The sequence below is a fragment of the Streptomyces sp. NPDC006516 genome (genome assembly GCF_040611875.1).
Lineage (GTDB): Bacteria > Actinomycetota > Actinomycetes > Streptomycetales > Streptomycetaceae > Streptomyces.
Map to the genome: position 1 here is coordinate 115,343 of NZ_JBEXPD010000012.1, position 53,821 is coordinate 169,163.

The window sequence follows — 53,821 nt, forward strand, 5'->3', positions numbered from 1 at the left end:
ATGTCGAGAAGATCGGCTGGTTCGTCGAGGCTCTGTCCCGCTTCGCCGCCGCCGCGACCGCGCTCGTGCTGATCTGCGTCGGGCTGGTGATCTACCTGCCCTCCCTCGGCGTGCTGGTCGCCGTCGCCACCCCGATCCTGGCGCTGGCTGTCCTGCCCCTGCTCCCCCGGGCCACCCGCCGGGCGGACCTCCAGCGGGAGAAGGCGGGCCGCGCCACCGAGCTGGCCTCCGACACCGTCGCGGGACTGCGGGTGCTGCGCGGCATCGGCGGCGAGGATCTCTTCCTCGGCCGCTACCGGCGCGCCTCCCAGGAGGTCCGCAGGGCCGCCGTCCGCAGTGCGCGGATGTGGGCCCTCATCTCCGCGATCCAGGTGCTGCTTCCGGGACTTCTGCTGATCTCGCTGGTCCTGTACGGCGCGACGCTCGCCCGCGACGGCCGGATCGACATCGGCCAGCTGGTCACCGTGTACAGCGCTGCGACGCTGATGCTGTTCCCCCTGCGCAACGTGGAGGAGATCGCCATGGCGTACTCCTTCTCCCGCCCCTCCGCGCAGCGCGCCGTACGGGTCCTGGCCCTGCGACGTAGCGCCGGCCCCTCGACGCTCGATGCCGAAAGCCCTCGCGGCGACCTCTACGACCCGGTGACCGGACTCATGGCGCCGCAGGGCCGGTTCACCGCCGTGGTCTGCGGAGATCCCGACGAAGCGGGCCGGCTCGCGGAACGGCTGGGCGGCCATGCCGAGCCAGAGGACCCGTCGGCGGCGGCCCCGTCGGTACTGCTCGGCGGTGTGGCGCTGGACGAACTGCCGCTCGCCACGGCGCGGACCGCTGTGCTGGTGCAGGACAAGGATCCCGTACTGCTCTCCGGGACGCTGCGGGAGCTGCTGGACGTGCCGTCCTCGGGCGGCGTCACAGCGGAGGAGGCTCTGGCCGCCGCCCAGTGCGGTGATGTCCTGGACGCGCTGGCCCAGGCGTCCGTCGACGCGGACGGTGATCCGATGAACACCAGGATCACCGAACGCGGCAGGTCACTTTCCGGCGGCCAGCGGCAACGGCTCGCGCTGGCCCGTTCCCTGGTCACCGATCCGGAGGCGCTGGTGCTCGACGAGCCGACGTCCGCCGTCGACTCGCACACGGAGGCCCGGGTCGCCGCCGGCATCCAGCGGCTCCGCCGCGGCCGTACGACGGTGGCGTTCGCCTCGTCCCCCTTGCTGCTGGACCTGGCCGACCGCGTCGTGCTCGTCCACGGAGGCACGGTCGTGGCGGCGGGCTCCCACCGCGAGCTGCTGCGGGACGAACCGCGCTACCGGGCGGTCGTGACCCGTGACACCGAAGACGAGACCGCGGCGACGGACGGGTTCACGGCCGTCGACGGGCTGCCGCCGGCCCGGGCGATCGAGGAAATCGAGGAGAAAGCATGATCGGCCTGGCACCCCCGGCCTACGACCCGGCGGCCCCGGAGTCGGCGACGACCCTGCCCGTCGGTACACCGACGACCGTACGGGCCTATGTGCGCGGACTGCTACGGCGCCACCGCAAGCCGTTCGCCGTGCTCGTCGCGGCCAACGCGGTCGCCGTGATCGCATCGATCACCGGCCCCTATCTGCTGGGCGGACTGGTCGAGGACCTGTCCAACGGGGTCACCGACCTCCATCTGGAGCGCACGGCCGCCGTGTTCGCGGTGGCACTGATCGTGCAGACCGTGTTCACACGGACCATGCGTGTGCGCGGAGCCATGCTCGGCGAGGAGATGCTCGCCGACCTGCGCGAGGATTTCCTCGTACGGTCGGTCGGGCTGCCGCCCGGTGTACTGGAGCGGGCCGGCACCGGGGATCTGCTGTCGAGGATCACCACGGACATCGACCGGCTGGCCAACGCGATGCGTGAGGCGGTGCCCCAGCTGGCGATCGGCGTCGTCTGGGCCGGACTGCTCCTCGGCGCGCTCACCGTCACCGCCCCTCCCCTGGCACTCGCCGCGCTGATCGCGCTTCCCGTGCTGATCATCGGCTGCCGCTGGTACTTCCGGCGGGCGCCCTCGGCGTACCGCTCGGAGTCGGCAGGCTACGCGGCGGTCGCAGCGGTCCTCGCCGAGACGGTGGACGCCGGGCGGACCGTGGAGGCACACCGGCTGGGCGACCGCAGGATCGCGCTGTCGGACCGGCGGGTCGAGCAGTGGACCGCGTGGGAGCGGTACACCCTCTTCCTCCGCTCGGTGCTCTTCCCCGTCATCAACACCACGTACGTGACGATCCTCGGCGCGGTCCTGCTGCTCGGCGGCTGGTTCGTGATGGAGGACTGGCTCACGGTCGGGCAGCTGACGACGGGGGCGCTGCTGGCGCAGATGATGGTGGACCCGATCGGCCTGATCCTCCGCTGGTACGACGAACTGCAGGTCGCGCAGGTCTCGTTGGCCAGGCTCGTCGGCGTACGGGAGATCGAGCCCGAGCCGGGCGACGACCTGATCGCTCCGGAGGGCCGCGAGGTACGGGCCGACGACGTGCGCTTCGGCTACCGGGCAGGGGTGGACGTCCTGCACGAGGTGTCGCTGGACGTGGCCCCGGGGACACGGCTGGCCCTGGTCGGCCCGTCCGGTGCCGGCAAGTCGACACTGGGAAGACTGCTGGCGGGCATCTACGCTCCCCGCTCGGGTTCGGTGACCCTGGGAGGTGCCCAGCTGTCCCGTATGCCTGCGGAGCGGGTGCGCACCCATGTCGCCCTCGTCAACCAGGAGCACCACGTCTTCGTGGGCTCGCTCCGGGACAACCTCCTGCTCGCGCGTACGGATGCCGAGGACGCGGAGCTCTGGGCGTCCCTCGCCGCGGTGGACGCGGACGGCTGGGCGAAGGCCCTGGACGAGGGGCTGGAGACCGAGGTCGGCTCGGGCGGCCTGGCCCTCACCCCGGCGCAGGCGCAGCAGATCGCCCTGGCGCGCCTGGTCCTGGCGGATCCGCACACGCTGGTGCTGGACGAGGCGACCTCCCTGCTCGACCCACGCGCGGCCCGTCACCTGGAGCGTTCGCTGGCGCGGGTGCTGGACGGCCGTACGGTCGTGGCGATCGCCCACAGGCTGCACACCGCGCACGACGCCGATGTGATCGCGGTAGTCGAGGACGGGCGGATCAGCGAACTGGGAAGCCACGACGAGCTGGTGGCCGCGGACGGCGCGTACGCGGCGCTGTGGCGCTCCTGGCACGGCTGAGCAGAGAGCGCTGGGCACCGGGCCTGACAGGGGGCCGGTGCCCAGCGCGGCAGGTGGTGAGCCAGTACGCGGTCCACCCCAGCGAGCCATTCGTCGAGACGGGAGGCGCGGCGGGCGTCCGGTCGCCGGCGGACCGATGTGCCGTCATGGCACCGGACGGTCGGTCCGAGCCGCACGGCGGGCTCCTCGGCGTACCGGACGGCGGCGGTCTCCGTCCAGGTGGGTTCGACGCTCGGCCAGGTGTCGTCGATCGCGACGCCGTCGCCGTCGATGTCGACGCTGTCTCTGCCGTCCGCCTCGACCTGCGCGGCGGGTCCGGTCAGGTGGTGGCGTCCACCGCACAAGAGGCGAAGTCCGTCCCCTCCGGTGAGGATGAGGAGTGACTGGCCCCGGATACGGGGCAGGCGAGCGATGACCGCGTAAACCCGAGAAGGGACGCACACCGTGGCACGACCCAGGATTCTCGTTGTCGGCGCCGGCTTTGCCGGGGTCGAGTGCGTGCGCCGGCTGGAACGCAGCCTCGCCCCCGGTGAGGCGGACATCGCGCTCGTCACCCCGTTCTCGTACCAGCTGTACCTGCCGCTGCTGCCCCAGGTCGCCTCGGGGGTGCTCACACCCCAGTCGGTCGCCGTCTCCCTGCGCCGAAGCCGGCGTCACCGCACCCGGATCGTGCCGGGCGGGGCGATCGGGGTGGACACGAAGGCGAAGGTCTGTGTCGTCCGCAAGATCACCGACGAGATCGTGAACGAGCCGTACGACTACATCGTGCTGGCCGCCGGCAGCGTCACGCGGACCTTCGACATCCCGGGGCTGGTCGAGAACGCCAGGGGCATGAAGACCCTGGCCGAGGCCGCCTACATCCGGGACCACGTCATCTCGCAGCTCGATCTCGCAGACGCGAGCCATGACGAGGAGGAGCGGGCGTCCCGGCTGCAGTTCGTGGTGGTGGGCGGTGGGTACGCCGGCACGGAGACGGCCGCGTGCCTGCAACTGCTCACCACCAACGCCGTCAAGCACTATCCCAGGCTGGATCCCAAGCTGATCAAGTGGCATCTGATCGACATCGCGCCCAAGCTGATGCCGGAGCTGGGTGACAAGCTCGGCACCAGCGCCCTCGAGATCCTGCGCAAGCGCGGCATCGAGGTCTCCCTGGGTGTCTCGGTGGCCGAGGCAGGCCCGGACAAGGTGACGTTCACGGACGGCAGGGTGCTGCCCTGCCGGACACTGATCTGGACCGCCGGCGTGGCGGCGAGTCCGCTCGTCGCCACGCTGGGGGCCGAGACGGTACGCGGGCGGCTCGCCGTGACGCCGGAGATGTCACTGCCCGGGATCGACAGCGTGTTCGCGCTCGGCGACGCGGCGGCGGTGCCCGATCTGGCCAAGGGGGACGGGGCGATCTGCCCGCCCACCGCGCAGCACGCCATGCGCCAGGGCCGGGCGCTGGCGGACAACATCATCGCGCGGCTGCGCGGCCGTCCGTTGCGTCCGTACGTCCACAAGGATCTCGGGCTCGTCGTGGACCTCGGCGGCCGGGACGCGGTCTCCAAGCCGCTGGGCATCGAGCTGAAGGGCCTGCCGGCCCAGGCCGCCGCGCGGGGCTACCACTGGGCGGCGCTGCGGACCAATGTCGCCAAGACCAGGGTCATGACCAACTGGCTGCTCAACGCGATCGCCGGCGACGACTTCGTCCGCACGGGATTCCAGGCACGCAAGCAGGCGACCCTGCGCGACTTCGAGTACACCGACGCGTATCTGACGCCGGAGGAGATCCGGGCGCACACCGCCGGCGCGGGCGCCCACGGCTGAGCCCGCCTCCCCGGCTCCCTCTCCCGGCCCCCTCCCCCGGCATCCGCCGCGCGGGCGGGGGCCGGAGGCATACCCGGCGGGGGCCGGATGCCGGGCAGGGCGTCACGTCCGGCGGGAGAGCACCGTCTCGACCGTGTCCGCCTCGTCGGCCCGCTTGTCCTCGCGATAGCGCAGGACGCGGGCGAACCTCAGAGTGACACCCTCCGGGTAGCGCGTGGAGCTCTGGAGGCCGTCGTAGGCGATCTCCACGACCAGTTCCGGGCGTACCGTCACCACGTGTCCGTCGTCGGCGGTGGCCAGCTCCCGGAGGCGTTCGGTCTGCCAGGCGAGCATGGTGTCCGTGAGTCCCTTGAAGGTCTTGCCCAGCATCGCGAACGTGCCGTCGTCCCTGCGCGCCCCCAGATGCAGGTTGGAGAGCCGCCCGGTGCGCCTGCCGTGGCCCCATTCGGCGGCCAGCACGACGAGGTCCAGGGTGTGTACGGGTTTCACCTTCAGCCAGGCGGCGCCGCGCCGGCCGGCGCTGTAGGCCGACGCGGTTCCCTTGACCACGACACCCTCGTGACCGCGCGCGAGGGTTTCCTCGGAGAACGCCACCGCGGCCGCCCGCGCGGTCTCGTCCCCGGCGTCGTCCACGACGTGGCGGCGCACGCGCATCGGTTCGGGAACGAGATCGGCCAGCTCCCGGTGGCGTTCGGCGAAGGAGAGGTCGAGGAGGTCACGTCCGTCCACGAAGAGCGCGTCGAAGAAGACGGGGACCACGGGGACGGCGTCCGCCGCGGTGGCGACATCGCGCCGGGACCCCACCCGGCCGGCGGTCTCCTGGAACGGCCGGGGTCTTCCGTCGGGCCCGAGGGCGATCACCTCGCCGTCGAGGATGAACCGTCCGACGGGGAAGCCGGTCACCGCCGAGGCCAGTTCGGGGAGCCGGTCGGTGATGTCGTCGAGGGTGCGGGTGTAGACGCTCACCCGCGGCCCGTCCCGGTGCACCTGGACACGGATGCCGTCCAGTTTCTCCTCGACGACGCAGGGTCCCCCGAGCCGTTCGATCGCTTCGGTGACCGAGCGTGCGGTGTGGGCGAGCATGGGCTGGACCGGCCGGCCGACGGTGAGCCGGAAGGCAGCCAGGGCCCCCGGGCCCTCCGCGAGGAGCGCATGGGCGACGGGCCCGAGCGACCCGGCGAGCATGACGGCCCGCCGCACCTTGGGACGCGGCGCCCCGGCGGCGTCCGCGAGTGCGTCGACGGCGAGGGCGTCCAGGGCACCCTGGCGTACTTCTCCGGTGAGCAGTCCGCGCAGGAAGTACTGTTCGTCCGCCGTGGCCGCGCCGAGCAGCCGGGACAGGCGCTCCTTCCGGGCGGCCTGCGAGCCGGGACCGGACAGAGTGCCGATCGCGGTCAGCTCCGCGTTCGTCTCCACCACGGTCAGCGTGGGTTCCTCGGCCGGCGTCACCGGGACGCGCAGGGCGCTCCATCCGATGCCGAGCCGACCCTGCGGGAGGCGGCCGGCCAGGTAGGGGATCACGACCGGGACGTCGTCCGGCTCCGCCTCCCGGAAGAGTCCCGCGAGCAGGGCGGTCTTCCGGGTACGGGCCGTCGTCGCGGCGACTTCCAGGGACACGTGGGCGAGCCGGGCGAGCAGCATGCCGCCATGGTGCTACGGCGGCGGGCTCGCCGCCCCCGGAAACGCCCGGCCGTCACACGGACCCTGGCGTCCTAAGCCCCCGGGCGTCGGACGACCTCGGGCGTCATATGACGTTGAGCGCCGCCGCCCCGCCCAGGCCCCCGAGAATCATGAAGGCGGGCATCAGCACCTTGAGCTCCACCCAGCTGCCGGCCCGGAAGCGCATGGCCTTCGGCGGCCCCAGCGGGTACCAGCGCTTGCGCCCCAGCGGGATGGGCCACAGGATCGGGCAGCCCGAGACCGTAAGGGCGTCGCCGATGTCGTGGACGAGGGCGCCGAGCACGATCGGGAGCCCGAGCCAGAGGTATTCCTGGCCGGGCGCGGCGAACAGCCAGTCCGAGCCGTTGCCCGGCTGGTCCAGGACACCGGCCAGGATCCAGGCGCTGGTCGCGCCGAGCAGCCATACGAGGACGTCGCTGGAGACCCTCGCCGCCCGCCACAGCAGACCCTCGACGGCGAGGACGAGGTGGACGAAGAGGATCGCCAGGACCGCCCACCGGCCACCGGTGACCGCCGCCACGGAGGCGGCTCCCCCGGTCAGCACCGCCCAGAGCCAGGTGTGCGTGAGGGTACGGTGACCACCGGTCCTGCGCGGGTCACCAGGTCCCTTTGTCGCTTTGTAGACCGCGTAGGAAAGTTTGTCGACGATTTCACACACGCCCTTGGAGACCGGTCCGAACGCGCGCGAGATGGTGGCGGACTTGTGGTCCAGGTCGGGGGCCAGCGCGGCTCCCGCGGTGATCAGGGCCCCGACGACCAGGACGGGCCAGGGCATGGTGTGGCCCGCGGCAGCCGCCGCGGCGCCCACCCCCAGCCAGGCCGCCGCCCCTGACAGAGAGTGTGCCGGTCCCATCATGGCTGTTCCCGCCCCCATCGTGATTCGGCCGCGCGTGCGACCTGGCCGCCATTGCCTGTGCGCGACAGCCGAGTTGAGTGGGCAGCGTATCGTCCGTGATCTTCCCCAGATCCTCCGGTTCCCTCATCCGGGCGGGAGGCAGGCAAGATGGGGGCGTGACCCTTATCGATCAGCTGCCCCCGACCGCCGACCCGGACGCCCTCTTCGAGTCCTTCTCGTCATGGACCGAATCGCAGGGCATCACCCTCTATCCGGCTCAGGAGGAGGCGCTGATCGAGGTGGTCTCCGGGGCCAACGTGATCCTTTCCACCCCCACCGGCTCCGGCAAGAGCCTGGTCGCCGCAGGTGCGCACTTCACGGCGCTGGCCCAGGACAAGGTCACCTTCTACACCGCGCCGATCAAGGCACTGGTGTCGGAGAAGTTCTTCGACCTCTGCAAGCTGTTCGGCACGGAGAACGTCGGCATGCTGACCGGGGACGCCTCGGTCAACGCCGACGCCCCGGTCATCTGCTGCACCGCCGAGGTGCTCGCCTCGATCGCGCTGCGTGACGGCAAGTACGCCGACATCGGCCAGGTCGTGATGGACGAGTTCCACTTCTACGCGGAGCCCGACCGCGGCTGGGCCTGGCAGATCCCGTTGCTGGAGCTCCCGCAGGCTCAGTTCGTGCTGATGTCGGCGACGCTGGGCGACGTCTCGATGTTCGAGAAGGACCTGACCCGCCGCACCGGCCGCCCGACCTCCGTGGTGCGTTCCGCGACCCGGCCGGTGCCGCTGAGCTACGAGTACCGGCTGACGCCGATCACCGAGACCCTCACCGAGCTCCTGGACACCCGGCAGTCGCCCGTCTACATCGTGCACTTCACCCAGGCGGCGGCCGTGGAGCGGGCGCAGTCGCTGATGAGCATCAACATGTGCACGAAGGAGGAGAAGGAGAAGATCGCCGACCTGATCGGCAGCTTCCGCTTCACCACCAAGTTCGGCCAGAACCTCTCCCGCTACGTGCGCCACGGGATCGGGGTGCACCACGCGGGCATGCTCCCCAAGTACCGCCGTCTCGTGGAGAAGCTCGCCCAGGCGGGTCTGCTGAAGGTGATCTGCGGGACGGACACGCTGGGCGTCGGCGTCAACGTCCCCATCCGCACGGTGCTGTTCACCGCGCTCACCAAGTACGACGGCACCCGGGTCCGCACGCTGCGCGCCCGCGAGTTCCACCAGATCGCGGGACGCGCCGGGCGTGCCGGGTTCGACACGGCGGGCTTCGTCGTCGCCCAGGCGCCCGAGCACGTCATCGAGAACGAGAAGGCCGTCAAGAAGGCGGGCGACGACCCCAAGAAGAAGCGCAAGGTGGTCCGCAAGAAGGCGCCGGAGGGCTTCGTCGCCTGGTCCGAGACCACCTTCGACAAGCTGATCCAGTCCGAACCCGAGCCTCTGACCTCCCGCTTCCGCGTCACGCACACGATGCTGCTCTCGGTGATCGCCCGCCCGGGGAACGCCTTCGCGGCGATGCGGCATCTGCTGGAGGACAACCACGAGCCTCGTAAGGCACAGCTGCGGCACATCCGGCGGGCCATCGCGATCTACCGCTCGCTCCTGGACGGCGGTGTCGTGGAACAGCTCGACACGCCCGACGCGGAGGGCCGGATCGTGCGGCTGACGGTCGATCTCCAGCAGGACTTCGCCCTCAACCAGCCGCTGTCTACCTTCGCGCTGGCCGCCTTCGACCTGCTGGACGCCGAGTCGCCCTCGTACGCCCTGGACATGGTCTCGGTCGTCGAGTCGACGCTGGACGACCCGCGGCAGATCCTGGCGGCCCAGCAGAACAAGGCACGGGGCGAGGCCGTCGGGCAGATGAAGGCGGACGGCGTCGAGTACGAGGAGCGGATGGAGCGGCTTCAGGAGGTCACGTATCCGAAGCCGCTGAGCGAGCTCCTGTGGCACGCCTACGACGTCTACCGCACCAGCCACCCATGGGTCGGTGACCATCCGGTCTCCCCGAAGTCGGTGATCCGGGACATGTACGAACGGGCCATGACCTTCACGGAGTTCACCTCGAACTACGAGCTGGCCCGCACCGAGGGCATCGTCCTGCGGTATCTGGCGAGCGCGTACAAGGCCCTTGAGCACACCATCCCCGACGACCTGAAGTCCGAGGACCTGGAGGATTTGATCTCCTGGCTGGGCGAGATGGTGCGTCAGGTGGACTCCAGCCTGCTGGACGAGTGGGAACAGCTGGCGAATCCGGAGGTGGAGACCGCCGAGCAGGCGCAGGAGCGGGCCGACGAGGTCAAGCCGGTCACGGCCAACGCCCGCGCCTTCCGGGTCCTGGTGCGCAACGCGATGTTCCGCAGGGTGGAGCTCGCCGCCCTGGACCGGGTGCGTGAGCTGGGTGAGCTGGACGCCGACGCGGGCTGGGACGAGGACGCGTGGGGCGAGGCGATGGACGACTACTGGGACGCGCACGACGACCTGGGCACGGGCCCGGACGCGCGCGGACCGAAGCTGCTGAAGATCGACGAGGACCCGGAGCACGGTCTGTGGCGGGTGTGGCAGGCCTTCGCCGACCCGGCCGGGGACCACGACTGGGGAATTCGTGCGGAGGTCGATCTCGCGGCCTCCGACGAGGAGGGCCGGGCAGTCGTCCGGGTCACGGCCGTGGGCCGGCTGTGACGGCGCGCCGGCCAGGAGAGTGGAGAAGAACCGCATGACGAACCCCGCCGACAGCCTGGTCGACCTGCTCGACCTGGAGCGGATCGAGGTCAACATCTTCCGTGGCCGCAGCCCCGAGGAGTCCCTGCAACGGGTCTTCGGCGGGCAGGTCGCGGGCCAGGCGCTGGTCGCTGCCGGCCGCACGACGGACGGGGATCGCCCCGTCCATTCGCTGCACGCCTACTTCCTGCGGCCCGGGCGGCCGGGCGTGCCGATCGTGTACGACGTGGAGCGGGTCCGGGACGGCCGGTCCTTCACGACGCGCCGGGTCACGGCCGTGCAGCAGGGCCGCACGATCTTCAATCTGACGGCGTCCTTCCACCGGCCGGAGGAGGCGGGCTTCGAGCACCAGCTGCCGCCGGCCCGTGTCGTGCCCGACCCCGACGAGCTGCCGACGGTCGCCGACGAGGTGCGGGAGCACCTCGGCGGACTCCCGGAGGCGCTGGAGCGGATGGCGCGGCGTCAGCCCTTCGACATCCGCTACGTCGACCGGCTGCGCTGGACGAAGGAGGAGATCAAGGACGCGGACCCGCGCAGTGCGGTGTGGATGCGCGCGGTCGGCCCGCTGGGCGACGACCCGCTGGTGCACACCTGCGCGCTGACGTACGCGAGCGACATGACGCTCCTGGACGCGGTACGGATCCCCGTGGAGCCTCTGTGGGGGCCGCGTGGCTTCGACATGGCCTCGCTGGACCACGCCATGTGGTTCCACCGCCCGTTCCGGGCGGACGAGTGGTTCCTGTACGACCAGGAGTCACCGATCGCCACGGGTGGCCGAGGGCTGGCCAGGGGCAGGATCTACGACCGCCAGGGGCAGTTGCTGGTCTCAGTGGTGCAGGAAGGGCTGTTCCGCAGGCTCGACGGCGCGTAGCCGCCGGAAGGTGGTTCAGGTGCCCGGGATCGGGTCCTGTTCCACCTCGTGGCGGCGGGTGCGGATGTCCGGCCCCGGCGGATGCAGTTTGGCGTCGCAGGCGGGGCCGAGACCGGCACGGCGTGAGTCGGCGCCGGTGAGAGGCCGCCCGCACAGGGCGCAACGGACCGGCTGGCGGCTCTCCGGCGGCTCCGGCCGGGCCGGTGGTTCGGGAAAGTCGGGAAAGGGCTCGGGGGACTCCACGGGAGGATCCTCTCAAGCCTGTGCGGAGGAAGGCGAAGGCATGTGCGGTACGGCGGAGGGGATCGGCGGTTGAGCAGCGTACTGAGGATGGGGCCCGCTCTCCGGGACCCCGGACCGGCGCCGGGGGCCGGAGCGCCCGCTCCGGTGGGCGATGTGGTGCGGCTCTCGGACGGCGCGGGGAGCGACCGCGTGGTGGCGTACGTGGAACGGGAACTGCCGCCGGGCGGGATTTCCGCCTACCGGGCGGCGCGGGGCGACGGGACGCGCTCGTTCGCACTGTGGGCGGACGAGCAGCGCCGGGAGCGGCTGGCCACCCTGGTGACGGTGTCGGCCGGGAGCGGAGTCGCGCACTACCAGGTGATCGGGGCGCGCGGCGAGCTCATAGGCACGGTCGTCCGTGAGAAGGCGCTGCGCGGCAAGGGCCTGCGTACCCGCTGGACGGTGACGCCGGCGGGGGGTCCGGAGGCGGTGGGCTTCAAGGGCCGGATCTGCTGGTGGTACGTGTGGTGGCTGCTGTCACCGCTGCAACTGCTGGTCATCGTGATGAGCCTGCTGAGCGGTGACGGCGACGCGGCACGCGGGCCGCGCCGCATCGTGTGGCGTGCGGGCGGTCAGGCTCCGCTGGAGTTCAGGTCGAAGGACGACGCGGTGCTCCTGCACGCGCCGGGCTACGACTGGCGGCTGGGGGCCGCGCTCGTGGCGGTGCTGGGCACGTTCGACAGCTGGCTGCTCGGCAGGGAGTGGGACGACAGGAAGGAGTGACGACCGGCCCGGCGGGCGCCTTCCGCCCCCGGACCGCGCGCTGCTGTGGGAAGGTATCGGTCCATGACCGTCCGATCACTGTCATACCCCCGCAGAATCCGCTTTCCGTCACTCCGGTGCGGGTCGCCCTCCTGGCCGGGCAGGGGCGCCGGATGGACATGATCCACGTCCGCGTCGTCAGCCCGGCAGACCTCACGGACCAGGTCGAGGGGATCCTCGCCGGCAGCCCCTACGTCCTGAACCTGATCGTGCAGCGGGGCGCGGCACGCAACCCCGACGGGGACGCCGTGGCCTGCGACGTGGTCGGCGGAGCCGCGAACGAGGTGTTGCGCGGTCTGCGTGGCCTCGGGGTCGACGTACGGGGAACGATGGTCGTCGAGCCGGTCGACATGGCCTTCACCGGGCAGGCCTCGGAGCGTGCGGTCCGCCGGCTCGGAGCGTTGGCGAACGCCCCGGTCTGGGACCAGGTGGAGGCGCGCATCAGGTCCGAGGGCAGGTATGCGCCGAGCTTCTACCTCTACCTCGTCATCGCGGGTCTCATCGGGTCGGTCGGCATCGTCACCAACTCCCAGATCCTGATCGTCGGGGCGATGGTCGTCGGCCCCGAGTACGGTGCGATCGTCGCGGTGGCGCTGGGCATCGACCGGGGTGAGCGGACCATGATCCGCAGGGGACTGACCGCGCTGGGGGCGGGCCTCCTGCTGACGATCGCCGTCACCTTCCTCTTCAGCCTGCTCATCCGGGGGTTCGGTCTCGAGTCGAAGGCATTCCAGAAGGGGCTACGGCCGGTGTCCGACCTGATCAACACCCCCAACTTCTTCTCCGTCGCGGTCGCCGCCCTGGCCGGTGTCGTGGGCATCGTGTCGCTCACCGAGGCCCGCACGAGCGCCCTGCTCGGGGTGTTCATCTCGGTCACCACCATCCCGGCGGCGGCCGCCATCAGCGTCTCCACGGCCTTCGCCAGCTGGTCCGAGGCGCGGGGTTCCCTCATCCAGCTGCTGGTCAACATCGCGGTGCTCATCGTCGTGGGAGCGGCGGCGCTCCGATGTCAGCGGGCGCTCTGGCGGAGGGTGGCCCTGCGCCGGGCGCGCCAGACCTGACCGCCCTGCCCGCCGGCGACGGGCCGGAAGGCGGCGGAGCCGTAATGATGGGAAGGCAGGCCCACATGCCGGCAGCCCCGGCAGTCAGGAGGGTCCACGATGGCCCAGGAGACCCCTTCCCCGCTCCGTGCCGTACCCGGTTCGACGCCCGAGGAGCGGACCGCGCTCGGCAGAGCGGCCCGCCGGCAATCCCCCCGCTCCAGCCATGGCGTGTACGAACCACCGGGTGACCGGCCCGATCCGCTGGCGGTCCTGGAAGTCCAGTCGGCGGCCAGGGTTCCCGAGCTGGTGCCGATCCGCTACGGGCGGATGACGGAGTCGCCGTTCCGTTTCTACCGGGGCGCCGCGGCGATCATGGCGTCCGACCTGGCCGGGACGCCGGACAGCGGAATCCGTGCGCAGTTGTGCGGTGACGCCCATCTGCTGAACTTCAGGCTGCTCGCCTCCCCCGAGCGCCATCTGCTCTTCGACATCAACGACTTCGACGAGACGCTGCCCGGCCCCTGGGAGTGGGACGTGAAGCGGCTCGCGGCCAGTCTCGTCATCGCGGGGCGTGCGAACGGCTTCTCGGACAAGGAGCGGCGCGGCATCGTGCGTGACACGGTGCGCTCGTACCGGGAGTCGATGATCCGGTTCGCGGGCATGCGCAATCTCGATGTCTGGTACACGCGGACGGATGTGGACCAGCTACGGGCCGTGGCCGCGGACAGGCTGTCCCCCCGAGGGCGCAGACGTCTGGCCAGGGCGACCGAGAAGGCCCGCAGCCGGGACAGTCTGCAGGCCTTCGGCAAACTCACCGAGGCCACCGAGGGACGTATCCGGATCGCCGCGGACCCGCCCCTGCTCGTCCCGCTGCGGGATCTGCTGCCCACCCCGGAACGTGGCCTGATGGAGGCGCAGCTGGAAAAGCTGCTTCGGCGCTACAGCCGCACCCTCCCCTCGGACCGAAGTTCCCTGCTCGCCGACTACCGGCCCGTCGACATGGCCCGGAAGGTCGTCGGCGTCGGGAGCGTCGGGACCCGCTGCTGGATCATCCTGCTGCTCGGCAGGGACGGCGGTGACCCGCTGTTCCTCCAGGCCAAGGAGGCCGACACCTCGGTGCTCGCGCCGCACGTGGGAGCGAGCGCGTACCGGAACCAGGGCGAGCGGGTGGTGGCCGGCCAGCGCCTGATGCAGGCGGCGGGCGACATCTTCCTCGGCTGGCAGCGGGTGGACGGGATCGACGGGCGGCGCCGGGACTTCTACGTACGGCAGCTGCGCGACTGGAAGGGCATCGCCGAGCCGGAGCAGATGGTGCCGCGCGGCATGGCCACCTTCGGTGAGATGTGCGGGGCGACCCTGGCCCGCGCCCACGCGCGGTCCGGTGACCGGATCGCGATCGCCGCGTACCTCGGGAGCGGCGACGTGTTCGACCGGGCGCTGGCCGCCTTCGCCGAGCTGTACGCCGACCAGAACGAGCGGGACCACCGGGCGCTGACGGAGGCGGTGGCGGCCGGCCGCCTTGCCGCGGCCGAGGCGGGCGCGAGGTGAGACGGCGGCCGAAACGTCAGAGCTCCACAGCGGGTACATGACGGACATACCGCCACATCGTGGTATCACCGTGTGGATCCCGGCGGGCCAGCGTATTCCCGCCGGGACCCGACGCTGAGGAGATCATGACGATGTCGGCCGAACCCGGCGCAGCACCCGGGCCCGAACACCCGGATCCACTCGCCGTGGTACGCACGCGGGGATACGCGGTCCTTCTGATCATGGTGGCGATCCTCGGGGTCCCCATCTCGGCGCTCGCGTTCGGCTTCCTGGCCCTCGTGCACGAACTCCAGACGCTGACCTACGAGGACCTGCCCCGGGGGCTCGGTTTCGACACGACCCCCTCGTGGTGGCCGGTCCCGTTGCTCGCCGTCGCGGGCCTGCTGACCGCGCTGACCGTCCGCCACCTCCCGGGCACGGGCGGGCACAACCCGGCGGAGGGCATGTCGCACGCGGGGCCGCCGGCGTCGGTGGAGCTGCCGGGTATCGCGCTCGCCGCGCTGACCTCGCTCGGACTCGGCGCCGTGCTCGGGCCGGAGGCGCCGCTCATCGCCCTGGGCGGCGGTCTGGCCCTCTTCGCGGTGCGCCTGGTCAAGCCCGGCATCGCACCGAGCGCGGGCGCGATGGTTGCGGCGGCCGGGAGCTTCGCCGCCGTCAGCACCCTGCTGGGGTCGCCGCTCCTCGGCGCGTTCCTGCTGATGGAGACGTCCGGACTGGCCGGGATGACGCTCGGACTGGCGCTCGTCCCGGGCCTGCTCGCCTCCGGCATCGGCTCGCTCATCTTCATCGGCCTGGGCTCGTGGACGGGGCTGGGAACGTACTCGCTGACCCTGCCGGGCGTGCCGCACGCGGACGACCCGACCGTGGGCGCGTTCGGCTGGGCGATCGCCCTGGGAGCCGCGGCGGCCTTCGCCGGCGCGGGGATCAAGCGGCTCTCCCTGTCGCTCCAGAAACACACCGGACGGCGGACGGTGCCGTCCGCCGTCGTGATGGGTCTGGTCGTCGGTGTGCTGGCCCTCCTGTACGCGGAGAGCACGGGCCATGACGCGTCCCAGGTGCTCTATTCGGGCCAGGACGCCCTCGGCCCGCTGCTCGCCACGGACGCGGGACTCTCGGTCGCCACCCTCGTGATCCTCATCGTGTGCAAGGGACTCGCCTACTGCGTGTCGCTGAGCACTTTCAGAGGCGGGCCCATCTTCCCGTCCATGTTCATCGGAGCGGCGGGCGGGCTGGCCCTGTCGCATCTGCCCGGGCTCGACCCCACCTCGGGTTTCGCGATGGGGGTCGGGGCCATGTGCGTGGCGATGCTGAAGCTTCCGATGACGTCGGTGCTGCTCGCCACCCTGCTGCTGGGTTCCGAAGGGATCACCGTGATGCCGCTCGTCATCGTGGCAGTGGTGGTCTCCTATGTCCTGACGCTCAGGTTCGACCCCGGTGCGGCCCCGCACACAGCGCCCAGATGACGAAGACGTTGATGGCGATGAGCACCAGCGACCAGAACGGATAGTAGGGGAGCCAGAGGAAGTTGGCGATCACCAGGAGGCCGGCCAGCAGGACCCCGACGGCGCGTGCCCAGAGAGCACCGCTGAAGAGCGCACACCCGGCGAGGACGACCACGATCCCGAGGATGAGGTGCACCCAGCCCCAGCCGGTCAGGCTGAACTGGAAGACGTAGTTGCGCGTCGAGACGAACAGGTCGTCCTTGGCGATGGCCGCGATGCCCTCGAAGATGGCCATGGCCCCGCCGAAGATCATCATCACCGCCGCGAAGACGGTCCAGCCCGACTGGGCCCCACTTCTGCCCGTCGCGGTGTTCCCCTCTCGGGTTCCGCTCATACTTCCAGCCATGTCGGCCTCCTCGAATTCCAGCCGATCGGCGGCTCGGGCGAGCCGCTATGCGGCTTATATTCCTTTTACAGCCTGACACGGCATCACCTGATCGGCACATCGGCCCCCCTCGCCCCATTTCTCTGATCTGAGATAGAATCCTTTATATGAGAGAACTGGAGGCGCCGGCCTCCGTGGACGCCAGGCTGGCGGCCCGGCTGGGCATGCTCCGCACCGAGCACGGCTGGTCGCTCGACGAGCTGTCGCGCCGCGCCGGTGTGAGCCGCTCGACGCTCTCCCGGCTGGAGCGCGGCGAGCTGAGTCCCACCACCACCGTGCTGGGCCGGCTCTGCACCGTGTACGGGCGGACGATGTCGCGCCTGCTCATGGAGGTGGAGGCGGAGCCGCCGCACCTGGTTCCCGCCGCACAGCAGCCGGTGTGGCGGGACGCGCGCTCCGGATTCGTCCGGCGCTCCGTCTCGCCGCCGCACGCCGGACTGCGTGCGGAGATCATCGAGGGCACACTCGACGCGGGCACCGACATCGCGTACGAGAACGCGCCCGTGCCCGGTGTCGAGCAGCACATCTGGGTACTCGAAGGCACGGTCGAGATCACCGTCGACGGCACGGTGCACACCGTGCGCCAGGGCGACTGCCTGCGCTTCAGGCTGCGCGGCCCGTCCCACTTCCACTGTCCGGGCCCTCACCCGGTCCGCTACGCACTGATGATCGTCCTGCCGTGAATGTGAAAGGACCCCGCTCCATGACCGAGATCGTCCCCGTGTCCGGCCCCGAACTGGTCACCTACGCCGATGAACTCGCAGCCCTGCTGGTCGAGGCCGTGGAAGGCGGGGCGTCCGTGGGGTTCCTCGCACCGCTGGACCGGGCGGACGCCGCCGTCTGGTGGCGGGAGCGGGCCGCCGCGGTCGAGGCCGGGAGCCACCAGGTCTGGATCGCCCGCGACGACGAGCGGGTGGCGGGCACGGTCGGCCTGGTCAAGGCACCCCTGCCCAACGCACGCCACCGCGCGGAAGTGGCCAAGCTGATCGTCAGGCCCTCCGCCCGCGGCCGGGGGGTCGGCCGCGCACTGCTCACGGCCGTCGAGGAGTGGGCCGCCGAGGAAGGGCTGACGCTGCTGGTCCTGGACACCGAGACGGACAGCCTCGCCGAGCGGCTCTACACCGCGGCGGGCTGGACGGCGTGCGGCTCCATCCCCCGGTACGCGGCGGACCCCTCCGGCGCACTCAGAGGAACGACCCTCTTCTACAAGGAGCTCGGCCACCCCGCCGCCGGCGAGGAGGGCGCGTCACAATGACTGTGACGCCACACGACCGAGGAGATCACGCATGACGCTGCACGACATCCCGCTCCGCACCCTGACCGGCGAGCCGACGACGCTGGGGGCCTACGAGGGCTCGGCCGTCCTCCTGGTCAACGTCGCCTCCAAGTGCGGGCTCACGCCCCAGTACGCGGGCCTTGAGCGGCTGCAGAAGGAGTACGGAGACCGCGGGTTCACCGTGCTCGGCGTGCCCTGCAACCAGTTCGCGGGCCAGGAGCCGGGCAGCGCGGAGGAGATCCAGACGTTCTGCTCGACGACGTACGGCGTCAGCTTCCCCCTGCTGGAGAAGATCGACGTCAACGGCGAGGACCGCCACCCTCTCTACGCCGAGCTGACGAAGGTCAGCGACTCCGAGGGCGCGGCAGGTGACGTCCAGTGGAACTTCGAGAAGTTCCTGATCTCCCCGGCCGGCGAGCCGGTCGCCCGGATCCGCCCCCGGACCGAGCCGGAGGCCCCGGAGGTCGTGGCGGCCATCGAGGCGCAGCTTCCGCGGTAGCCGCGAGCGGTACGGACGGCACGCGGGGCCGGACCGGCGCACGGTCCGGCCCCGCGTCATCGCCGCCCCTTCGTCCGGAGCGCGCCGGGCCCCGGCATGCTCCGGACGAGCGGCCTCAGCGGATCGGCATGCCCGACAGGGTGCGGGCGATCACCAGGCGCTGGATCTCGCTCGTGCCCTCGAAGATGGTGTAGATCGCGGCGTCGCGGTGCATGCGCTCGACCGGGTACTCGCGCGTGAAGCCGTTGCCGCCGAGGATCTGGACGGCCTGGGCGGTGACCGACTTCGCCGTCTCGCTGGCGTAGAGCTTGGACATCGAGCCCTCCGCCGCGGTGAAGGGCTTCCCCGCGCTGGCCATCCAGGAGGCGCGCCACACCAGGAGCCGCGCGGCGTCGATCTGCGTACGCATGTCCGCCAGCTGGAAGGCGACGCCCTGGTTGTCGATGATGGGGCGCCCGAACTGGCTGCGGGTCTTGGCGTAGTCGAGGGCGACCTCGTACGCCGCGCGCGCGGTGCCGACCGCCATGGCACCGACGGCGGGGCGGGACGCCTCGAAGGTGGCCATCGCCGCGTTCTTGACGCGCTCGCCGCCGGACCTGGCGCGCTCGCGGGCCCGGGCGAGGCGCTCGTCGAGCTTCTCCTTGCCGCCCAGCAGGCAGTGACCGGGGACGCGGACGTCCTCCAGGACGACCTCGGCCGTGTGCGAGGCGCGGATCCCGTGCTTCTTGAACTTCTGCCCCTGGGAGAGGCCGGGCGTGGCGGGCGGGACGATGAAGGAGGCGTGCCCCTTCGAGCCCAGCTCCGGGTCGACCACGGCGACGACGACGTGGACGTTGGCGATGCCGCCGTTGGTCGCCCAGGTCTTGGTGCCGTTGAGCACCCATTCGTCCTTGGCCTCGTCGTACACGGCGCGCGTACGCATCGAGGCGACGTCCGAGCCGGCGTCGGGCTCGGAGGAGCAGAAGGCGGCGACCTTCACGTCGGACGCGTCGCCGTACATCTGCGGGATCCAGGTGCCGATCTGCTCCTCGGTGCCGTTGGCCAGCACACCGACGGCCGCGAGCCCCGTACCGACGATCGACAGGGCGATGCCCGCGTCACCCCAGAAGAGCTCTTCCATCGCCACGGGGATCCCCAGGCCCGTAGGGTCGAAGAACTGCTGGGCGTAGAAGTCGAGGGAGTAGATGCCTACCTTGGCCGCCTCCTGGATGACGGGCCAGGGCGTTTCCTCACGCTCGTCCCACTCCGAAGCGGCCGGCCGGATCACCTCGGCGGCGAATCCGTGCAGCCAGTCACGGACCTGCTTCTGGTCGTCGTTGAGCTCGAGCGTGAACTCGGCCATGTTCCCTCCATGCACTTCCGGATAACCCGTTACTAGCGGTAACAACAGTCTGTTACCAGCAAGTAGCTTCTGTCAACCGGTCAGCTGGGGATCCGCGCACGGCAGAGCAGGGTGTTACGTTGCCCGGGCGTGACGAGATCGCAGGACAGCTGGGTGGGGCGGGAGAAAAGACATGGAGACCGCACGAGGGGCCGAACGGCAGCGGACGGCGGCCGAGAGACGCCGTCGGGAGCTGCTGGAAGCCGCGGACCGAGTGGTGCTCAGGGACGGCCCCAAGGCCTCGATGAACGCGATCGCCGCGGAGGCCGGGATCACCAAGCCCATCCTCTACCGGCACTTCGGCGACAAGGGCGGTCTCTACCGCGCGCTCGCCAAGCGCCACACCGATGCGCTGCTCAGCGCCCTGCGGGCCGCGCTCGACGCGCCGTCCGAGCGGCGTGCACGGGTCGAGTCGACGCTCGACACCTACCTCGCCGCGATCGAGGCACGTCCGCAGGTCTACCGCTTCCTGATGCACCCGTCCGACGACGCGGCCCCCTCGCCCGAGCAGGGTTTCGACGTCGGCCGCCACTCGGCCCCACTGCTGCGCCGGCTGGGCGAGGAGCTCGGCAAGGTGATCGTGGAGCGGGTGGACCTCGGCCCGGACGGCGAGCAGATGGCACGCATCTGGGGCCACGGCATCGTCGGCATGATGCACGCAGCCGGGGACTGGTGGCTCGGTGACCGGCCGTGTTCGCGCGAGACGCTCGTACGCAGTCTCGCCGACCTGCTGTGGGGCAGGCTCGCCGAGGCGGGCGACCTGCCGGGCGGCCCGGGGTTCTGAACGCCCGCCGGGCCGCGATCGCCGCCGTGCTCACGCGGCGCGAGCGGCACGGGCCACGCGTTCCCGGGGGCGTGCCCGGCCTCAGGCGGTGACCGTGCGGCCCCAGGGCGCCCGCCGGGCGGCACGGAGCGCCCTGGCACGCCGCAGGCCCGTCAGGCGGTCCGTGTAGATCCGGCCTTCGAGATGGTCGCACTCGTGCTGCAGGCAGCGGGCGAACCAGCCGTTGCCCGTGATCCGCACCGGCTCCCCGGTCACGGACCGGCCCTCGACGACCGCGTGGTCGAAGCGCGGGGTGCCTGCTTCCAGGCCCGGAAGTGAAAGGCATCCCTCCGGTCCGCGTACGGTGATCCCGTCGGCCTCGACGAGGACGGGGTTGACGAGGTGGCCCACGTGCCGGACGTCGTCGTCGTCCGGGCAGTCGTACACGAACACCTTGAGCGGTACGCCGATCTGGTTGGCGGCGAGTCCCACTCCGTTCGCGGCGTACATCGTGGCGAACATGTCCTCGACCAGGCGGGCGAGGGAAGGTCCGAAGTCGGTGACGTCGTCACAGGGACCGTGCAGCACCGGGTCACCGAACAGGCTCATGGCACGGACGCGTCCGGAACTGCCGGGGATCGGGCGGTTTCGCATGGGGAGAAGCGTACGTTCCACGTGACCTCCACCTTCCCCGTGGTGCCGAGGTGCGGTCGCCGCGCCGGACATCGATAGGCTGGGCGCGGACTTACGCAAGGAGGATCTAGGACGATGGCAGGCAACACGGAGCCGTTGTCGCCGCGGGCCAAGCTCGCCGTGACGGCGGGCAAGGCCGCGGCGGCGGTGTCGCGCGCTGCGGGGCGCGGCAGCGGATCGGTGATCGGCGGCCGGGTGGCGCTCAAGCTCGACCCCGACCTGCTCGGGCGGCTGGCGCAGCACCTGGACGTGATTCTCGTGTCCGCGACGAACGGCAAGACGACCACCACCCGGCTCATCGCCGAGGCGCTCCGGGCCGCTGGGCCCGTCGTGTCCAACGCCCTCGGGGCCAACATGCCCGCGGGGATCACCTCCGCGCTGGCGGGCGGCTCGGACGCGCGGTACGGCGTGATCGAGGTGGACGAGAAGTACCTCGCCGGTGTGGCACGCGACACGACCCCCAAGGTGATCGCGCTGCTCAACCTCTCCCGCGACCAGCTGGACCGCGCGGCGGAGACCCGGATGCTGGCGGAGAAGTGGCGTGAGGGGCTGTCCGGCTCCAAGGCCGTGATCGTGGCCAACGCCGACGACCCCCTGATCGTCTGGGCGGCTTCCTCCTCCCCCAACGTGGTGTGGGTCGCCGCCGGACAGGCGTGGAAGGACGACGCCTGGTCCTGCCCGTCCTGCGGCGGTGTGATGCAGCGGCCGGGCGACGACTGGTTCTGCGGCGAGTGCGGCTTCCGCCGCCCCGCGCCGAGCTGGGCGCTGAACGGCGACTACGTCCTGGACCCGCACGGTTCCGCGTGGCCGATCCACCTCCAGCTGCCGGGCCGTGCCAACAAGGCCAACGCCACCAGCTCGGCCGCCGTGGCCGCCGTCTTCGGTGTGCCGCCGCAGGTCGCGCTGGAGCGCATGTACCAGGTGCAGGCCGTGGCCGGCCGCTACGACGTCGTCACCTTCCTCGGCCGCGAGCTGCGGCTCCTGCTGGCGAAGAACCCGGCGGGCTGGCTCGAGACGTTCTCCCTGATCGACCCGCCGCCGACCCCCGTGATCCTCTCGGTGAACGCACGCGGCGCCGACGGCACGGACACCTCCTGGCTGTGGGACGTCGACTACACGCAGCTCTACGGGCACCCGATCTTCGTGCTCGGCGACCGCAAGCTGGACCTCGCGGTCCGGCTCGAGGTGGCCGGACTGGACTTCCGTGTCTGCGAGAACCTCGACGAGGCGGTCCAGATGGCTCCGCCCGGCCGCATCGAGGTCATCGCCAACTACACCGCCTTCCAGGATCTGCGCCGTCGTGTCGGCAACTGACCCCCGCGCGGGCAACCCCCGGAGAGGACGAAGCATGAGCAACAACAGCCTGCGGCTGGTGTGGGTCTATCCCGACCTCCTCAGCACCTACGGCGACCAGGGCAACGCCTTGGTGGTGGAGCGCCGGGCACGCCAGCGCGGCCTGGACGTGTCGCGTGTCGACGTGCGCAGCGACCAGCCCATCCCGACGTCGGGCGACATCTATCTGATCGGCGGCGGGGAGGACCGGCCCCAGCGGCTCGCCGCGGAGCGGCTGCGCCGTGACGGCGGGCTGAGCAGGGCCGCGGCCAACGGCGCGATCATCTTCTCGGTCTGCGCCGGCTACCAGATCCTCGGCCACGAGTTCATCAACGACCTCGGGGAGCGGGAGCCCGGCCTCGGGCTGCTCGACGTCGTCTCCACCCGGGGCGAAGGCGCCCGGTGCGTCGGTGACGTGCTCGGCGACATCGACCCGAACCTGGGTCTGCCGCCGCTGACCGGCTTCGAGAACCACCAGGGTGTCACCCACCTCGGCCCGACGGCCCGCCCGTTCGCCCGGGTCCGGCTCGGCCGGGGCAACGGCACGGGGGACGGCACGGAAGGCGCGTACAACGACACCGTCTTCGGTACGTACATGCACGGGCCCGTGCTGGCGCGGAACCCGCTCATCGCGGACCACCTGCTCAAGCTGGCCCTGGACGTGAACGCGCTGCCGCCGAGCGACGACCGGTGGTACGAGGCGCTGCGCGCCGAGCGGATCGCCGCGGCGACCCAGCCCGCCTGACGTACTTCCCACGGACCGGCCCGTTCCACGGGCCGGTCCGCAGGTGTGAGCGGCCGGTGTACGTCCGGTGGACGTCCAGCAGTCGGACAGTGGGTTCGGTCCCGTCACCCAGCGCCGGTAGGGTGGCGGGGATCCAACCGGACGACGTGGTCCGGCGTCGGCCCACGTTGCAAAGGTTTCCCGGGCAATGCGAATTGGTGTGCTCACCTCCGGCGGCGACTGCCCCGGCCTCAACGCCGTCATCCGTTCCGTCGTGCACCGTGCGGTGGTCGACCACGGCGACGAGGTCATCGGCTTCCACGACGGCTGGAGGGGCCTCCTCGAGTGCGACTACCGCAAGCTCGACCTCGACGCGGTCGGCGGCATCCTCGCTCGTGGCGGCACCATTCTCGGCTCCTCCCGCGTCCAGCCCGCGCATCTGCGTGACGGCGTCGAGCGGGCCAGGGGCCATGTCGCCGACCTCGGCCTGGACGCGATCATCCCGATCGGCGGCGAGGGCACGCTGAAGGCCGCCAACCTGCTCTCCGAGGCCGGCCTGCCCATCGTCGGGGTACCGAAGACGATCGACAACGACATCGCCTCCACGGACGTGACGTTCGGCTTCGACACGGCTGTCGGAGTCGCGACCGAGGCGCTCGACCGGCTGAAGACCACGGCCGAGTCGCACCAGCGCGTGCTGATCGTCGAGGTCATGGGCCGTCACACCGGCTGGATCGCACTGCACTCGGGCATGGCGGCCGGCGCGCACGCCATCGTCGTACCGGAGCGCCCCTTCGACATCGACGAACTGACCGATGTGGTCGGCCGGCGCTTCTCCGACGGCAAGAAGTTCGCGATCGTCGTCGTGGCCGAGGGCGCGAAGCCGCGGGAGGGCTCCATGGAGTTCAACCAGGGCACGAAGGACATCTACGGCCACGAGCGCTTCGCGGGGGTGGCGACGCAGCTCTCCGGTGAGCTGGAGCAGCGCCTGGGCAAGGAGGCCCGCCCGGTGATCCTCGGCCATGTGCAGCGCGGCGGCACCCCGACCGCGTACGACCGCGTCCTCGCCACCCGCTTCGGCTGGCACGCCGTCGAGGCGGCGCACCGCGGTGAGTTCGGCATGATGACGGCACTGCGCGGTACCGACATCACGATGGTGCCGCTGGCGGCGGCGGTGGAGACCCTGAAGACGGTTCCCGACGAGCGCTACGCCGAGGCACAGGTCGTCCTCTGACCCGCCACACCGTCCGCTGAACCGCCCCCGGCCGCACTCGCGGCCGGGGGCGGTTCTACTCTGGTCCGGACAACCGGCACGAATCGGGGACGTCCCCGGCGGGAGTGAACAGATGGATCACAGCGGGCACGGCATGAACATGGATCTGCCGCCGTTCACGCTGGGACGCGGACTCGAATTCTCCGCGGACCCGTTCTTCCTGGTCGGCTGCGTCGCCGCGCTCGTCCTTTACGGATACGCGGTCGCGCGACTGCGCGGCCGGGGCGACAGCTGGCCGGTCAACCGGATCGTCTTCTTCGTCCTGGGCGTGCTGACCATCGCCCTGGTGATGTGCACCGGTCTCAACGACTACGGCATGGTCATGTTCAGTGTGCACATGGTGCAGCACATGGTGATCAGCATGGTCTCTCCGATCCTGCTGCTGCTGGGTGCCCCCGTCACGCTCGCGCTGCGAGCGCTGCCGGTGGCGGGCCGGGACCGTACGGGCCCTCGCGAGCTGCTGCTCAAGCTGCTCCACAGCCGCTACCTGCGGATCATCACGCACCCGGCTTTCACGATCCCGCTCTTCATCGCGAGCCTCTACGCGCTCTACTTCACCCCGCTGTTCGACTTCCTGATGGACTCGAAGCCCGGCCACATCGCGATGATGGTGCACTTCCTGGCGGTCGGCCTGGTGTTCTTCTGGCCGATCATGGGCGTCGACCCCGGCCCCCACCGGCCCGGCTACGTGATGCGGATGCTGGAGCTCTTCGCGGGAATGCCGTTCCACGCCTTCTTCGGGATCGCGCTGATGATGGCGAGCCAGCCGATGGTGAAGGCGTACGAGAACCCCCCGGCCTCCCTGGGCGTCGACGCGCTGAGCGACCAGTCCGTGGCGGGGGGCATCGCCTGGGCGTTCAGCGAGATCCCGTCCGTGCTGGTGCTGATCGCTCTCGTCTTCCAGTGGTACCGCTCCGAGCAGCGGTCGGCGAAGCGCACCGACCGCGCGGCGGACCGCGACGGCGACCAGGAGCTGAAGGCGTACAACGCCTATCTCGCCTCATTGCAGACACGCGGGCAGTAGCGGTGGGTGCGCCTCAGGGGTGACCATGGCTCCAACGGCCGTGCGGCCGGGTGAGGAGCGTGTGCTCATGCCTGGATCCACGAAGACCATGGGGGTGCTCACCGTCGGCGCCCTGATCGCGGTGACGGCGTACACGGTGGCGCTGGGAAGCAACGGCTGGCTGTGGTTCGGCTGGGTGGTGCTGGGCTTGGCCACCCTGGGGATGGTCGCCACTCGCGACACCTGAACCGGCGGCGGACGGGGCCTCGGCGAGGACTCGCCCCGCGCTCGGCTCGGCACCGGAGGAGGCGGGGCGCGTACCGCCACGCCGTCGCGGTCGGGCGGCGGGGCGGTAGCTGTGGGCGTTCAGGTGTGCGTGGTCGCGCGGTCGTCTGCGCTCTGTCGACGTGGCCATTTCTGCCTGGCCGACGCGGGTCGTCCCTGTGTTGCGGCGCGGTCAATGCTGCGTGGCCGGGCGACTGATCGCGATCATGGCCGTGTCGTCGCCCAGCCGGCCGCCGACGTGGTCCGATGCGGTAGCGAGGGCGCGCCAGGTCGCCGAGGCCCAGCGGTGAAGCGTCAGGCGGGGAGGGCGAGCGCGCGCAGACCGTCGTCCAGCAGCCGGATCAGCTCACCGACCCGTCCTCCGCCGCTCGGCGCAGCCGGGAAGCGCTGGAGCACGTCGACGACTGCCGGAGTCGCGCGGCGCACCAGCTGCCGGACGTGGTCCGCACCGATGCTCCGGTCGTCGCCGGCGGCGAGTTCCACCGCTCGGGCGGCGTAGGCGCCGGCGCCGAGGATGTGCTTGACCTGGGTGGCCTTGGCGAGCGGATGCAGGTAAGCGGAGCCTGCCGCGGACATGGCTGCCCATGCCGCCTCGTGGGCTGCCGCGGTCTCCGCGCTCTTGGCCGCCTTGAGGGCCGCCGACGCGGTGTCGCGCAGAGCCTTCCCCCGCTCCCCGCCGCGAGCGAAGTCCCACGCGGCACCGACAGCGTCTCGAGGCCGCGCGTCGTCCGGCTGGTCCGCCTCGAAGATCGCGAGCACAGCCTCCGCGCAGGCGCCGGCGAACGCGGCGACCTCACGGAGATCCTGCTTGCTCACAACAATCCCGCCCACGTCTCCCGCGTACCCCGCGTCCCCAGTCATGCATCCATCTTGCACGGGGGCACGGGGACACGGGGACACAGGGGGCACAGGGGGCACAGGGGCACAGTGCCGGCACGCGGCCGGGGAGTGTGTGCCGCCGGTGTTCCAACCGCTCGCGGGGGCAGCAGAGAACGCAGGCAACGGGCCGGCTCGGCGATCCGGAGAACGCCCGGCCCAACGCGCACCGCTCCGGACCCTCGGTGGGCGGCCGAAACGGGGCTACGATCGATCGTTCAGGAGTAGTACCGAGTTCGAACGGTCTGCCGACTGATGGCGCGTCAGGTAAGTCGGTCAAGAGCGACACCGTCATGTGTGATCCGGCAGAACGCGGCAACCAGCCCGGTCAGAAGGCTAGGAGAGAAGCTGTGTTCTATTACGTTCTGAAGTACGTCGTCCTGGGCCCCCTGCTCCGGCTGGTGTTCCGTCCTCGCATCGAAGGGCTGGAGCACGTTCCCGACGAGGGTGCGGCCATCGTCGCGGGCAATCATCTGTCCTTCTCCGACCACTTCCTGATGCCCGCGATCATCAAGCGCCGCATCACGTTCCTCGCGAAGGCCGAGTACTTCACCGGCCCCGGAATCAAGGGCAAGCTGACGGCCGCCTTCTTCCACAGCATCGGGCAGATCCCCGTGGACCGTTCGGGCAAGGAGGCGGGGCAGTCGGCGATCCGCGAGGGGCTGGGGGTGCTGAACAGGGGGGAGCTGCTCGGCATCTACCCGGAAGGCACCCGTTCGCACGACGGACGGCTGTACAAGGGCAAGGTCGGGGTCGCCGTGATGGCGATCAAGGCAGGCGTCCCCGTCGTCCCCTGCGCGATGGTCGGTACGTTCGAGATCCAGCCGCCTGGGCAGAAGGTGCCCCGGATCAAGCGGGTCACGATCCGCTTCGGGGAACCGATGGACTTCTCCCGCTACGCGGGCATGGAGAACGAGAAGGCGGCGATCCGCGCGGTGACGGACGAGATCATGTACGCCATCCTCGGTCTCTCGGGGCAGGAGTACGTCGACGAGTACGCCGTCAAGGCGAAGGCGGCCCAGGCCGAGCAGCCCAGGAAGTTCCCGCGGCGGTCACGCTGAGCGTGGACTCTGCCGACGGCAGATTTGCCTGTTCCGGGGGCTGGGGCGGCCGTAGCGTTCGGTGCATGACCGGAGGACGAGCGTTCGTGCTGGGCGCGACAGGACAGATCGGCAGGGCCGCGGTGCGGGCCCTGACCGAGGACGGCTGGGAGGTCACGGCGGCCTCACGCGGAGGCGGCCGTGACGCCACATGGAGCGGTGGAGTGCGCGCCCTCGCGCTCGACCGGGAGGAGAAGGGGGCACTCGCGGCAGCGCTGGGCGACGGCTGCGACGTCCTGGTGGACATGGCCGCCTTCGGCCAAGATCACGCCGCCCAGTTGTCGGGGCTCGCGGACCGGATCGGTTCCGCGGTCGTCATCTCCAGCGGCGCGGTGTACGAGGACGACCGAGGCCGGAGTTTCGACACCCAGGACGAGCCGGACGGCTTCCCGCTGTATCCGGTGCCGATCCCGGAAACGCAGCGCACCGTGGCCCCGGGGGAAGCGACGTACGGGACGCGGAAGGTCGCACTCGAACAGGAACTGCTCGCGGCCGGCGAGAGGCTGCCGGTGACGCTGCTCCGGGCGGGCGCGATACACGGCGAGCACTGCCGCACACCACGCGAGCTGTACTTCGTCAAGCGCCAGCTCGACGGCCGGGCACGACGGGTTCTCGCCTACGACGGGCAGAGCCGCTTCCACCCGGTCCACGTGACCAACCTTGCCGAACTGATACGTCTCGCGGCCCGCCGTCCGGGCTCCCGGGTGCTCAACGCGGGTGATCCGCAGGCGCCGACGGTCGCGGAGATCGCCGCCGCCGTCGACGACGTGCTCGGCGTGAGGACCGAGACGGTGCTGGTGGCGGGTCCGCCGCCCGAGGGAGGTGTCGGGGAGACACCGTGGTCGGGTGCCCGCCCCGTGGTCTACGACATGTCGCTCGCCGATCAGGAGCTCGGCTACCGCCCGGTGACGGACTACGCGGAGTCGCTCCCCGGGACCGTCGAGTGGCTCGCGGCACAACTGCGCGGCCAGGACTGGAGGCAGGCCTTCCCGAAGATGCTGCGCAACTACGGCGAAGGCCTCTTCGACTACGTGGCCGAGGACGCCTGGCTTGAGCGGTACGACCGCGGACGCGAGAGCGGGCGGCCCTGAGAATCCCGGCCGCCCGCTCTCTCTCACAGGGTTTTTACGGCTTCGGCGTGGCGTGCGGCGTGCACGTCACATCGCGCCGGTCGGTCTTCCCGGTGAGCAGGTAGGTGTCCACCCGCTCGTTGACGCAGGGGTTGACCAGGCCGGTGACACCGTGCGAGCCGGCGCCCTCCTCGGTGATGAGACGGGAGCCCTTGAAGCGCTTGTGGAGCTCGACAGCGCCTTCGTACGGCGTGGCGGCATCACGCGTGGACTGCACGATCAGCACGGGAGGGAGCCCCTTGCCGGTGCGCACGTCCAGCGGCGTCTGCTGCTTGGACGGCCAGGTCGCACAGGGCAGGTTCATCCAGGCGTTGGCCCAGGTCATGAACGGGTACTCCTGGTGCAGCCTGGTGTTGTCGCGGTCCCACTTGCGCCAGCTGGTGGGCCACTTGGCGTCCGCGCACTCGACCGCGGTGTAGACGGCGTTGCCGTTCTCCGAGCTGATGTTGCCAGCGGTGTCCGACAGGTCGGGTGCCGCGGCGTCGATCAGCGCCTGGGTGTCGCCGCCCAGGTAGTCGCTCCAGATCTGGGCGGTGGGCGCCCATGCGGAGTCGTAGTAGGGCGCGCCCTGGAAGAATCCGATGAGCTCGGCGGGTCCGACGACGCCACCGATCGGGTTCTTCTTGGCCGCGGCGCGCAGGGTCAGCCACGCCTGCTCGACCTTCTCCGGCGTGTCACCGATGTGGTAGGCGGCGTCGTTCGCGGCGACCCACGCCTTCCAGTCGTCCCAGCGTGTCTGGAAGGCGATGTCCTGGTTGAGGTTGGCCTCGTACCAGATGTTGTCCTTCGCGGGGTTGACCACGCTGTCGACGACCATGCGGCGCACGTGCGACGGGAAGAGCGTGCCGTAGACCGCGCCCAGGTAGGTGCCGTAGGAGACGCCCAGGAAGTTGAGCTTCTTCTCACCGAGCGCGGCCCGGATGACGTCCAGGTCGCGTGCGGTGTTGGGCGTGGTCATGTGCGGCAGCATCCAGCCGCTGCGCTCGGCGCAGCCGTCGGCGTACTCGGCGGCGAGCTTGCGCTGAGCACGCTTGTCGGCCTCGCTGTCGGGGACCGGGTCCGCCTTCGGGGCCTTCACGAACTCCTGCGGGTCGATGCAGGAGATCGGCGCCGAGTGGCCGACACCGCGCGGGTCGAAGCCGACGAAGTCGTATGCCTTCGCGGTCTTCGTCCACAGCGGGTTCTTGTTGACGATGCGCTTCGGGAACGCCATACCCGAGCCGCCGGGGCCTCCGGGGTTGTAGACGAGCGCGCCCTGGCGCTCGTCCTTCGTACCCGTGCTGATGTGCCGGTCGACGGCGAGCTTGATCTGCTTGCCGTCGGGCTTGCTGTAGTCGAGCGGCACCGTCACCCAGCCGCACTGGATGGGCGCGGCGATCGCCCAGTCGGCCGGACAGTCCGTCCAGTCGATACCCTTCTTCGCCGCCCGGGCCGCGGCGGTCTGGACACCGCGCGCTTCCCGGTCACCGTGGTGGCGGCTGTCGGCGCCTGCGGCCGGTGCGGCTATCGCCCCTGCTATGAGCGTGCCCGCTATCAGAGTGCCGGCCGAACCGAGCACCGCTGTGCGTCTCAAGTGGAACCTCCCCCTGTGTGATGCGCCGCCGGTGGCGGCGCGTCGTTCGTTCGTCCCGTGGATCCTTTCGCCTGTGAGCCTGCTGAGAACAGGGCGTACACATGTTTCTTTACCGAACCAATAACCGGTGTCACTGTCCCGCTGAGCGAACTCACGCCCGCCCGTGGGCCCTTGTCCCCTTCATAAGGCCCTCCAGGGCCTCGTCCAGCACCGCGCGGAGCAGCCGTGCGTCGGCAGCGAGCGCCGTCACCAGGACGGCGGGGCCGGCCAGCGGCGCCAGCACGGCGGTGGGACCGAGGACGCGGGCTGCGGGAGCTCCCTGGCCGAACGCGGGATCGACGACGAGCAGTTGTCCCACCGCCCGATGGCCGCCCAGGACGGCCGCCCCGTCCCAGCCGCCGGGGGCCCCCGGGCCGTATGCCAGCTGCTGGTCGAGCAGCGGACGGCCGGCCCTGCGGACGATCAGACGGGTGGTGAGCCTGCCGGTGGATTCGCCGTGGCGCCCCAGGACCTGTTCCTCCCGGAGCACCAGACGCGCGGTGGGCGCGAGTTCGGCGCGAGTGGTCATGTCGAGGTCACTGCCGTGCGCGGAGACGAGCGGTTCGGGGAGCCAGCGCAGCTCGGCCTCCTCTCCCACGCTCAGCCGCACGTCGTACGTGGCCGGTCCCGCGTCCGGGTCGGCTCCCGGCAGCGCCACGGTCGCGGCGGCGGAGTCCACGGTCAGCCGCGCGCCGTCCTCGGCCCGAACCTCGACGGCGAGCCGGTCGCCACCGAGGGGGGCACTCATCGCGCCGACCACGGTGACGCGCGCGTACGCGGTGTCGGGGGATCTGGTGCGGCGTACGGCGAGGGGGCCGGCGCTCTCGAGCACGGGCAGCACCGTGCCACCCGGCCCGCCGGCTATGGCGGTGATCCGGGCGGTGGCCTCGACGCTCATGCGGCCCAGGCGGCGAGCTGTGCCCGCACCCAGTCAGCGACGGGTGCGACACCGTCGGGACCGGTCAGGGAGGTGAACACCACGGGGAGTTCGCCCCGTTGCGCCGCGGCGTCCTCGGCCATACGCCCCAAATCGGAACCGACGTAGGGCGCGAGGTCGGTCTTGTTGATGACGAGCAGGTCGGCGGTGGTGACGCCGGGCCCGCCCTTGCGCGGGATGTCGTCTCCGCCCGCCACGTCGATCACGAAGATCTGGGCGTCGACGAGGCCCCTGGAGAAGGTGGCGGTGAGATTGTCGCCGCCGGATTCGACGAGGATCAGGTCCAGGGGCCCCACGGAGTCCTCGAGGTCCTCGACCGCTTCGAGGTTGGCGGAGATGTCGTCCCGGATCGCGGTGTGCGGGCAGGCGCCGGTCTCGACGGCCTGGATGCGCTCGGGGGGCAGTACGGCGTTGCGCAGCAGGAAGGCGGCGTCCTCACGGGTGTAGATGTCGTTGGTGACGACGGCGATGGAGATCCTGTCGCGCAGGGCCCGGCAGAGTGCGGCGACGGTCGCGGTCTTGCCGGAGCCGACCGGCCCGCCGAGGCCGATGCGCAGAGCGCGCCGGGTGCCGTCGGGACGTGCGGCGTCGGCGCTGACGGCTGCGGGCCCGTTGTGGGCATGGTCGAGGTGCATGGAATGCGGCTCCTGGTGTCGTCTGGTGCGGTCGGAGGGCTGGGTTGGGTTCAGGACGCGAACAGGCGGACCGGCCAGGCAGCGTGGGCCTCGGCCGAGATGTCGAGCAGCGGGGCCGAGGCGGCGGGCAGGGCCTCGAGGCCCTTCCGTGCGGCTTCCGCTGCCTGCTCTGCGACCTGGTCGAGTGCGGGGGCGAGCCGGGCGAGGACGGCGGTGGCCTCGAAGGGGTCGAGGGAGAGCAGCCGGACCACCGCGGTGGCCGGGCCACTGACCGTCTCGTAGGCGACGCAGTGCGCGGCGTCCTCGGGGCCGAGACCCGCCGCCCGGGCCGTGAGGCCGAGAACGACGGGCTGGTGGGCACCGCGGGGCCGGGCTTCGGCCAGCGCCGCCAGTTCGGGGCTGGGCCAGGTGGCCCGGGCGGCCCTCATCAGCTGGCGTCCGAGCTTGCGCGCGACGTTCCTGAGTGCGGGTGAGGGTGTCCGGGCATCGGCGGCCTCGTCGAGCGCGAGCGGGTCGAGGCCGTGGGCCGCCGCGGCGGCGAGTGCGGCGGAGGTGAGCCCGGTGGTGTGGAGACGGCCCAGGCAGAAGGCCGCCAGATCCTGGGCGTTGCGGATGTGTCCTGCCTTGACGGCCGGTTCGGCGCCACCGGAGTGGGCGTGACCCCCGGCGGGGAACCGGCCGTCGGCGAGGACCAGCAGGGCTGCGCGTGTCGTCATGAAGTGCTGTCCTGCCCTCAGAAGAGGAAGTACCGCTGCGCCATGGGGAGTTCGGCTGCGGGGGCGGGTTCGACCGGATCACCGTCGATGGTCACGGCGAAGCTGTCGGGGTCGACCTGGACCCGGGGCAGGGCGTCGTTCTCGCGCATGTCCGCCTTGGTGACGCCTCGGGTGCTGCTGATCGGTACGAACGCTTTGCCGAGGCCCAGGCGTTCCGGGAGCCCGTCCTCCACGGCCGAGGCGGACACGAAGTTCAGGGAGTTGGCTGCGGGCGCCCTGCCCACGGCCCCGAACATCGGGCGGGGCATGACCGGCTGCGGAGTGGGGATCGAGGCGTTCGCGTCACCCATCTGCGCGTACGCGATCTGGCCTCCCTTGATCACCGTCTGCGGCTTGACCCCGAAGAAGGCCGGGTCCCACAGGACGAGGTCGGCGAGCTTGCCGGTCTCGACGGATCCGATCTCCCGGTCGAGCCCTTGGGCCACAGCCGGGTTGATCGTGTATTTGGCGACATAGCGACGTGCACGGTGGTTGTCGGCGCGGCCGTCGCCCGGCAGGGCGCCGCGGCGCCGCTTCATCACGTGAGCTGTCTGCCAGGTCCGCAGGATCACTTCACCGATGCGCCCCATGGCCTGCGAGTCGGAGGAGATGATCGAGATGGCTCCGAGGTCGTGGAGGATGTCCTCGGCCGCGATGGTCGAGGGCCGGATCCGGGACTCCGCGAACGCCAGGTCCTCCGGCACCGCGGGGTTCAGATGGTGACAGACCATCAGCATGTCGAGGTGTTCCTCGATGGTGTTGACGGTGTGCGGCCGGGTCGGGTTGGTGGAGCTGGGCAGGACGTACGGTTCCGAGACGACGCTGATGATGTCGGGCGCGTGCCCTCCCCCCGCGCCTTCCGTGTGATAGGCGTGGATGGAGCGCCCCGCGATGGCGGCCAGGGTGTCGGCGACGAAGCCGGCCTCGTTGAGCGTGTCCGTGTGGATGGCGAGCTGGGCGCCGGTCTCCTCGCAGACGCTCAGACAGGCGTCGATGACCGCGGGAGTGGCACCCCAGTCCTCGTGGATCTTGAATCCCAGCGCACCGGCGCGCAGCTGGGAACGCATGGCTTCGCGGGACATCGTGTTGCCCTTGCCGAGCAGCCCGATGTTGACGGGGTACCCGTCGAGCGCCTCGAACATCCGGGCGAGGTGCCAGGGCCCGGGGGTGATCGTCGTCGCCTTGGTTCCCTCCGCCGGCCCGGTGCCGCCGCCGACGAGCGTGGTGATGCCGGAAGCCAGGGCCTGATCGACGAGGGTCGGCGAGATGAAGTGGACGTGTGCGTCGATGGCTCCGGCGGTGATGAACTTGCCGTTGCCCGCGATGATTTCCGTCTCGGGTCCGATGACCAGGTCCGGGTGGACACCGTCCATGGTGTCGGGGTTTCCGGCTTTCCCGATGCCGGTGATCCGGCCGTCACGGATGCCGATGTCGGCCTTGACGATGCCCCAGTGGTCGATGATGACGGCGCCGGTGACGACGGTGTCGGGCGCGCCTTCCGCTCGCGTGGTGCGCGCCTGGCCCATCGACTCACGGATCACCTTGCCCCCGCCGAACACGGCTTCGTCACCGGCGTGTCCGGGCCCGCCTGACCTGTCCTCCTCGATCTCCACGACGAGATCGGTGTCCGCGAGCCGGATGCGGTCGCCGGTGGTGGGCCCGAACAGATCGGCGTACACGGCACGGCTGAGTTCAGGCATCGAGGGGACCTCCGGTGTCGCCGCGCAGTCCGGGGACGATGCGCAGCCCTGCGAGCGGGACGAGTTCGACGTCGACGGGGATGCCGGGCTCGAAGCGCACGGCGGTTCCCGCGGCGATGTTCAGCCGCAGCCCGTGGGCGGCGCCGCGGTCGAAGTCCAGGCCCGGGTTGGCCTCGGCGAAGTGGTAGTGGGAGCCGACCTGGACGGGCCGGTCGGCGGCGTTGAGGACGGTGAGGCGGGTGACCGGGCGCCCATCGTTGAGGGGCACCGGACTGTCCGCGTACAGGATCTCTCCAGGGATCATCAGCCGATCCCCCGTCAGACGATCGGGTCGTGGACGGTGACGAGCTTGGTGCCGTCCGGGAAGGTGGCCTCGACCTGGACGTCGTGGATCATCTCCGGGATGCCTTCCATGACGTCCTGCCGGGTGAGCACCTTCCTGCCGGAGGCCATCAGTTCGGCCACGGTGCGGCCGTCGCGCGCCCCTTCCAGCAGGTGCGAAGTGATCAGCGCGATCGCCTCGGGGTGATTCAGCCGCAACCCGCGCGCCCGACGCTTCTCTGCGACATCGGCCGCCACATGGATGAGCAGGCGTTCCTGTTCGTGCGGAGTCAGTTGCACGCTTCCACCCTCTTCGTCTTCCGCCCGGTACCTGCCCCGGGCGCAGCGGGACCCTATCCCGACTTCAACACTCTGTTGAACGATGAAGAGGATTCCGCGGCCAGGTATTGCACGTTAGGGCGGAAGTTTTTCCGGCGCGTTAACTGATCTTTTGCGGATCCATGGTCATCAGCCCGCGCAGCCCGTTCTCCAGGACCTCGGGCTCGGCCCGCCGAACGGCGCCTCCTGCGCCAGGAAGCCCTGCGCGGTCGCGATCATGATGCGGGCGACCTCGTCGGCGGGCACACCGGGCGGCATGAGACCCGCCGCGCGGGTAGGCCTGTACCAGTGCCCTCCAGGCCTCACGCATGCCCGCGAAGCCCTCCCCAAGGGTCTGTGCCAACCGGTCGTCCCGCACACCTCGGCCCGCACCTGACCATGAGCGCGGCACACTCGCGGTGCCCGCGAGGAGTGGCGGGCGCGGCACGGCCGGCCACGGAGCAGCTGGAGAAGCAGTCAGAGAACCGGGAGGGCACCTTCGGGTTCACCGGTACGCCGACGCGGACGCCGCCCGCGCCGCGATCGAGGACCGGGCCGTATACGGCGGGGTCGCGGTCCCGGCCGAGGGTCCCGCCCGCTCACCGCCTCGGCCGCGAGTCCCGTCGTCGCACCGTTGCTCACGGAGGCGGTCACACAGGCGGCACCAGGCAGAAGCGCGGCACCGGTCACGGACGCCGCCGCCCCCGACACCGATCGCGGGCGGAGTGCGCGGCCGTCACTCCGCCCGCCCTGCGCCCGGTCAGTCGTCCTGGTCGTGACCGCGGTGTTCCGCGGCGATCCCGAAGCGCCGTCGTTCGCCCTGAGCAGATGCCGCCGAGTGGATCGACGAGACGGAACGGATCACCTGCTCCTCGGCCTCCTGCTCCTCGTTCTCGAGTCGTTGCAGATCAGCGGCGGAAACCAGCGCCACGAGCGGCTTGCCATGGCGCGTCACGACAACCCTCTCGCCGCCGTACACAACACGGTTGATCAGCTCGGCGAGCTCTGCGCGGGCTTGCGTCACCGGAATCTCGTAGGCCATAGTCCCCATCATAACCATCTGTACGTCCTGTACATTTTTTACGTACTGCTCGTACGGACCGGTTCCGCCTGTGGGAAATCAGAGGAGAGGGCCCGCCATGTTCCGTCCCGCCGCCCGCCATGTCCTGCCCGAGTTCACCGAGCGCACCGCCTACGGGCCCCGGACGATGGATCCCTACGCGAAGCTCCTGTCCGAGCGCATCGTCTTTCTCGGCACTCCCGTCGACGACACCGCGGCGACCGATCTGATCGCGCAGTTCATGTACCTGGAGCACGCGGATCCGGACCGTCCGCTGTCCCTCTACGTCAACTCGCCCGGTGGCTCCTTCAACGCCATGACGGCGATCTACGACACCATGCGCTACCTGGCGTGCGAGGTGGAGACCTTCTGTCTCGGACAGGCGGGGTCGAGTGCCGCCGTACTCCTCGCAGCCGGTGCGCCCGGACGCCGACATGCCCTGCCCGGCTCCCGGGTAGTCATCCAGCAACCCGCCCTGGACGAGCCGTTGAGGGGACAGCCCTCCGATCTCGAGATCGCGGCCTCCGAGTTGCTGCGCGAGCGCGAACTGCTCACGGCCATGCTGGCGCGTCACACGGGGCGGTCCGTACGGGAGATCAGCGCCGACATCGACCGGGACACCGTTCTCGACGCGCCCGCCGCCCTGGCGTTCGGGCTGGTGGACCACGTCGTGGAGAACCGCATGCCACCCCTGCCGCCGCATCTCGCGAGGTGAACGCCCGATGCTTTCGCCCCAGTTCCCGCCGCTCCCCGCACTGACCCGCGCCGAGGCCGAGTTCATCGACTGCTACCTGGAGGCCCTCGACCAGCTCGGCCGCATCAACCCGGCGCGCGGCAGCGACACCTACGGAGCGCTTCGCGCCGCTCAGGCGCTCGCCTCCCGCGCCACCGCCCTCCGTGACGCACTCACGCTGATGCACGAGCGGGGCGAGTCACAGATCCACGCGGCCACGCTGGCCCGGGCGCTGCGACTGCTGGACGGGGAGCGGCGTGCCGGACGCGTCGCGCTGCCTCCGGCCGCGTCGAGTTGACCGCGGACGACGCCCGACTCCGGCGTCCGGCCGGGCTTTCGGCGCCCTCACACGACACGCCCGGCCACGTGATGAGTTTTCCTCGCTCGTTCGGCTCAGGGGCTCCCCCGCCCGAGGGACGGCTCAACTTGCGCAACAGATGCGGACGCTGAGCGGAATTCGTCGTTCCGTCGCTGGTACGCGGCTGGTCGGGCGGCAGCGCCGGGCCTTCGGGCGCACCCCGTCCACCCGAACGGATCAGTGGTGACGACTCTCACATATCGGAACTTCGACGAGGAAAAGGGACGGTTCGTGCGTAAAGATCCCTGGGACGACAAGCCCCCGCCACCGCGGCGGGGCGGTCCGGGCGGACGCCGAGTCCTGCCGCCGTCCGGATGCCTGGTCGACAGGAGTGGATCGGCAGGAGTGGAGGACCCGAGCACAACGGGCCGACCGGACATCCGGACAGCCCTCGGGGTGAAGCCGCTTCGCGCGGCCGGGCAACTTCGCCAGCCCGAACCCGACAGGTCACCCTTCACAGGCGGCTGACGAAGGGTTGCGCATGCCTGCGCAGGTTCATGTCCCGTCTCTCATCGCCCGGGTCGGTACGGCCTCGGTTCTCACATTCGCCGTCGGCACCACCATGCTGACCCCCGGTCTCGTGAACGAGGCCGAGGCCGCGGGCCATTCGACGAGGGCGCTGGACATCGCGGCCTCCAAGAAGGGTGCACCGTACAGATGGGGGGCCACCGGCCCCCACAGGTTCGACTGTTCCGGCCTCACGCTCTACGCGTTCAAGAAAGTGGGCAAGAAACTCCCCCGCACGGCCCAGCAGCAGTACAACAAGACCCGCCATATCTCCAGGTCGCAGCGGAAACGCGGCGACCTGGTCTTTTTTCACGCGGGCCGCAGCGTTTACCACGTCGGTATCTACGCCGGCAACGGAAAGATGTGGCACTCACCGAAGACCGGGGCCGTGGTCCGGCTGGAGCGGATCTGGTCGAACAGCGTCTGGTACGGGAGGGTCCGCTGACAGCTCTCCCCCTCCGGTTCAGCGCAGCAGGGGCCCTGTCACCAGGACGAGTCCCAGCGCGGTGAGCGCCGTGCCGCTGCCGCCCTCGATCGCACGGGCGGTACGCGGCCGGCGCAGCCACCGGCCCAGCCGGTCCACCAGCAGCGCCACGGCCGGGAACCAGATGAGCGCGAGCAGCACGACCACCGAGGCCAGCAGCAAGGTCCTGGGCAGCGGCGGCGAGCCGTCGGGAACGAACTGGGGCAGCAGGCTGAGGAAGAGGACGGGCGCCTTCGGGTTGAGGGCGTTCGTCAGAAAGCCCTGGCGCAGGGAGCGGGCCCACGTCGTCGGTGCCCCGCCTCCCTGTCCCTCCCCGGCCTCTCCTTCCCGGACCGCGTTTCGCCGCAGCGCGTACAGGCCGCTGAGTCCGAGCCAGAGCACATAGGCGCCGCCGAGCAGCTGAACGGTACGAAACAGGACCGGCATGGTCACGAGCACGGCGGCGAGCCCTGCGACGGCCAGCGCGGTGTGTACCAGCAACCCTCCGGCGACCCCCACCGCGGAGGCGAGACCGGACCGCCGGGAGGCGAGTGCGTTGCGTACGACGACGGTGAAGTCCGCGCCGGGCAGCGCGACCATACCCGCGGCCACGGCGACGAAAGCGAGCAGTTGTGCGTCCATGGGTCCACCTTGAACGCCCGGAGCCTTTAGCGTGTACTTGCAATCTTCTGGGTCCGCCAAAAGGAACGCTTAATGTACGACCCCACACGGCTGGCCGCGCTGGTGGCGGTGGCCGAGGCCGGCTCGATCACACGGGCAGCGGCTCGGCTGGGCTACACCGCGCCCGCACTCTCGCAGCAGCTGGCCAAGCTGGAGCGGGAGGCCGGGGCCGCCCTGCTCGTGAGACACCATCGTGGAGCACGGCTGACGGCGGCCGGCGAGCTCCTGGCGGGGCGTGCCAGGCGCGTCCTGGACGAGATGGACCAGGCGCGGCACGAGCTCGCCCGGCTCGCCGGGCTTTCGGGCGGCCGGCTGCGCGTAGGGACCTTCGTCACCGCCGGGATCCACCTGCTGCCCCCGGTGCTCACCGCGTTCCGCCGTGCCCACCCCGACGTCGAGCTGGCCGTCACGGACTACGAGCCGCCGGCCGGGGTCGCCGCGGTGGCGGCGGGGGACGTGGACCTGGCGTTGACCCACGCGTACGAGCCGGCGGCCCCTGATCCACTGCCTGCGGGCGTGTTCTCGGAGCCGTTGCTCGTCGAGGAGCTGGTGCTCGTCACCGCCGTCGGCCAGATGCTCTCCGAGGGAAGCGGTCCGCTGCCCGTGTCCGAACTGGCCGGCCGGCCACTGATCAGCAGCGCGCCGGAGCACCCGCCCAGGCGCGGGGTGGAGCGTGCGCTCGCCGAGGCGGGGGCGACGCCCGCCGTGGTGTGCGAGTCGCCCGGCTACGCCCTGGTGTGCGCGCTGGTCAGTGCGGGCCTCGGCGTGGCAGTCGTGCCGGAGATGGTCGCGGCGATGTCCCCGGCACCACTCGCCGTACGGCGCCTGGAGCCGGCGACGTTCCGGCGGACGATCTCGGTGGCGCACCGGGGGACCCGGAACACGGCGGCCTCGGAGACACTGACGGCGCTGCTGCGCAGCGGATTCGGCCGTACCACCACGTCGTAGCTGTCGGGCGGGCGGCCCGGCGGGGCAATCGTCGCCTCGTCCCGGTGCGGCGGCCCACCCGTGGAATCTCAGGCCTGCGTGGGAACGGCCCAGGGAAGCTCGATCGCCACGGTCTTGCCCCCGTCCGGAGTCGGGCTGACGCTGAGCCGGCCACCGCGTTCCTTGGCGAGCGCCCGGACGATCACCATGCCGCGGCCGTTGTCCTGCCGTACAGCCGCGGGCAGGCGCTGGGGCCAGCGGGGGTGGCTGTCCGTGACCCCCAGATACAACTCGACGTCACGATCCAGGCGCAGGTCCACGGTGAAGGTGGGTGACTGGCCGAAGGTGTGCTGGACCGCGTTCGTCGCGAGCTCCGAGACGATCAGCTGGATGGCGTCGGCGGTCTCGCTCCCGTCCGCGAGACCCCACTCGGCGAGTACGCGCGCCACGTGTCTGCGGGCCCGGGACACCGAGACCGGGTCGCTCGGCAGGGTGACAGTTGCTTCTTGCTGGTCTGCCATGGCGACGCCGTCCCTTTCCCGCCTGACCGACCCGCGATCGGCCTGGATTGTGCTTCGCGCCAGAGTGCCACCGATACGGCCCTCGGTGACGGCGATCCACCAAGATGTGCATATATCTGCCGCCCAATCCGGTGAACTCTCCCCCGTAGCCGTACACAAGCGTCACACTGGCCACTTTCCGAGCCGCCGCCGCAGAGGCTCTCCGCGGGAGGAGAGGAGCCGACATGCGCCACGGCCCGCTGGTACGCCGACGCAGACTCGGGGAGGAACTGCGCGGCCTGCGCCATGCCGCCGGGCTCACCAGCCGGGAGGCCGCGGACAGGCTGGGCTGGCACCAGTCGAAAGTGAGCCGGATCGAGACGGGCACGAAAACAACTGGCGTTCGCTGGACCTCATCGCCGCAGCAGGCCGCAGCGGTCAGGCGGAACCTTCAGACTGCCCGAGGGGGCGCGATGTCCGACCGTCCCGCACAGCCCGGCCCCAGCTGGCGGCGCAGCAGCCGCAGCACAGGGATGAACAACTGCGTGGAAGCCGCACCGCTCGGCGAGGACCGACTGGCCGTGCGGGACTCCAAGGACGTGGCCCTGCCACCGCTGCGCTTCTCGGCGGAAGCCTGGACGACCTTCGTGGCCGGACTGCACGGGCCCCTGATCAGCTGACGGGCACGGGTGCCGTCGCGACGACCGCCCCTACGGCGAAAGCGATCTGTTCCTCCGTGAGGTCCGCGCGCGCCGTCAGCCTGAGCCGCGAGATCCCGTCAGGCACCGACGGCGGCCGGAAACATCCCACCGCCAGGCCCGCGCCGCGGCAGTCGGCCGCCCAGCGCACCGCGGACTCCGCCGAGGGCGCACGGACGGAGACGACGGCGGCGTCGGGGCGTACGGCGGTGAGCCCGGCGGCGGTGAGCCGCCCGTACAGCTCGGCCGCGACCCTCCCGGCTGCGGCCGCGCGTCCGGGCTCCCGGCGCAACAGCCGCAGGGCGCCCAGCGCTCCACCCACCGCGGCCGGAGCGAGCCCGGTGTCGAAGATGAACGTACGGGCGGTGTTGACGAGATGACCGATGACGCGGGCCGGGCCGAGGATCGCACCGCCCTGGCTGCCCAGCGACTTCGACAGAGTCAGCGTGGCGACGATCCCCTCGCCGCCCGCGAGCCCGGCGGCGGCGAGTGCGCCTCGCCCGCCCTCACCCAGGACGCCCAGCCCGTGCGCGTCGTCCACCAGGAGGGCCGCCCCGGCTTCGCGGCAGACGTCCGCGAGGGCGGGCAGGGGGGCCGCGTCGCCGTCCACCGAGAAGACCGAGTCGGTCACGGCCACCGCCCGTCCACCGTGTGCGCGGAGCGCCTTGCGTACGGCTTCGGGGTCCGCGTGCGGTACGACGGCGACGGCCGCCCTGGAGAGGCGGCAGCCGTCGACGATCGACGCGTGGTTGCCCGCGTCGGAGACGATCAGTGAATCCTGTCCGGTCAGCGCGGTGAGAGCCGCCAGATTGGCCGCGTAGCCCGAGGAGAACACGAGGGCCGCTTCGAATCCGCAGAAGTCGGCGAGTTCGCGCTCCAGCTCGGCGTGGAGTGCGGTGGACCCGGTGACCAGTCGCGAACCGGTGGAGCCCGCGCCCCACTCCCGCGCGGCCTCGGCGGCGGCCGAGGTGACCTCGGGGTGCCGGGTGAGCCCCAGATAGTCGTTGCCGGCGAGGTCCAGCACATCCGTCCCGGAGGGCCTGGGGCGCAGGCTCCGGACGAGTCCGGCATCGGCCCGGCGGCGCGCCGCGTCGTCGATCCAGTCGAATGGGGCGTAGGACATGAGCGGGTCCCTTTTGTAGGCAGCTCACAGACCCTAACCGGGTGCGCAACAGGCCAGGGTGTGGCAATACACACAGCATCGGCCGGCTCTCCTGTCCGGTTCCTCCTTGGCCGATGGCGGTGCCGTACGTCAGGATCAAGCCCATGGACCTGCTGAACACGCTGGTGGACAAGGGGCTGCGGCGCGAACTGCCGACCCGTGACGAGGCTCTCGCCGTGCTGGCGACCTCCGACGACGAACTGCTCGACGTGGTGGCCGCGGCCGGAAAGGTGCGCCGCCAGTGGTTCGGGCGCCGCGTCAAGCTGAACTACCTGGTGAACCTGAAGTCCGGGCTCTGCCCCGAGGACTGCTCCTACTGCTCGCAGCGGCTCGGCTCCAAGGCCGAGATCCTCAAGTACACCTGGCTGAAACCTGACCAGGCGACAAAGGCCGCCGCCGCGGGAGTGGCCGGTGGCGCGAAGCGGGTCTGCCTGGTGGCGAGCGGCCGTGGGCCGACGGACCGGGACGTGGACCGGGTGTCTCGGACGATCGAAGCCATCAAGGAGCAGCACGAGGGCGTCGAGGTGTGCGCCTGTCTCGGTCTGCTGTCGGAGGGCCAGGCCGACCGGCTCCGGTCGGCGGGCGCCGACGCGTACAACCACAACCTCAACACCTCGGAGGGGACGTACGGGGACATCACGACCACCCACACGTACGCCGACCGGGTGGACACCGTGCAGCAGGCCCAGGCTGCCGGCCTGTCGGCCTGTTCCGGCCTGATCGCCGGGATGGGCGAGTCCGACGCCGATCTGGTGGACGTCGTCTTCTCGCTGCGTGCCCTCGACCCCGATTCGGTGCCGGTGAACTTCCTGATCCCCATGGAGGGGACACCGCTCGCGAAGAAGTGGCACCTCACGCCCCAGCGGTGCCTGCGCATCCTGGCGATGGTGAGGTTCGTCTGTCCCGACGTCGAGGTACGGCTCGCGGGCGGGCGCGAGGTCCACCTGCGCTCGATGCAGCCTCTCGCCCTGAACCTGGTCAACTCCATCTTCCTGGGTGACTATCTGACCAGCGAGGGACAGTCCGGCCAGACCGACCTCGACATGATCGCGGACGCGGGGTTCGAGGTGGAGGGCGCGGGGACGACCACGCTGCCCGAGCACCGCGTGCAGTCGGCCGGCGGCTGCGGATCGCACGAGGGGGGCTGTGCTCCGTGCGGCGACTCCGCTGAGAGCGGCCCCGCCGCAGCGAAGACGGTGGGGGTTCCTGCGGCTCAGGCGGCGGAAGCCGTCGCGGCGCGCACGGACCTGGTGGCGGTACGCCGTCGTGGTGCAGGGACGGATCTCGCACCCAATGCCTGATCCGCTCCGCCCCGCCGACCTCCTCGCCCTGGACCGGGCCCATGTCTGGCACCCCTACGGCCCGATGCCCGGGCGACAGGAGCCGCTGGTCGTGGAGTCCGCGTCCGGTGTCCGCCTCCGGCTCGCCGAAGCCGCGGAAGGGCAGACGGAGTTGGTGGACGGCATGTCCTCCTGGTGGTCGGCGGTCCACGGTTACAACCATCCGGTCCTCAACGAGGCGGCCCGCGCGCAGCTGGACCGGATGAGCCACGTGATGTTCGGCGGGCTCACCCATGAGCCCGCCGTCCGGCTGGCGACCCGGCTGGTGGAGATCACCCCGGAGCCACTGCGGCACGTCTTCCTCGCCGACTCCGGCTCCGTCGCGGTCGAGGTCGCGGTGAAGATGTGCCTGCAGTACTGGCGTTCGGCCGGCCGGCCGGGCAAGCACCGGCTGCTGACCTGGCGCGGCGGCTACCACGGGGACACCTGGCAGCCGATGTCGGTGTGCGACCCCGAAGGCGGGATGCACGAGCTGTGGTCCGGCGCCCTCCCCCGGCAGGTCTTCGCGGACGCCCCACCGGACGGTTTCGACGCCGAGCCGGACGAGGCGTACGTGACGCACCTGCGCGAGCTGGTGGCTGCCCACGCCGACGAACTGGCGGCGGTGATCGTGGAGCCGGTGGTCCAGGGCGCGGGCGGAATGCGCTTCCACTCGCCCGCATATCTGCGGGTGCTCCGCGAGGTCTGCGACGCCCACGACGTCCTGCTCGTGTTCGACGAGATCGCGACGGGCTTCGGCCGCACCGGCAAGCTGTTCGCCGCCGGGCACGCCGGGGTGTCACCGGACGTGATGTGTGTCGGCAAGGCTCTGACCGGTGGCTATCTGACGCTTGCGGCGACGTTGTGTACGTCACGGGTGGCAGAGGGCATCTCGAGCGGAGAGGTGCCGGTGCTGGCGCACGGGCCCACGTTCATGGGGAACCCGCTGGCCTCGGCGGTGGCCTGCGCTTCCGTCGACCTCCTCCTGGGCCAGGACTGGGAGCGGGATGTGGAGCGTATCGGCGCCGGCCTGCGGCACGGTCTGGCCGAGGCCGCGGAACTGCCGGGCGTGCGGGACGTCCGGGTCCTGGGCGCGATCGGGGTCGTCCAGCTGGATCACGAGGTGGACATGGCGGCGGCAACCCGGGCGGCGGTGCGGGAAGGCGTGTGGCTTCGCCCGTTCCGCGATCTCGTGTACACGATGCCGCCCTATGTGACCGGTGACGACGATGTGGCACGTATCTGCCGGGCCGTGTGCGCGGCGGCGAAGGAAGGCTGAGATGACGATCCTGGTGGTGACCGGTACGGGCACCGAGATCGGCAAGACGATCGTGACGGCGGCGGTGGCAGCGGCCGGCCGGGACCGCCGTGTCGCGGTCCTCAAGCCCGCCCAGACCGGCCTCGGTCCCGGTGAGGCGGGTGATGCCGCAGAGGTGGCCCGGCTGGCCGGCGCCCATGTGACAGCGGTCGAACTGGCCCGGTTCCCCGAGCCGTTGGCACCCGAGACCGCGGCGCGCCGCGCCGGCCTCGCACCCGTACGCCCGTACGAGATCGCGGATGCCGCCCAGAAACTGGCCACCGAGCACGATCTGGTGCTGGTCGAGGGCGCGGGCGGCCTGCTGGTGCGCTTCGACGAACAAGGGGCCACGCTCGCGGACGCAGCACGGCTGATGTCGGCGCCCGTGCTGGTCGTGGCCCCCGCGGGCCTGGGCACGCTCAACGCCACCGCTCTGACGACGGAGGCCCTGCGGGCGCGCGGACTCGTCTGCCCCGGCGTGGTGGTGGGCAGCATGCCGGCCGAGCCCGACCTGGCGTCACGGTGCAACGTCGAGGACCTGCCGGTAGCGGCGGGTGTGCCGCTCCTGGGTGCGGTTCCGGCCGGAGCAGGCGCGCTGCCCCCCGCCGACTTCCGCGCGAGAGCGGCGAGTTGGCTCGCGCCCGAACTCGGCGGAAACCGGGTCGGTGGATGAGCGGCTGAGCGGGCCCGTACGGGGGAGAATGCAGGAGGAGCGGTATCCCCCTGCGTGAAGGAGGCCCCTCATGAGCCGGCGCAACACGAGAACCTCGCGGGACGCGGTGCACCACCCCGTGTTCGCCCGCTTCTACGCCAGGATGAGCGTGACCGCCGATCTCAAGGGCGGCATCGCGGCTCATCGCGAGGAGCTCCTCTCCGGTCTCTCGGGACGGGTCATCGAGATCGGCGCGGGCAACGGCCTCAACTTCGCGCACTACTCGGGAGCCGTCTCGGAAGTGGTGGCGATCGAGCCCGAGCGGAACCTGCGCCGGCTGGCGGCGGGCGCCGCGCTGCGTGCGGAGGTGCCGGTCGATGTGGTGCCTGGCACCGCGGAGGCGCTGCCGGTCAAGAGCGAGGCCTTCGACGCGGCGGTGGCATCGCTGGTGCTGTGCACCGTGCGGGACCTCCCTCGGGCCCTGGCGGAGATCAAGCGGGTGCTCAGGCCGGGGGGCGAGCTGCGCTTCTTCGAGCACACCCTGGCGGAGGGCCGGGCCCTGGCGACGGCACAGCGCGCGGTGGACCGCACTTTCTGGCCCCTGCTCTTCGGGGGCTGCCACACCTCGCGCGACACGATCACGGCTCTGGAGGAGGCGGGCTTCGAGCTGGGGGTGTACCGCAGGTTCCGCATTCCCGAGCACGGCGTGCAGCTGCCGACCACCCCGTGCGTGCTGGGCGTGGCCAGGCGGTCCGCGGTGGTGGACCGGTCGGACCCGCCCCACTAGAGCGGGCTCGGGCTCCCTCGGCGGATGCCCCGAAGCCGCCCTCAAGGCTGCCCGTCAGAGCGGTCCGGGCGCCCTCACAGGCTCCGGACGGCGTCACAGGCTCCAGCGGCGCAGTTCGTCCGCGATGGCCCTGACGTCCGCCTTTCCCTCCTTCACGAGCCGCGCGAGGTCGCGGACCTGCTCGGGCGAGGTGATGATCTTCATTCCGGAGGCTACGAGATAGCCGTAGGCGACGGCGGAAGCGAACATCGCGTTCGAGTGCTCGAGCGCGGGCACGTGGAGAAGCAGCTGCAACAGGGCAGCCGCCCGGGAGTGCGGGTCGCTGTAGACGGGACTGCCGAAGATCTCTGCCTCGTGCCGGCTGACAGCGGCGACCAGCGCGCCCCAGTCGACGACCTGTGGATCACCGGGCGTCTTGTGCTCGGCGACCATGAGCAGCCAGGAAAGGTCGATCTGCAGGTTCAACGGGTGCCTTTGCGCTCCGTGCCGAACTCCTCGGCGAACACCGACTCGTACTGCTTCATGAAGTCGGCCGCGGCCTCGACGAAGGTGTGTCCCACTTCGCCCGCATCCTGTTTGACGAGCTCCTCTATGTAACGGTTCACGCTCATCCCCCGCTGGAGGGCACGCTGTCGCGCGGCCTCGGCGGTGGCCTCGTCCACTCGAACGTTCAGCTGAGTCTTGGGCACGCCCTCACGCTAGCGCGTGCGCGCTAGCACCCGCAAGAGGAGCGGAGGCGCGTACCGTTCCCCTCACGCGGTCTGATTGGCTCTGGCCATGACCGACCTCGAAATCCGCCACGCCACCCTTTCGGACATCGACGCCGTACTGCGATTCTGGCGCGAGGCCGCGGAGGGGACCAGCATCACGGACGACCGCGACGGAGTCGCCGGGCTGATCGACCGGGACCCCGAAGCCCTGCTCCTCGCCGTACGCGACGGCCGGCTCGCCGGGACCGTCATAGCGGGGTACGACGGTTGGCGCTGTTCCGCGTACCGGCTCGCCGTTCATCCGGACTTCCGTCGGCAGGGCATCGCCCGGGAGCTGATGGATGCCGCGGAGCGGCGTTTCCTCGCCCTCGGCGGGCGGCGGGTGGACGCCATGGTCCTCGAGGTCAACACTCAGGCCCATCACACCTGGGCAGCCGGTGGCTACCATCGCGAGGACCACTGGCGGCGCTGGGTCAAGCCCCTCTGAGCGGGTAAAGGGCTGCCAGAGGCCGTTGACCAGCCGCTCGGCCTCTACCGCGAGCGAATTTTGCCGATCCTTTACTATGTAATCTCGACCGTCCGACCCCTTCGAAAGGTGTGAGCGTCCGCCCATGGGCGAGCCCCCCAGTAGTAGATACCGCCGACATCGCGCGATCCTCCTGCCCCTGCCCGATCATGGGACGGAGGTGAACCGATGACCGAAGTGCTTCTGCTTCTCGTGGCGGTACTGCTCTCCCTCGCCTGCGGGGCGTTCGTGGCGGCCGAATTCTCCTTGACCACGCTCGAGCGCAGCGACCTGGAACGGGCGGTCGAACGAGGCGAGCGGGGTGCGGCGGGGGCCCTCAAGGCCGTACGCAGCCTGACCTACCAGCTCTCGGGCGCACAGCTCGGCATCACCGTCACCAACCTGGTCGTCGGCATGCTCTCCGAGCCGTCCATCGCCAAGCTGATCCGGGGACCCGTCGAGGCGATCGGGCTGTCGCCCGGTGTGTCCTCCTCACTGGCCCTGGTGATCGGGACCGCCCTGTCCACCGTTGTCCTGATGGTGGTCGGCGAGCTCGTCCCGAAGAACTGGGCGATCTCCTCCCCTTTGGCGGTCGCGAAGGTGGTCGCCACACCGCAGCGGATGTTCACGGCCGTCTTCCGGCCGTTCATCAGCCACCTCAACAACACCGCCAACCGGATCGTGCGCCGTTTCGGCCTCGAACCGGCCGAGGAGCTCGCCTCCGCGCGCAGCCCCCAGGAGCTGGTGGCCCTCGCACGTCATTCCGCGAAGGAGGGCGCGCTCGAGGCTGACACGGCCGAGCTCTTCGTCCGCACCCTCAACCTGTCCGAACTGACCGCGGAGAACGTGATGACACCCCGCGTCCAGGTCACGGCCCTGGAGGTACAGGCCACCGCCGAGGACGTCGCGAACGCCACCCGGGCGACCGGGCTCTCCCGCTTCCCCGTCTACCGGGGAAGCCTCGACACGGTCGTCGGCGTCGCGCACATCAAGGACGTACTGGCCGTTCCGGCGGACCAGCGACCCCGTAAGCGCGTGTCGGAGATGCTGCGTGAACCGCTGCTCGTACCAGAGACGCTGACCGTGGACCGGTTGCTGGACCGGCTCTCCGGCAAGCTCGCCATGGCGGTGGTCATCGACGAGTACGGCGGCACGGCGGGCGTCGTGACGCTGGAGGACATCGTGGAGGAAGTCGTCGGCGAGGTGCGGGACGAACACGACCCGCACGAGACCCCCGACCTGGCACCCGCCGGTGAGGACGCCGACGGCCGGACCCTCTGGTCCGCCGACGGGGCGGCCCGCACGGACCAGCTCCGCACCATCGGACTGCGCGTCCCGGACGGGCCGTACGAGACCCTGGCCGGCCTGATCGCGACGGAGGTCGGGCGCATCCCGGTGGTCGGCGACACCATCGAGCTCACGGACTGGCGGATCGACGTGGTCGACGCCTCGGGTCACCGCGCGGCGCGCGCGTTGCTGCACGCCCCGGTCGCGGTGGACGAAGAGTCGGCGGAGGCTGAGCGATGATCGCGATCCAGCTCTTCATCGGCCTCCTGACCCTGGTGGTCAACGCGTTCTTCGTCGGCGCGGAGTTCGCTCTGATCTCCGTACGGCGCAGTCAGATCGAACCTGAGGCAGAAGCGGGGAACCGCAGGGCACGCAGCGTCATCTGGGGCCTCGAGCACGTCTCGGCGCTCCTTGCCGCCGCACAGCTGGGCATCACGCTCTGCACGCTGGTGCTGGGCATCGTGGCCGAGCCCGCGATCGCCCATCTGCTGGAACCCCTGTTCGACTCGGTGGGCGTGCCGCACGGTCTGGTGCATCCGATCTCGTTCGTCATCGCCCTCACGGCGGCGACGTATCTGCACATGCTGCTGGGCGAGATGGTGCCGAAGAACATCGCGCTCGCCGAACCCGTCCGGACGGCGTTGCTGCTGGGTCCGCCCCTGGTGACCCTGGCCAGGGCACTGCGCCCGGTGATCTTCACGATCAACGCCTTCGCGAACACCCTGCTCAAGCTCCTGCGGGTGGAGACGAAGGACGAGGTCGCGGCGACGTTCTCCGACGACGAACTGGCGCGGCTCGTCAAGGACGCCGAGGACTCGGGGCTCGTCGACGACCGCTCGGCGGACCGGCTGCGCCACGCTCTGGAACTGGGCCGCCGACCGGTCAGGGACGTGCTTCTGCCGGTCGACCGGGTGCTGTACACCAGGGTCGGGACGACTCCGGAGGAGTTGGAGCGGCTCTCGCACGAGTCCGGCTTCTCCCGCTTCCCGGTGATGGACAGCGAGCAGCGGATCATCGGCTACCTGCATGTGAAGGACGCCCTGGACGCTGCGCCTCGCGATCTCCCGTTCCCGGTGACGGCTCTGCGGCCGATCGCGCGGGTGCGCGCGGCAACGCCGCTGGACGACGTGCTGACCGCTCTGCGGCGGAGCCGTACGCATCTTGCGGCCGTGCTGGACGAGGACGGCCGCCTGGCCGGCATGATCACGATGGAGGACGTCCTGCGTGAGCTGGTGGGCAGGCCCCAGAACCGCTGAGTGACGGCGGACGCCGGAGAGGGACGCGACCGCGGTCGCGTCCCTCTTCCCTGTTTGCGAGGGCGGGGATCTCGCAAACAGCCCCCTGGAAAGCGCTCTGGCGCGCTGTGGAGACGTCACGCCCAGCTGACCTTCAGGTGACGCCGCCCTCAGGCGGCCTCCGCCCCAGCCGTCTCGTGACGTCTGGGGCCTCGGGGCCCGTCGCGGTACGATCGGCAGCGCCATGGAATTGAATGCCTCCTACACCAGTCTCGTCGCGGTCGGCGACTCGTTCACCGAGGGCATGTCGGACCTGCTGCCCGACGGTTCCTACCGCGGGTGGGCCGATGTCCTCGCCTCCCGGCTCGCGGCCCGCACACCGGGATTCCGGTACGCCAACCTCGCCGTGCGAGGAAAGCTCATCAGCCAGATCGTGGACGAACAGGTCGCGGTCGCAGCGGCTCTGCAGCCGGATGTGATCACGCTCGTCGGCGGGCTGAACGACACTCTTCGGCCGAAGTGCGACATGGGCATGGTGCGGGACCGGCTGGAGGAGGCCGTGGAGCGGCTGGCTCCGTCCTGCAAGACCTTGGTACTGATGCGCAGCCCTGGCAGGAACGGCCCCGTGATGGAGCGCTTCCGCCCTCGCATGGAGGAGCTGTTCTCGCTGGTGGGCGATCTGGCCGAGCGCCACGGCGCACTGGTGGCCGACCTGTACGGCGTTCCTTCGCTGGGCGATCCGCGGATGTGGGACGTCGACCGGCTGCACCTGACGGCCGAGGGGCATCGCAGGGTCGCTGAGGCTGTCTGGCAGACGCTGGGGCTGCCGGCGGAGGACGACTGGCGGGTCCCCATGCCTGTGACCCCGCCCGCGCGGTGGGCTCAGCGACGGGTCGAGGACATCCGCTTCGCCCGGCAGCATCTGGTGCCCTGGATCGGGCGGCGGCTCACCGGGCGCTCGTCCGGTGACGGGCGCGCCGGAGCGCAGTTCGACGCGGCACTCGGAAAGGCCTTCTGGATCACTCCCGGGGACGCGGCGGCTCCCGGGCCGGTGACGGGCTGGCGTCGGCTGGACAGCTGACCGGTCGCGGGGCGCCCGCCGGCAGCTCGCGGGAGACAGCCCGCCGGCCGCAGGCGGCTTTTCTCACTGCTGCCGCCTGCTGCTCCTCACTGCCGATGCTTACCGGTGGGTGTCCGGCCGGGCCTTCGCGCCGCCGGTGGGCCTGAGCCGGCCGTTCAGCGGCTGGGGCTTCATGGCCGCCGGCTCCGTGCGGACCGGGGCGGACCAGGCTTGCGGACCGGAGCGGACCCAAGCCTCCGACCAGGGCGGACCAGGGCTTGTAGGAACGCACAGACCGGCCCGCGGCGCGGACCTGCAGAAACCGCCAGTAGAATCCGGACACGTGACTGCTGTGTCTGCGAAGCCTCGCATCCCCAATGTCCTGGCCGGCCGCTATGCCTCTACGGAGCTGGCCGTCCTCTGGTCCCCCGAGCAGAAGGTGAAGCTGGAACGTCAGCTGTGGCTGGCGGTGCTGCGCGCTCAGAAGGACCTCGGCATCGAGGTGCCCGACGCCGCGCTGGCCGACTACGAGCGTGTGATCGACCAGGTGGACCTTGCCTCCATCGCGGAGCGTGAGAAGGTCACCCGGCACGACGTGAAGGCCCGGATCGAGGAGTTCAACGCTCTCGCCGGCCACGAGCAGGTCCACAAGGGCATGACCTCCCGGGACCTCACCGAGAACGTCGAGCAGCTGCAGATCCGGCTCTCGCTGGAGCTGATGCGTGACCGCACCGTGGCCGTTCTGGCGCGGCTCGGCAAGCTGTCGGCGGAGTACCGCGAGCTGGTCATCGCAGGCCGCTCACACAACGTTGCCGCTCAGGCGACGACGCTCGGCAAGCGCTTCGCGACCGCGGCGGACGAGCTGCTGGTGGCGTACGGGCGGCTGGAGGATCTCCTCGGCCGCTACCCGCTGCGTGGCATCAAGGGGCCCGTCGGCACGGCGCAGGACATGCTCGACCTGCTCGGCGGCGACGCGGGCAAGCTCGCCGAGCTGGAACAGCGCATCGCCGGTCACCTCGGCTTCGCTCACGCCTTCACCTCTGTCGGTCAGGTCTACCCCCGCTCCCTCGACTACGACGTGGTGACGGCGCTGGTGCAACTGGCCGCCGCACCGTCGTCGGTCGCCAAGACGATCCGGCTGATGGCCGGACACGAGCTGGTGACCGAGGGCTTCAAGCCGGGACAGGTCGGTTCCTCGGCCATGCCGCACAAGATGAACACGCGCTCCTGCGAGCGCGTCAACGGCCTGATGGTGATCCTGCGCGGTTACGCCTCGATGACCGGCGAGCTGGCAGGCGACCAGTGGAACGAGGGCGACGTGTCCTGTTCCGTGGTCCGCCGTGTCGCGCTGCCGGACGCCTTCTTCGCGTTCGACGGTCTGCTGGAGACCTTCCTCACCGTCCTCGACGAGTTCGGCGCGTTCCCCGCGGTCGTGGCGCGCGAGCTCGACCGCTACCTGCCCTTCCTCGCCACGACGAAGGTGCTGATGGGCGCGGTGCGGGCCGGGGTCGGCCGCGAAGTCGCCCACGAGGCCATCAAGGAGAACGCGGTCGCCTCGGCACTCGCCATGCGGGAGCAGGGCGCGGAGCGCAACGAGCTGCTGGACAAACTGGCCGCCGACGAGCGCATCCCCCTGGACCGCGCGGAACTCGACGCTCTGATGGCCGACAAGCTGTCCTTCACCGGCGCGGCGGGCGATCAGGTCACCTCCCTGGTGGCCCGGATCGAAGAGATCGCCAAGCAGCACCCCGAAGCCGCCGGTTACACCCCCGGCTCCATCCTCTGACGGCGTCCTCCCCTGTGCGGATGACGCCCGAGAAACTCCAGGCCGCTCGCGACCGCGTCGTACCCGACGTGGCCGCGGGCGGTCTGCGTGTGCTGTTCTGCGGGATCAATCCCAGCCTCACGACTGCGGCTACCGGGCACCACTTCGCGCACCCGGGCAATCGCTTCTGGCCGGTGCTGCATCGGTCAGGTTTCACGCCCAGGCAGCTGAAGCCGTCGGAACAGGACGAACTGCTGGGATACGGCCTGGGCATCACCAATGTGGTGGCGAGGGCGACGGCACGGGCGGATGAGCTGCATCCGGACGAATTCCGTGAGGGCGGCAGGCTTCTGTCGGCCAAGGTGGAGGCACTCGGTCCGCGGTGGCTCGCGGTCGTCGGTGTCACTGCGTATCGCACCGCCTTCGGTGAACGCCGTGCCCTGATAGGGCCGCAGGACCGCGTCATCGGCGGTGCAAGGGTCTGGGCTCTGCCCAACCCGAGTGGCCTGAACGCCCACTGGACGGTGAACTCCATGGCGGACGAGTACGCCCGGCTGCTGGCGGCGGTCGGCCATGACTCCTCCGCCTGGACGAGCCCCACGACCTCCTGAGGCCAGCGCGAGCATGTTGCGCCGGGAGACCCGTGCATCCGCCGCACCGGGGGTTGAGGCGTCGTCCGGACTCGCTCAAGGCGGGTCGACCACCGTCACCAGAACTCCCAACTCGCAGCCCGGCCCCTCGTCCTCCGTGTGGAGCACCACTGCTATCCATCGGTCCTCCGCGCGCCACAGCTGGAGGTACTCGCAGCTCGCGACCGCTTCGGACCAGGGTTCGGCTATCGCCTCCCCGGCCATCATCCG

57 protein-coding genes, 3 pseudogenes and 1 riboswitch (2 of these 61 cut by a window edge) are annotated in these 53,821 nt (G+C 70.8%); of the genes and pseudogenes, 38 read left to right on the plus strand and 22 right to left on the minus strand.

What is annotated here, in order from left to right; genetic code table 11:
• From ABZY45_RS27345 to ABZY45_RS27360, 4 genes are all read left to right on the plus strand, one after another.
• Positions 1-1,421: the 3' portion of an ABC transporter ATP-binding protein gene (locus tag ABZY45_RS27345; RefSeq protein WP_356743954.1), read on the plus strand. It extends 409 nt beyond the left edge of the window; the window shows 1,421 of its 1,830 coding nt (coding positions 410-1,830); its start codon lies off the left edge, out of view; its stop codon occupies positions 1,419-1,421.
• A complete protein-coding gene (locus ABZY45_RS27350) occupies positions 1,418-3,199 on the plus strand; it encodes an ABC transporter ATP-binding protein (RefSeq protein ID WP_356743956.1) in 1,782 nt (593 codons plus the stop codon). The genes ABZY45_RS27345 and ABZY45_RS27350 overlap by 4 nt, the downstream gene beginning before the upstream one ends.
• Before the next feature lie 146 nt (positions 3,200-3,345).
• A complete protein-coding gene (locus ABZY45_RS27355; protein WP_356743958.1) occupies positions 3,346-3,582 on the plus strand; it encodes a hypothetical protein in 237 nt (78 codons plus the stop codon).
• Positions 3,583-3,643: 61 nt separating this feature from the next.
• The gene (locus ABZY45_RS27360) at positions 3,644-5,005 is read left to right on the plus strand and encodes an NAD(P)/FAD-dependent oxidoreductase (RefSeq protein WP_356743960.1); all 1,362 of its coding nucleotides are present in this window, start codon (positions 3,644-3,646) and stop codon (positions 5,003-5,005) included.
• Between the two features lie 102 nt (positions 5,006-5,107).
• Here the strand turns inward: ABZY45_RS27360 and ABZY45_RS27365 are convergent, their stop codons facing one another.
• The gene (locus ABZY45_RS27365; RefSeq protein WP_356743962.1) at positions 5,108-6,646 is read right to left on the minus strand and encodes an ATP-dependent DNA ligase; all 1,539 of its coding nucleotides are present in this window, start codon (positions 6,644-6,646) and stop codon (positions 5,108-5,110) included.
• A gap of 103 nt (positions 6,647-6,749) precedes the next feature.
• Entirely contained in the window at positions 6,750-7,541 is a 792-nt protein-coding gene (locus tag ABZY45_RS27370; RefSeq protein WP_356743964.1) for a metal-dependent hydrolase, read from the minus strand.
• A 155-nt stretch (positions 7,542-7,696) separates the two neighbouring features.
• Here ABZY45_RS27370 and ABZY45_RS27375 point away from each other — a divergent pair, with 155 nt between their 5' ends.
• On the plus strand, positions 7,697-10,210 hold the full coding sequence (locus ABZY45_RS27375) for a DUF3516 domain-containing protein (RefSeq protein WP_356743966.1): 2,514 nt from the start codon (positions 7,697-7,699) through the stop codon (positions 10,208-10,210).
• Positions 10,211-10,244: 34 nt separating this feature from the next.
• On the plus strand, positions 10,245-11,120 hold the full coding sequence (locus tag ABZY45_RS27380; protein WP_356743967.1) for an acyl-CoA thioesterase II: 876 nt from the start codon (positions 10,245-10,247) through the stop codon (positions 11,118-11,120).
• 15 nt (positions 11,121-11,135) lie between these two features.
• Here the strand turns inward: ABZY45_RS27380 and ABZY45_RS27385 are convergent, their stop codons facing one another.
• Positions 11,136-11,363, minus strand: a complete 228-nt coding sequence (locus ABZY45_RS27385) for a DUF6011 domain-containing protein (RefSeq protein ID WP_356743969.1) — start codon at positions 11,361-11,363, stop codon at positions 11,136-11,138.
• 87 nt (positions 11,364-11,450) lie between these two features.
• On the opposite strand from ABZY45_RS27385, the gene ABZY45_RS27390 reads away from it, so the two are divergent.
• From ABZY45_RS27390 to ABZY45_RS27405, 4 genes are all read left to right on the plus strand, one after another.
• Positions 11,451-12,125 carry a hypothetical protein gene (locus tag ABZY45_RS27390; protein WP_356743971.1) on the plus strand — a complete coding sequence of 225 codons (675 nt, stop codon included), beginning with the start codon at positions 11,451-11,453 and terminating at the stop codon, positions 12,123-12,125.
• A 152-nt stretch (positions 12,126-12,277) separates the two neighbouring features.
• Positions 12,278-13,225, plus strand: coding sequence for a DUF389 domain-containing protein (locus ABZY45_RS27395; RefSeq protein WP_356744183.1), 948 nt, complete (start codon positions 12,278-12,280; stop codon positions 13,223-13,225).
• A gap of 99 nt (positions 13,226-13,324) precedes the next feature.
• Positions 13,325-14,755: a DUF2252 domain-containing protein gene (locus tag ABZY45_RS27400; RefSeq protein WP_356743973.1), complete on the plus strand. Its 1,431-nt coding sequence runs from the start codon at positions 13,325-13,327 to the stop codon at positions 14,753-14,755.
• Positions 14,756-14,886: 131 nt separating this feature from the next.
• On the plus strand, positions 14,887-16,218 hold the full coding sequence (locus ABZY45_RS27405; protein WP_356743974.1) for a chloride channel protein: 1,332 nt from the start codon (positions 14,887-14,889) through the stop codon (positions 16,216-16,218).
• On the opposite strand, the gene ABZY45_RS27410 is transcribed toward ABZY45_RS27405, so the two are convergent.
• Entirely contained in the window at positions 16,175-16,603 is a 429-nt protein-coding gene (locus ABZY45_RS27410; RefSeq protein ID WP_356743976.1) for a hypothetical protein, read from the minus strand. The genes ABZY45_RS27405 and ABZY45_RS27410 overlap by 44 nt on opposite strands.
• 146 nt (positions 16,604-16,749) lie before the next feature.
• Between ABZY45_RS27410 and ABZY45_RS27415 the strand changes: the two genes are divergently transcribed.
• Genes ABZY45_RS27415 through ABZY45_RS27425 form a run of 3 tightly spaced genes read left to right on the plus strand, consistent with a single transcriptional unit; the run spans position 16,750 to position 18,417 of the window.
• Positions 16,750-17,325, plus strand: a complete 576-nt coding sequence (locus ABZY45_RS27415; RefSeq protein ID WP_356743978.1) for an XRE family transcriptional regulator — start codon at positions 16,750-16,752, stop codon at positions 17,323-17,325.
• Positions 17,326-17,345: 20 nt separating this feature from the next.
• A complete protein-coding gene (locus tag ABZY45_RS27420) occupies positions 17,346-17,897 on the plus strand; it encodes a GNAT family N-acetyltransferase (RefSeq protein WP_356743979.1) in 552 nt (183 codons plus the stop codon).
• Positions 17,898-17,928: 31 nt separating this feature from the next.
• Positions 17,929-18,417 (plus strand): glutathione peroxidase, encoded by a 489-nt coding sequence (locus ABZY45_RS27425; protein ID WP_356743980.1) that lies wholly within the window; start codon positions 17,929-17,931, stop codon positions 18,415-18,417.
• Between the two features lie 115 nt (positions 18,418-18,532).
• Here ABZY45_RS27425 and ABZY45_RS27430 read toward each other — a convergent pair whose 3' ends face one another.
• Positions 18,533-19,759 carry an acyl-CoA dehydrogenase family protein gene (locus ABZY45_RS27430; RefSeq protein WP_356743982.1) on the minus strand — a complete coding sequence of 409 codons (1,227 nt, stop codon included), beginning with the start codon at positions 19,757-19,759 and terminating at the stop codon, positions 18,533-18,535.
• A 172-nt stretch (positions 19,760-19,931) separates the two neighbouring features.
• On the opposite strand from ABZY45_RS27430, the gene ABZY45_RS27435 reads away from it, so the two are divergent.
• Positions 19,932-20,582, plus strand: coding sequence for a TetR family transcriptional regulator (locus ABZY45_RS27435; RefSeq protein ID WP_356743983.1), 651 nt, complete (start codon positions 19,932-19,934; stop codon positions 20,580-20,582).
• An 81-nt stretch (positions 20,583-20,663) separates the two neighbouring features.
• On the opposite strand, the gene def is transcribed toward ABZY45_RS27435, so the two are convergent.
• Positions 20,664-21,215, minus strand: a complete 552-nt coding sequence (gene def / locus ABZY45_RS27440) for a peptide deformylase (protein ID WP_356743985.1) — start codon at positions 21,213-21,215, stop codon at positions 20,664-20,666.
• Between the two features lie 114 nt (positions 21,216-21,329).
• On the opposite strand from def, the gene ABZY45_RS27445 reads away from it, so the two are divergent.
• The 5 genes from ABZY45_RS27445 to ABZY45_RS27465 all read left to right on the plus strand — a co-directional run bounded on the left by ABZY45_RS27445 (position 21,330) and on the right by ABZY45_RS27465 (position 25,833).
• A complete protein-coding gene (locus tag ABZY45_RS27445; protein WP_145811566.1) occupies positions 21,330-22,568 on the plus strand; it encodes a MurT ligase domain-containing protein in 1,239 nt (412 codons plus the stop codon).
• A 34-nt stretch (positions 22,569-22,602) separates the two neighbouring features.
• Entirely contained in the window at positions 22,603-23,331 is a 729-nt protein-coding gene (locus ABZY45_RS27450) for a glutamine amidotransferase (protein WP_356743987.1), read from the plus strand.
• A 187-nt stretch (positions 23,332-23,518) separates the two neighbouring features.
• Positions 23,519-24,544, plus strand: a complete 1,026-nt coding sequence (locus ABZY45_RS27455) for a 6-phosphofructokinase (protein WP_356743988.1) — start codon at positions 23,519-23,521, stop codon at positions 24,542-24,544.
• Positions 24,545-24,656: 112 nt separating this feature from the next.
• Complete coding sequence (locus tag ABZY45_RS27460) at positions 24,657-25,607, plus strand: cytochrome c oxidase assembly protein (protein WP_356743990.1); 951 nt, start codon at positions 24,657-24,659, stop codon at positions 25,605-25,607.
• 67 nt (positions 25,608-25,674) lie between these two features.
• Complete coding sequence (locus tag ABZY45_RS27465) at positions 25,675-25,833, plus strand: hypothetical protein (protein WP_356743992.1); 159 nt, start codon at positions 25,675-25,677, stop codon at positions 25,831-25,833.
• 332 nt (positions 25,834-26,165) lie between these two features.
• Here the strand turns inward: ABZY45_RS27465 and ABZY45_RS27470 are convergent, their stop codons facing one another.
• Positions 26,166-26,732 (minus strand): putative immunity protein, encoded by a 567-nt coding sequence (locus ABZY45_RS27470; RefSeq protein WP_356743994.1) that lies wholly within the window; start codon positions 26,730-26,732, stop codon positions 26,166-26,168.
• A gap of 365 nt (positions 26,733-27,097) precedes the next feature.
• On the opposite strand from ABZY45_RS27470, the gene ABZY45_RS27475 reads away from it, so the two are divergent.
• Together ABZY45_RS27475 and ABZY45_RS27480 are read left to right on the plus strand one after the other, a co-directional pair.
• Positions 27,098-27,808 carry a lysophospholipid acyltransferase family protein gene (locus tag ABZY45_RS27475; RefSeq protein ID WP_356743997.1) on the plus strand — a complete coding sequence of 237 codons (711 nt, stop codon included), beginning with the start codon at positions 27,098-27,100 and terminating at the stop codon, positions 27,806-27,808.
• Positions 27,809-27,894: 86 nt separating this feature from the next.
• Positions 27,895-28,938: an NAD-dependent epimerase/dehydratase family protein gene (locus ABZY45_RS27480; protein WP_356744185.1), complete on the plus strand. Its 1,044-nt coding sequence runs from the start codon at positions 27,895-27,897 to the stop codon at positions 28,936-28,938.
• Positions 28,939-28,972: 34 nt separating this feature from the next.
• Here ABZY45_RS27480 and ABZY45_RS27485 read toward each other — a convergent pair whose 3' ends face one another.
• The 8 genes and pseudogenes from ABZY45_RS27485 to ABZY45_RS27520 all read right to left on the minus strand — a co-directional run.
• Positions 28,973-30,550: an alpha/beta hydrolase gene (locus ABZY45_RS27485; RefSeq protein ID WP_356743999.1), complete on the minus strand. Its 1,578-nt coding sequence runs from the start codon at positions 30,548-30,550 to the stop codon at positions 28,973-28,975.
• 151 nt (positions 30,551-30,701) lie between these two features.
• Positions 30,702-31,487: an urease accessory protein UreD gene (locus ABZY45_RS27490; protein ID WP_356744001.1), complete on the minus strand. Its 786-nt coding sequence runs from the start codon at positions 31,485-31,487 to the stop codon at positions 30,702-30,704.
• Positions 31,484-32,161, minus strand: a complete 678-nt coding sequence (ureG, locus tag ABZY45_RS27495; protein WP_356744003.1) for an urease accessory protein UreG — start codon at positions 32,159-32,161, stop codon at positions 31,484-31,486. The genes ABZY45_RS27490 and ureG overlap by 4 nt, the downstream gene beginning before the upstream one ends.
• A gap of 50 nt (positions 32,162-32,211) precedes the next feature.
• On the minus strand, positions 32,212-32,877 hold the full coding sequence (locus tag ABZY45_RS27500; protein WP_356744005.1) for an urease accessory UreF family protein: 666 nt from the start codon (positions 32,875-32,877) through the stop codon (positions 32,212-32,214).
• A gap of 17 nt (positions 32,878-32,894) precedes the next feature.
• Positions 32,895-34,616, minus strand: a complete 1,722-nt coding sequence (locus ABZY45_RS27505) for an urease subunit alpha (RefSeq protein ID WP_356744007.1) — start codon at positions 34,614-34,616, stop codon at positions 32,895-32,897.
• Positions 34,609-34,920, minus strand: coding sequence for an urease subunit beta (locus ABZY45_RS27510; RefSeq protein ID WP_356744009.1), 312 nt, complete (start codon positions 34,918-34,920; stop codon positions 34,609-34,611). Before ABZY45_RS27510 ends, ABZY45_RS27505 begins: the two co-directional genes overlap by 8 nt.
• Before the next feature lie 14 nt (positions 34,921-34,934).
• The gene (locus tag ABZY45_RS27515; RefSeq protein WP_356744011.1) at positions 34,935-35,237 is read right to left on the minus strand and encodes an urease subunit gamma; all 303 of its coding nucleotides are present in this window, start codon (positions 35,235-35,237) and stop codon (positions 34,935-34,937) included.
• Between the two features lie 139 nt (positions 35,238-35,376).
• Positions 35,377-35,634: pseudogene (locus ABZY45_RS27520) on the minus strand (TetR/AcrR family transcriptional regulator); the annotation flags it as partial.
• A gap of 44 nt (positions 35,635-35,678) precedes the next feature.
• Between ABZY45_RS27520 and ABZY45_RS27525 the strand changes: the two are divergent.
• Positions 35,679-35,925, plus strand: a pseudogene (locus tag ABZY45_RS27525) (ABC transporter permease); the annotation flags it as partial.
• Between the two features lie 90 nt (positions 35,926-36,015).
• Here ABZY45_RS27525 and ABZY45_RS27530 read toward each other — a convergent pair.
• Positions 36,016-36,297, minus strand: a complete 282-nt coding sequence (locus tag ABZY45_RS27530) for a type II toxin-antitoxin system Phd/YefM family antitoxin (RefSeq protein WP_356744013.1) — start codon at positions 36,295-36,297, stop codon at positions 36,016-36,018.
• A 97-nt stretch (positions 36,298-36,394) separates the two neighbouring features.
• Here ABZY45_RS27530 and ABZY45_RS27535 point away from each other — a divergent pair, with 97 nt between their 5' ends.
• The 3 genes from ABZY45_RS27535 (at position 36,395) to ABZY45_RS27545 (ending at position 38,358) form a co-directional block, all read left to right on the plus strand.
• Positions 36,395-37,030, plus strand: coding sequence for an ATP-dependent Clp protease proteolytic subunit (locus ABZY45_RS27535; protein WP_356744015.1), 636 nt, complete (start codon positions 36,395-36,397; stop codon positions 37,028-37,030).
• 7 nt (positions 37,031-37,037) lie between these two features.
• Positions 37,038-37,346 carry a hypothetical protein gene (locus ABZY45_RS27540; protein WP_356744017.1) on the plus strand — a complete coding sequence of 103 codons (309 nt, stop codon included), beginning with the start codon at positions 37,038-37,040 and terminating at the stop codon, positions 37,344-37,346.
• Between the two features lie 341 nt (positions 37,347-37,687).
• Positions 37,688-37,884, plus strand: a riboswitch (cyclic di-AMP (ydaO/yuaA leader).
• Between the two features lie 3 nt (positions 37,885-37,887).
• Complete coding sequence (locus ABZY45_RS27545) at positions 37,888-38,358, plus strand: C40 family peptidase (RefSeq protein WP_356744019.1); 471 nt, start codon at positions 37,888-37,890, stop codon at positions 38,356-38,358.
• 18 nt (positions 38,359-38,376) lie between these two features.
• Here ABZY45_RS27545 and ABZY45_RS27550 read toward each other — a convergent pair whose 3' ends face one another.
• Positions 38,377-39,018, minus strand: coding sequence for a LysE family translocator (locus ABZY45_RS27550; RefSeq protein WP_356744021.1), 642 nt, complete (start codon positions 39,016-39,018; stop codon positions 38,377-38,379).
• A gap of 72 nt (positions 39,019-39,090) precedes the next feature.
• Here ABZY45_RS27550 and ABZY45_RS27555 point away from each other — a divergent pair, with 72 nt between their 5' ends.
• Entirely contained in the window at positions 39,091-40,005 is a 915-nt protein-coding gene (locus ABZY45_RS27555) for a LysR family transcriptional regulator (protein WP_356744023.1), read from the plus strand.
• A gap of 68 nt (positions 40,006-40,073) precedes the next feature.
• On the opposite strand, the gene ABZY45_RS27560 is transcribed toward ABZY45_RS27555, so the two are convergent.
• Positions 40,074-40,505, minus strand: coding sequence for an ATP-binding protein (locus tag ABZY45_RS27560; RefSeq protein WP_356744025.1), 432 nt, complete (start codon positions 40,503-40,505; stop codon positions 40,074-40,076).
• 224 nt (positions 40,506-40,729) lie between these two features.
• Here ABZY45_RS27560 and ABZY45_RS27565 point away from each other — a divergent pair.
• A pseudogene (locus tag ABZY45_RS27565) lies at positions 40,730-40,870 on the plus strand (helix-turn-helix transcriptional regulator); the annotation flags it as partial.
• Entirely contained in the window at positions 40,850-41,164 is a 315-nt protein-coding gene (locus ABZY45_RS27570; protein WP_356744187.1) for a DUF397 domain-containing protein, read from the plus strand. The pseudogene ABZY45_RS27565 and the gene ABZY45_RS27570, both read left to right, overlap by 21 nt.
• On the opposite strand, the gene ABZY45_RS27575 is transcribed toward ABZY45_RS27570, so the two are convergent.
• Complete coding sequence (locus ABZY45_RS27575; protein ID WP_356744027.1) at positions 41,157-42,305, minus strand: 8-amino-7-oxononanoate synthase; 1,149 nt, start codon at positions 42,303-42,305, stop codon at positions 41,157-41,159. The genes ABZY45_RS27570 and ABZY45_RS27575 overlap by 8 nt on opposite strands.
• A gap of 143 nt (positions 42,306-42,448) precedes the next feature.
• On the opposite strand from ABZY45_RS27575, the gene bioB reads away from it, so the two are divergent.
• From bioB to ABZY45_RS27595, 4 genes are all read left to right on the plus strand, one after another.
• A complete protein-coding gene (gene bioB, locus ABZY45_RS27580) occupies positions 42,449-43,645 on the plus strand; it encodes a biotin synthase BioB (RefSeq protein WP_356744029.1) in 1,197 nt (398 codons plus the stop codon).
• Positions 43,638-44,942 (plus strand): adenosylmethionine--8-amino-7-oxononanoate transaminase, encoded by a 1,305-nt coding sequence (locus ABZY45_RS27585; protein WP_356744031.1) that lies wholly within the window; start codon positions 43,638-43,640, stop codon positions 44,940-44,942. The genes bioB and ABZY45_RS27585 overlap by 8 nt, the downstream gene beginning before the upstream one ends.
• Position 44,943: 1 nt before the next feature.
• Positions 44,944-45,633, plus strand: coding sequence for a dethiobiotin synthase (bioD, locus tag ABZY45_RS27590; protein ID WP_356744033.1), 690 nt, complete (start codon positions 44,944-44,946; stop codon positions 45,631-45,633).
• Between the two features lie 70 nt (positions 45,634-45,703).
• Positions 45,704-46,399: a class I SAM-dependent methyltransferase gene (locus ABZY45_RS27595; RefSeq protein WP_356744035.1), complete on the plus strand. Its 696-nt coding sequence runs from the start codon at positions 45,704-45,706 to the stop codon at positions 46,397-46,399.
• Between the two features lie 93 nt (positions 46,400-46,492).
• Here ABZY45_RS27595 and ABZY45_RS27600 read toward each other — a convergent pair whose 3' ends face one another.
• The gene (locus ABZY45_RS27600; RefSeq protein ID WP_356744037.1) at positions 46,493-46,864 is read right to left on the minus strand and encodes a fic family toxin-antitoxin system, toxin component; all 372 of its coding nucleotides are present in this window, start codon (positions 46,862-46,864) and stop codon (positions 46,493-46,495) included.
• On the minus strand, positions 46,861-47,088 hold the full coding sequence (locus ABZY45_RS27605; protein WP_073750044.1) for an antitoxin: 228 nt from the start codon (positions 47,086-47,088) through the stop codon (positions 46,861-46,863). The genes ABZY45_RS27600 and ABZY45_RS27605 overlap by 4 nt, the downstream gene beginning before the upstream one ends.
• 88 nt (positions 47,089-47,176) lie before the next feature.
• Here ABZY45_RS27605 and ABZY45_RS27610 point away from each other — a divergent pair, with 88 nt between their 5' ends.
• The 6 genes from ABZY45_RS27610 to mug all read left to right on the plus strand — a co-directional run bounded on the left by ABZY45_RS27610 (position 47,177) and on the right by mug (position 53,572).
• On the plus strand, positions 47,177-47,596 hold the full coding sequence (locus tag ABZY45_RS27610; protein ID WP_356744039.1) for a GNAT family N-acetyltransferase: 420 nt from the start codon (positions 47,177-47,179) through the stop codon (positions 47,594-47,596).
• 207 nt (positions 47,597-47,803) lie between these two features.
• The gene (locus ABZY45_RS27615) at positions 47,804-49,141 is read left to right on the plus strand and encodes a hemolysin family protein (protein ID WP_356744041.1); all 1,338 of its coding nucleotides are present in this window, start codon (positions 47,804-47,806) and stop codon (positions 49,139-49,141) included.
• A complete protein-coding gene (locus ABZY45_RS27620; RefSeq protein ID WP_356744043.1) occupies positions 49,138-50,157 on the plus strand; it encodes a hemolysin family protein in 1,020 nt (339 codons plus the stop codon). The genes ABZY45_RS27615 and ABZY45_RS27620 overlap by 4 nt, the downstream gene beginning before the upstream one ends.
• Before the next feature lie 223 nt (positions 50,158-50,380).
• Complete coding sequence (locus ABZY45_RS27625) at positions 50,381-51,217, plus strand: SGNH/GDSL hydrolase family protein (protein WP_356744045.1); 837 nt, start codon at positions 50,381-50,383, stop codon at positions 51,215-51,217.
• A gap of 322 nt (positions 51,218-51,539) precedes the next feature.
• Positions 51,540-52,982: an adenylosuccinate lyase gene (gene purB, locus ABZY45_RS27630; protein WP_356744047.1), complete on the plus strand. Its 1,443-nt coding sequence runs from the start codon at positions 51,540-51,542 to the stop codon at positions 52,980-52,982.
• Between the two features lie 20 nt (positions 52,983-53,002).
• Positions 53,003-53,572, plus strand: coding sequence for a G/U mismatch-specific DNA glycosylase (mug, locus tag ABZY45_RS27635; protein ID WP_356744049.1), 570 nt, complete (start codon positions 53,003-53,005; stop codon positions 53,570-53,572).
• 75 nt (positions 53,573-53,647) lie between these two features.
• Here mug and ABZY45_RS27640 read toward each other — a convergent pair whose 3' ends face one another.
• On the minus strand, positions 53,648-53,821 hold the 3' portion of the coding sequence (locus ABZY45_RS27640; RefSeq protein WP_356744051.1) for a hypothetical protein. Its footprint extends 264 nt past the window's final position; only the last 174 of its 438 coding nucleotides appear in the window; the start codon falls outside the window, past its right edge; it ends in the stop codon at positions 53,648-53,650.

What these genes read in the sequence shown, in the direction of transcription:
- ABZY45_RS27445 (WP_145811566.1), top strand. Translation starts at nt 21,330, where the DNA reads ATGGCAGGCAACACGGAGCCGTTGTCGCCGCGGGCCAAGCTCGCCGTG.
- ABZY45_RS27610 (WP_356744039.1), top strand. Translation starts at nt 47,177, where the DNA reads ATGACCGACCTCGAAATCCGCCACGCCACCCTTTCGGACATCGACGCC.
- ABZY45_RS27585 (WP_356744031.1), top strand. Translation starts at nt 43,638, where the DNA reads ATGCCTGATCCGCTCCGCCCCGCCGACCTCCTCGCCCTGGACCGGGCC.
- ABZY45_RS27395 (WP_356744183.1), top strand. Translation starts at nt 12,278, where the DNA reads ATGGACATGATCCACGTCCGCGTCGTCAGCCCGGCAGACCTCACGGAC.
- ABZY45_RS27620 (WP_356744043.1), top strand. Translation starts at nt 49,138, where the DNA reads ATGATCGCGATCCAGCTCTTCATCGGCCTCCTGACCCTGGTGGTCAAC.
- ABZY45_RS27390 (WP_356743971.1), top strand. Translation starts at nt 11,451, where the DNA reads ATGGGGCCCGCTCTCCGGGACCCCGGACCGGCGCCGGGGGCCGGAGCG.
- ABZY45_RS27615 (WP_356744041.1), top strand. Translation starts at nt 47,804, where the DNA reads ATGACCGAAGTGCTTCTGCTTCTCGTGGCGGTACTGCTCTCCCTCGCC.
- ABZY45_RS27455 (WP_356743988.1), top strand. Translation starts at nt 23,519, where the DNA reads ATGCGAATTGGTGTGCTCACCTCCGGCGGCGACTGCCCCGGCCTCAAC.
- ABZY45_RS27510 (WP_356744009.1), bottom strand. Translation starts at nt 34,920, where the DNA reads ATGATCCCTGGAGAGATCCTGTACGCGGACAGTCCGGTGCCCCTCAAC.
- ABZY45_RS27365 (WP_356743962.1), bottom strand. Translation starts at nt 6,646, where the DNA reads ATGCTGCTCGCCCGGCTCGCCCACGTGTCCCTGGAAGTCGCCGCGACG.
- ABZY45_RS27535 (WP_356744015.1), top strand. Translation starts at nt 36,395, where the DNA reads ATGTTCCGTCCCGCCGCCCGCCATGTCCTGCCCGAGTTCACCGAGCGC.
- mug (WP_356744049.1), top strand. Translation starts at nt 53,003, where the DNA reads ATGACGCCCGAGAAACTCCAGGCCGCTCGCGACCGCGTCGTACCCGAC.
- ABZY45_RS27575 (WP_356744027.1), bottom strand. Translation starts at nt 42,305, where the DNA reads ATGTCCTACGCCCCATTCGACTGGATCGACGACGCGGCGCGCCGCCGG.
- ABZY45_RS27530 (WP_356744013.1), bottom strand. Translation starts at nt 36,297, where the DNA reads ATGGCCTACGAGATTCCGGTGACGCAAGCCCGCGCAGAGCTCGCCGAG.
- ABZY45_RS27560 (WP_356744025.1), bottom strand. Translation starts at nt 40,505, where the DNA reads ATGGCAGACCAGCAAGAAGCAACTGTCACCCTGCCGAGCGACCCGGTC.
- ABZY45_RS27500 (WP_356744005.1), bottom strand. Translation starts at nt 32,877, where the DNA reads ATGACGACACGCGCAGCCCTGCTGGTCCTCGCCGACGGCCGGTTCCCC.
- ureG (WP_356744003.1), bottom strand. Translation starts at nt 32,161, where the DNA reads ATGCACCTCGACCATGCCCACAACGGGCCCGCAGCCGTCAGCGCCGAC.
- ABZY45_RS27490 (WP_356744001.1), bottom strand. Translation starts at nt 31,487, where the DNA reads ATGAGCGTCGAGGCCACCGCCCGGATCACCGCCATAGCCGGCGGGCCG.
- ABZY45_RS27435 (WP_356743983.1), top strand. Translation starts at nt 19,932, where the DNA reads ATGGAGACCGCACGAGGGGCCGAACGGCAGCGGACGGCGGCCGAGAGA.
- ABZY45_RS27505 (WP_356744007.1), bottom strand. Translation starts at nt 34,616, where the DNA reads ATGCCTGAACTCAGCCGTGCCGTGTACGCCGATCTGTTCGGGCCCACC.
- ABZY45_RS27555 (WP_356744023.1), top strand. Translation starts at nt 39,091, where the DNA reads ATGTACGACCCCACACGGCTGGCCGCGCTGGTGGCGGTGGCCGAGGCC.
- ABZY45_RS27405 (WP_356743974.1), top strand. Translation starts at nt 14,887, where the DNA reads ATGTCGGCCGAACCCGGCGCAGCACCCGGGCCCGAACACCCGGATCCA.
- ABZY45_RS27540 (WP_356744017.1), top strand. Translation starts at nt 37,038, where the DNA reads ATGCTTTCGCCCCAGTTCCCGCCGCTCCCCGCACTGACCCGCGCCGAG.
- ABZY45_RS27355 (WP_356743958.1), top strand. Translation starts at nt 3,346, where the DNA reads ATGGCACCGGACGGTCGGTCCGAGCCGCACGGCGGGCTCCTCGGCGTA.
- bioB (WP_356744029.1), top strand. Translation starts at nt 42,449, where the DNA reads ATGGACCTGCTGAACACGCTGGTGGACAAGGGGCTGCGGCGCGAACTG.
- ABZY45_RS27420 (WP_356743979.1), top strand. Translation starts at nt 17,346, where the DNA reads ATGACCGAGATCGTCCCCGTGTCCGGCCCCGAACTGGTCACCTACGCC.
- ABZY45_RS27460 (WP_356743990.1), top strand. Translation starts at nt 24,657, where the DNA reads ATGGATCACAGCGGGCACGGCATGAACATGGATCTGCCGCCGTTCACG.
- ABZY45_RS27625 (WP_356744045.1), top strand. Translation starts at nt 50,381, where the DNA reads ATGGAATTGAATGCCTCCTACACCAGTCTCGTCGCGGTCGGCGACTCG.
- def (WP_356743985.1), bottom strand. Translation starts at nt 21,215, where the DNA reads ATGCGAAACCGCCCGATCCCCGGCAGTTCCGGACGCGTCCGTGCCATG.
- ABZY45_RS27465 (WP_356743992.1), top strand. Translation starts at nt 25,675, where the DNA reads ATGCCTGGATCCACGAAGACCATGGGGGTGCTCACCGTCGGCGCCCTG.
- ABZY45_RS27550 (WP_356744021.1), bottom strand. Translation starts at nt 39,018, where the DNA reads ATGGACGCACAACTGCTCGCTTTCGTCGCCGTGGCCGCGGGTATGGTC.
- bioD (WP_356744033.1), top strand. Translation starts at nt 44,944, where the DNA reads ATGACGATCCTGGTGGTGACCGGTACGGGCACCGAGATCGGCAAGACG.
- ABZY45_RS27430 (WP_356743982.1), bottom strand. Translation starts at nt 19,759, where the DNA reads ATGGCCGAGTTCACGCTCGAGCTCAACGACGACCAGAAGCAGGTCCGT.
- ABZY45_RS27350 (WP_356743956.1), top strand. Translation starts at nt 1,418, where the DNA reads ATGATCGGCCTGGCACCCCCGGCCTACGACCCGGCGGCCCCGGAGTCG.
- ABZY45_RS27380 (WP_356743967.1), top strand. Translation starts at nt 10,245, where the DNA reads ATGACGAACCCCGCCGACAGCCTGGTCGACCTGCTCGACCTGGAGCGG.
- ABZY45_RS27415 (WP_356743978.1), top strand. Translation starts at nt 16,750, where the DNA reads ATGAGAGAACTGGAGGCGCCGGCCTCCGTGGACGCCAGGCTGGCGGCC.
- ABZY45_RS27400 (WP_356743973.1), top strand. Translation starts at nt 13,325, where the DNA reads ATGGCCCAGGAGACCCCTTCCCCGCTCCGTGCCGTACCCGGTTCGACG.
- ABZY45_RS27470 (WP_356743994.1), bottom strand. Translation starts at nt 26,732, where the DNA reads ATGACTGGGGACGCGGGGTACGCGGGAGACGTGGGCGGGATTGTTGTG.
- ABZY45_RS27450 (WP_356743987.1), top strand. Translation starts at nt 22,603, where the DNA reads ATGAGCAACAACAGCCTGCGGCTGGTGTGGGTCTATCCCGACCTCCTC.
- ABZY45_RS27410 (WP_356743976.1), bottom strand. Translation starts at nt 16,603, where the DNA reads ATGGCTGGAAGTATGAGCGGAACCCGAGAGGGGAACACCGCGACGGGC.
- ABZY45_RS27370 (WP_356743964.1), bottom strand. Translation starts at nt 7,541, where the DNA reads ATGATGGGACCGGCACACTCTCTGTCAGGGGCGGCGGCCTGGCTGGGG.
- ABZY45_RS27545 (WP_356744019.1), top strand. Translation starts at nt 37,888, where the DNA reads ATGCCTGCGCAGGTTCATGTCCCGTCTCTCATCGCCCGGGTCGGTACG.
- ABZY45_RS27425 (WP_356743980.1), top strand. Translation starts at nt 17,929, where the DNA reads ATGACGCTGCACGACATCCCGCTCCGCACCCTGACCGGCGAGCCGACG.
- ABZY45_RS27595 (WP_356744035.1), top strand. Translation starts at nt 45,704, where the DNA reads ATGAGCCGGCGCAACACGAGAACCTCGCGGGACGCGGTGCACCACCCC.